At 70.4% G+C, this 42,416-nt stretch carries 39 protein-coding genes; 16 read left to right on the forward strand and 23 right to left on the reverse strand.

Features of this window, described 5'->3' with window-relative positions; genetic code table 11:
- The coding region (locus ABZT93_RS37590; RefSeq protein ID WP_356113141.1) for a PAS domain S-box protein at positions 1-756 on the reverse strand (756 nt) is incomplete at its 3' end.
- Between the two features lie 236 nt (positions 757-992).
- Positions 993-2,033: a chitinase gene (locus ABZT93_RS37595; RefSeq protein ID WP_356113143.1), complete on the reverse strand. Its 1,041-nt coding sequence runs from the start codon at positions 2,031-2,033 to the stop codon at positions 993-995.
- A 754-nt stretch (positions 2,034-2,787) separates the two neighbouring features.
- Between ABZT93_RS37595 and ABZT93_RS37600 the strand changes: the two genes are divergently transcribed.
- Positions 2,788-5,652: an AAA family ATPase gene (locus ABZT93_RS37600; protein WP_356113149.1), complete on the forward strand. Its 2,865-nt coding sequence runs from the start codon at positions 2,788-2,790 to the stop codon at positions 5,650-5,652.
- Positions 5,653-5,877: 225 nt separating this feature from the next.
- On the opposite strand, the gene ABZT93_RS37605 is transcribed toward ABZT93_RS37600, so the two are convergent.
- The 9 genes from ABZT93_RS37605 to ABZT93_RS37645 form a co-directional block, all read right to left on the reverse strand.
- On the reverse strand, positions 5,878-7,047 hold the full coding sequence (locus tag ABZT93_RS37605; protein WP_356113151.1) for an esterase-like activity of phytase family protein: 1,170 nt from the start codon (positions 7,045-7,047) through the stop codon (positions 5,878-5,880).
- Positions 7,044-8,000, reverse strand: a complete 957-nt coding sequence (locus tag ABZT93_RS37610) for an ABC transporter permease (protein ID WP_356113152.1) — start codon at positions 7,998-8,000, stop codon at positions 7,044-7,046. Before ABZT93_RS37610 ends, ABZT93_RS37605 begins: the two co-directional genes overlap by 4 nt.
- On the reverse strand, positions 8,000-9,133 hold the full coding sequence (locus ABZT93_RS37615) for an ABC transporter permease (RefSeq protein ID WP_356113154.1): 1,134 nt from the start codon (positions 9,131-9,133) through the stop codon (positions 8,000-8,002). The genes ABZT93_RS37610 and ABZT93_RS37615 overlap by 1 nt, the downstream gene beginning before the upstream one ends.
- A complete protein-coding gene (locus ABZT93_RS37620) occupies positions 9,130-10,710 on the reverse strand; it encodes an ABC transporter ATP-binding protein (protein WP_356113156.1) in 1,581 nt (526 codons plus the stop codon). Before ABZT93_RS37620 ends, ABZT93_RS37615 begins: the two co-directional genes overlap by 4 nt.
- A gap of 16 nt (positions 10,711-10,726) precedes the next feature.
- Positions 10,727-11,821 carry a BMP family ABC transporter substrate-binding protein gene (locus ABZT93_RS37625; RefSeq protein WP_356113158.1) on the reverse strand — a complete coding sequence of 365 codons (1,095 nt, stop codon included), beginning with the start codon at positions 11,819-11,821 and terminating at the stop codon, positions 10,727-10,729.
- Between the two features lie 119 nt (positions 11,822-11,940).
- Entirely contained in the window at positions 11,941-12,669 is a 729-nt protein-coding gene (gene deoD / locus ABZT93_RS37630) for a purine-nucleoside phosphorylase (RefSeq protein WP_356113159.1), read from the reverse strand.
- Positions 12,669-13,430: a glutamine amidotransferase gene (locus ABZT93_RS37635; protein ID WP_356113161.1), complete on the reverse strand. Its 762-nt coding sequence runs from the start codon at positions 13,428-13,430 to the stop codon at positions 12,669-12,671. The genes deoD and ABZT93_RS37635 overlap by 1 nt, the downstream gene beginning before the upstream one ends.
- A gap of 63 nt (positions 13,431-13,493) precedes the next feature.
- Entirely contained in the window at positions 13,494-14,552 is a 1,059-nt protein-coding gene (locus tag ABZT93_RS37640; protein ID WP_356113162.1) for a LacI family DNA-binding transcriptional regulator, read from the reverse strand.
- Positions 14,542-15,900 carry an amidohydrolase gene (locus tag ABZT93_RS37645; protein ID WP_356113164.1) on the reverse strand — a complete coding sequence of 453 codons (1,359 nt, stop codon included), beginning with the start codon at positions 15,898-15,900 and terminating at the stop codon, positions 14,542-14,544. Before ABZT93_RS37645 ends, ABZT93_RS37640 begins: the two co-directional genes overlap by 11 nt.
- Before the next feature lie 445 nt (positions 15,901-16,345).
- On the opposite strand from ABZT93_RS37645, the gene ABZT93_RS37650 reads away from it, so the two are divergent.
- The 3 genes from ABZT93_RS37650 (at position 16,346) to ABZT93_RS37660 (ending at position 18,593) form a co-directional block, all read left to right on the forward strand.
- Positions 16,346-16,750 carry a hypothetical protein gene (locus ABZT93_RS37650; protein WP_356113166.1) on the forward strand — a complete coding sequence of 135 codons (405 nt, stop codon included), beginning with the start codon at positions 16,346-16,348 and terminating at the stop codon, positions 16,748-16,750.
- 29 nt (positions 16,751-16,779) lie between these two features.
- Positions 16,780-17,607, forward strand: coding sequence for a hypothetical protein (locus ABZT93_RS37655; protein WP_356113167.1), 828 nt, complete (start codon positions 16,780-16,782; stop codon positions 17,605-17,607).
- Between the two features lie 128 nt (positions 17,608-17,735).
- Complete coding sequence (locus ABZT93_RS37660; protein ID WP_356113169.1) at positions 17,736-18,593, forward strand: hypothetical protein; 858 nt, start codon at positions 17,736-17,738, stop codon at positions 18,591-18,593.
- A 108-nt stretch (positions 18,594-18,701) separates the two neighbouring features.
- Here the strand turns inward: ABZT93_RS37660 and ABZT93_RS37665 are convergent, their stop codons facing one another.
- Complete coding sequence (locus ABZT93_RS37665) at positions 18,702-18,794, reverse strand: LuxR C-terminal-related transcriptional regulator (protein WP_356113171.1); 93 nt, start codon at positions 18,792-18,794, stop codon at positions 18,702-18,704.
- Positions 18,795-19,036: 242 nt separating this feature from the next.
- Between ABZT93_RS37665 and ABZT93_RS37670 the strand changes: the two genes are divergently transcribed.
- From ABZT93_RS37670 to ABZT93_RS37680, 3 genes are read left to right on the forward strand one after another with little or no spacing between them, the layout of a single operon-like run.
- Complete coding sequence (locus tag ABZT93_RS37670) at positions 19,037-20,110, forward strand: aromatic ring-hydroxylating dioxygenase subunit alpha (protein WP_356113172.1); 1,074 nt, start codon at positions 19,037-19,039, stop codon at positions 20,108-20,110.
- A complete protein-coding gene (locus ABZT93_RS37675; protein WP_356113173.1) occupies positions 20,107-20,295 on the forward strand; it encodes a hypothetical protein in 189 nt (62 codons plus the stop codon). The genes ABZT93_RS37670 and ABZT93_RS37675 overlap by 4 nt, the downstream gene beginning before the upstream one ends.
- Positions 20,292-21,230, forward strand: coding sequence for a PDR/VanB family oxidoreductase (locus ABZT93_RS37680; RefSeq protein ID WP_356113174.1), 939 nt, complete (start codon positions 20,292-20,294; stop codon positions 21,228-21,230). The genes ABZT93_RS37675 and ABZT93_RS37680 overlap by 4 nt, the downstream gene beginning before the upstream one ends.
- Here the strand turns inward: ABZT93_RS37680 and ABZT93_RS37685 are convergent.
- Positions 21,145-22,008: an IclR family transcriptional regulator C-terminal domain-containing protein gene (locus tag ABZT93_RS37685; protein ID WP_356113176.1), complete on the reverse strand. Its 864-nt coding sequence runs from the start codon at positions 22,006-22,008 to the stop codon at positions 21,145-21,147. The two genes, ABZT93_RS37680 and ABZT93_RS37685, sit on opposite strands and share 86 nt — an antisense overlap.
- A 162-nt stretch (positions 22,009-22,170) precedes the next feature.
- Here ABZT93_RS37685 and ABZT93_RS37690 point away from each other — a divergent pair, with 162 nt between their 5' ends.
- Genes ABZT93_RS37690 through ABZT93_RS37705 form a run of 4 tightly spaced genes read left to right on the forward strand, consistent with a single transcriptional unit; the run spans position 22,171 to position 25,539 of the window.
- Positions 22,171-23,142 (forward strand): ABC transporter substrate-binding protein, encoded by a 972-nt coding sequence (locus tag ABZT93_RS37690; protein WP_356113178.1) that lies wholly within the window; start codon positions 22,171-22,173, stop codon positions 23,140-23,142.
- Complete coding sequence (locus tag ABZT93_RS37695) at positions 23,139-23,912, forward strand: ABC transporter permease (protein WP_356113180.1); 774 nt, start codon at positions 23,139-23,141, stop codon at positions 23,910-23,912. Before ABZT93_RS37690 ends, ABZT93_RS37695 begins: the two co-directional genes overlap by 4 nt.
- The gene (locus ABZT93_RS37700; protein WP_356113182.1) at positions 23,909-24,688 is read left to right on the forward strand and encodes an ABC transporter permease; all 780 of its coding nucleotides are present in this window, start codon (positions 23,909-23,911) and stop codon (positions 24,686-24,688) included. Before ABZT93_RS37695 ends, ABZT93_RS37700 begins: the two co-directional genes overlap by 4 nt.
- A gap of 26 nt (positions 24,689-24,714) precedes the next feature.
- The gene (locus ABZT93_RS37705) at positions 24,715-25,539 is read left to right on the forward strand and encodes an ABC transporter ATP-binding protein (RefSeq protein WP_356113184.1); all 825 of its coding nucleotides are present in this window, start codon (positions 24,715-24,717) and stop codon (positions 25,537-25,539) included.
- Here ABZT93_RS37705 and ABZT93_RS37710 read toward each other — a convergent pair.
- The 7 genes from ABZT93_RS37710 to ABZT93_RS37740 form a co-directional block, all read right to left on the reverse strand.
- A complete protein-coding gene (locus tag ABZT93_RS37710) occupies positions 25,508-27,646 on the reverse strand; it encodes a discoidin domain-containing protein (protein WP_356113185.1) in 2,139 nt (712 codons plus the stop codon). The two genes, ABZT93_RS37705 and ABZT93_RS37710, sit on opposite strands and share 32 nt — an antisense overlap.
- An 82-nt stretch (positions 27,647-27,728) precedes the next feature.
- Complete coding sequence (locus tag ABZT93_RS37715; RefSeq protein ID WP_356113187.1) at positions 27,729-29,309, reverse strand: glycoside hydrolase family 13 protein; 1,581 nt, start codon at positions 29,307-29,309, stop codon at positions 27,729-27,731.
- Positions 29,310-29,338: 29 nt separating this feature from the next.
- Positions 29,339-30,199, reverse strand: coding sequence for a carbohydrate ABC transporter permease (locus tag ABZT93_RS37720; protein WP_356113189.1), 861 nt, complete (start codon positions 30,197-30,199; stop codon positions 29,339-29,341).
- Positions 30,196-31,152 carry a sugar ABC transporter permease gene (locus ABZT93_RS37725; RefSeq protein WP_356113191.1) on the reverse strand — a complete coding sequence of 319 codons (957 nt, stop codon included), beginning with the start codon at positions 31,150-31,152 and terminating at the stop codon, positions 30,196-30,198. The genes ABZT93_RS37720 and ABZT93_RS37725 overlap by 4 nt, the downstream gene beginning before the upstream one ends.
- 5 nt (positions 31,153-31,157) lie before the next feature.
- Positions 31,158-32,504, reverse strand: a complete 1,347-nt coding sequence (locus tag ABZT93_RS37730; RefSeq protein WP_356113193.1) for an extracellular solute-binding protein — start codon at positions 32,502-32,504, stop codon at positions 31,158-31,160.
- Between the two features lie 154 nt (positions 32,505-32,658).
- A complete protein-coding gene (locus ABZT93_RS37735) occupies positions 32,659-33,654 on the reverse strand; it encodes a LacI family DNA-binding transcriptional regulator (protein WP_356113195.1) in 996 nt (331 codons plus the stop codon).
- Positions 33,655-34,014: 360 nt separating this feature from the next.
- The gene (locus ABZT93_RS37740; RefSeq protein ID WP_356113197.1) at positions 34,015-34,665 is read right to left on the reverse strand and encodes a hypothetical protein; all 651 of its coding nucleotides are present in this window, start codon (positions 34,663-34,665) and stop codon (positions 34,015-34,017) included.
- A gap of 224 nt (positions 34,666-34,889) precedes the next feature.
- Between ABZT93_RS37740 and ABZT93_RS37745 the strand changes: the two genes are divergently transcribed.
- Complete coding sequence (locus ABZT93_RS37745) at positions 34,890-35,546, forward strand: helix-turn-helix transcriptional regulator (protein ID WP_356113199.1); 657 nt, start codon at positions 34,890-34,892, stop codon at positions 35,544-35,546.
- Between the two features lie 32 nt (positions 35,547-35,578).
- A complete protein-coding gene (locus ABZT93_RS37750) occupies positions 35,579-36,109 on the forward strand; it encodes a toxin-antitoxin system, toxin component (protein ID WP_356113201.1) in 531 nt (176 codons plus the stop codon).
- 14 nt (positions 36,110-36,123) lie between these two features.
- Here the strand turns inward: ABZT93_RS37750 and ABZT93_RS37755 are convergent, their stop codons facing one another.
- The gene (locus ABZT93_RS37755) at positions 36,124-37,146 is read right to left on the reverse strand and encodes an alpha/beta hydrolase (RefSeq protein WP_356113203.1); all 1,023 of its coding nucleotides are present in this window, start codon (positions 37,144-37,146) and stop codon (positions 36,124-36,126) included.
- Between the two features lie 209 nt (positions 37,147-37,355).
- Here ABZT93_RS37755 and ABZT93_RS37760 point away from each other — a divergent pair, with 209 nt between their 5' ends.
- Positions 37,356-37,595, forward strand: coding sequence for a hypothetical protein (locus ABZT93_RS37760; RefSeq protein WP_356113205.1), 240 nt, complete (start codon positions 37,356-37,358; stop codon positions 37,593-37,595).
- 35 nt (positions 37,596-37,630) lie between these two features.
- Here ABZT93_RS37760 and ABZT93_RS37765 read toward each other — a convergent pair whose 3' ends face one another.
- Positions 37,631-38,311 (reverse strand): 4'-phosphopantetheinyl transferase superfamily protein, encoded by a 681-nt coding sequence (locus ABZT93_RS37765; protein ID WP_356113207.1) that lies wholly within the window; start codon positions 38,309-38,311, stop codon positions 37,631-37,633.
- Positions 38,308-39,168 carry a metallophosphoesterase gene (locus ABZT93_RS37770; RefSeq protein WP_356113209.1) on the reverse strand — a complete coding sequence of 287 codons (861 nt, stop codon included), beginning with the start codon at positions 39,166-39,168 and terminating at the stop codon, positions 38,308-38,310. Before ABZT93_RS37770 ends, ABZT93_RS37765 begins: the two co-directional genes overlap by 4 nt.
- 263 nt (positions 39,169-39,431) lie before the next feature.
- Here ABZT93_RS37770 and ABZT93_RS37775 point away from each other — a divergent pair, with 263 nt between their 5' ends.
- Positions 39,432-40,553, forward strand: a complete 1,122-nt coding sequence (locus tag ABZT93_RS37775; RefSeq protein ID WP_356113210.1) for an ATP-grasp domain-containing protein — start codon at positions 39,432-39,434, stop codon at positions 40,551-40,553.
- Between the two features lie 127 nt (positions 40,554-40,680).
- Positions 40,681-42,357 (forward strand): carbohydrate binding domain-containing protein, encoded by a 1,677-nt coding sequence (locus ABZT93_RS37780; RefSeq protein ID WP_356113212.1) that lies wholly within the window; start codon positions 40,681-40,683, stop codon positions 42,355-42,357.
- Positions 42,358-42,416 lie beyond the last annotated feature (59 nt).

Genomic DNA, 42,416 nt, shown 5'->3' on the forward strand with positions numbered 1-42,416 from the left:
CGCGAGCCGACGCTGGGCCCGATGGCGTTCGGTGATGTCCTCGATCATCTCGGCCACACCGAGAATGCGACCGGAGGGATCCTCCATCGGGAAGGACGAGACCATCGCCACCCGCTCTCGCGCGGGGTCCTGCTCCAGGCGAACGAACTGCTCGGAGTAGACCGCTGGCCTTCCGGTCTCGATCACCTGGCGCACACGGTCCACGGCACTGCGCGCGTCATCGGGGAGGAGGAAACAGCCGGTGGGCAGCCCCCGAAAATCCGCTGCCGGGACGCCGCTGAAGCGTTCGATGGCCCGGTTGACCCGGAGCAGCTTCAGGTCGGGGCCATGGACGACCAGGCCGATCGGGCAGCGGCGGTACAACCCGTCGAGGACCGCGCGGTCCCTTTGCCACTCCAGGACGTCGGCCTCGAGTGCCCCGGCGAGAACCCACTCTCGGACCCGGCCGTCCCGTGAGAGCGCGTCGGCCCTGAGTCCCAGCTCCACGAGCCGCCCGTCGCGGTGCCGCACCGTGAGCATCCCGAACCAGCTGCCGCTTCTCCTGCAGCTCCCCGCGGCCTCCCTGACGGTCGGCAGCTCGCGGGGATCGACAAGGACCTCGGACGCCGGACGACCGATCACGGCTGTGTCCGGATAGCCGAGCAGTTCCTGAGCCCGCCGGTTCCATCCGATCACGGTTCCGCGGTCGTCGAGCACCGCCAAAGCAGCGAGGTGCAGGGCGAACGGATCGTCGTGGCTTTCGCTGAGCTCCGTCATCCGCTTCTCCACCGCTGGACACCACCTTGTCCTCGGTCTCCGCTGTTCTGCCTCGGGCCAGCCACGGCCGGCGTCCGGCGTGACGGCGTCCGAGTCGGTGGCCAGGCGTTCCACACATGCACGCCGACGACCTGCAGATGCCATGTAAGCCTATTGAACCCGGTGGAGCCGCAGCCTCGCCCACCGTGCGGCGCACCGGGCCCTCGCCTGCCGGGGTGTTTCTGCGGGGTGTGCCGCTACTTGCGGCCGCCGCTCGTGAACTTCTCGAAGGCGTGGCTGAAGGCCCAGGTGTCCTGGGCGATGCCGGAGCACGAGTCGGAGCCGCCGGTGCCCGGGCAGCCGCCGTTGTCCCGCTGCAGTGCCCAGAAGGAGAGCGTGTTGATCCTCTTGGCCTCGGCCCACTTCTCCACCGCCAGCGCGTTCTCGACGGTGAAGGTCTCCTCGGGGCCGTAGTCGTCGATGCCGGGCATCTCGATGATCCCGATCATGCTCCAGAGCTTCGCGGAGCTCTTGTCCGGGTGGAGCGCGGCGAGTTGGGCGTGCAGACCCTCGGCGGCCGTCGCCGTGTCGGCCGCCATGTCGTGCGTGGCGCCGTCGTAGTAGTCGAACGTCATGAGGTTGACGACGTCCACGCGCGCGTGGTTGTCGACGGCGTTCTGGAGCACGGCAAGGCCGTTGGCCTCCAGGCCGTGTGTGGAGGTCGGCAGGGTGTAGGAGAACTGCACCGTGCGTCCGGTGCGCCCGGCCCAGCGCTGGACCTTCGCGATCGCCTTGTTGCGGCGGTCGATGCCGGCGGCGTTGTTGATCGAGTCGCCTTCGACGTCGAGGTCGATGCGGGTGATGCCGTACGTCGTGACGAGGCTCTTGAACACGTCGGCGACGGCGTCGACGCTGGTGCAGCTGTCGGCCAGTTCGGTGCCGGTGGTGTCCGCGGTCCAGCCGCCGAAGGACGGGATCACATCACCGCCGCGCGCCTGGATGGTGGCGATGTCGCGTCCGAAGGTCGCCTTCGAGATCGGTTGATCGGTCTGGCCGTTCCAGTAGGCGGTGCACGAACCCGCCGTGGCCGTCTGGAGGAAGGCCAGCGTGAGGTACTTGTTGCCGGAGGCGGCGGCGAGCGCGGCCGGGCTCCCGCCGGTCCACGACTCGAAGTAGGGCGCGGCCACGTGAGCCGGCAGGGGCTTGCCGAAAGCCGAGAGCTCGGGGGCCGGCGAGGGCGGCGCCGCGAGCGCGCTCCCTCCCCCGAGTCCGACGAGCCCTGCGGACAGAGCGCTCACGCTCAGACAGGACAGCAGCGCATGAAGGTGACCAGGTCGTCTCACTGACGCTCCCAGGGGGAAGGGGCACGCGGGACTGCGGAACGAGAACCGCGGGGCGAATCGTGCTCATAATTGGACTAGACCAGCTAACTGTCAAGGTTCTTTACAGTTAGCTTGCCGAGCCTCGCCTCCCCGTTGTCCGGCCTTTCTCTTCCGTGAGACGGAATCTGCGAGCGGCTGCGCGACCTCGGTGTGATCATGCAGGCGACGTCCGACCGGCAGTGCGTGCTGAACTCCTGCACGCCCATGAGAGCGACGGCGCCCCGGTGTGCTGCCACCCGCAGCCCCACCTGCCGTTCCACCTGCCGTTCCAGCAACGCCGGCGCACCCTGCTCACCGTCCGGCTGGACCTGGCCGAGGGGCGGCTGAACTGCCACGAAGGCGGTCCGTGCACGGTGGGAGAGGAGAGCCGGTCGTCGACCCGGTCGTGCCCCTGTGGGCAGGACGTACGGGCGAGTCGCGGGACGTACGGGGCGTACCGCCGACGACTCCCGTCGCCGCGGTCCGGCCGGCCGGACACTCCCCCGGGAGTGACGGGGACGGTGTGTCGCGGTCGCCACCGCATTCCCTGCTCCGCGCTCGGCCCGCCAGAGCCCGGTGCGGGGTCCGTGACCCCCGAGGCGTGAGACAGCGGACATGGACTCCCGAGGTTGTCGGTGGCGTACGGCAGGATGAGCAGGGGGAACCACCTGACGTGGAGAGACGCGAGGGCATGACGACGGAACGGACACCGCTGGCCGGCCGGGAGGCGGAACTCGGACGCCTCGACCGGCTGTTGGCGGACCTGACGGGCGTCCAGGCGGGGGACGCGCACGGCCGCCCGGCGGTGCTCGACGTCAGCGGTGAGGCGGGCATCGGCAAGAGCCGTCTGGTCCACGAGCTGTGCTCGCGCGCGACGCGGCGGGGGGCGACGGTGCTGCGCGGCCGGGCGACGGAGTACGAACACCACATCCCGTTCCAGCCGTTCATCGACGCCTTCGCCGACCTCGACCCCGGGGCGGTGGATTCCTTCCCGGCAGCCGCCGAGGTCGCCCCGGTACTCAGCGGCGCCCCGCGCCGCGCGGACCGTTTTGGCCTGCACCGGGCCACCGCCGCCCTGCTGACCCACGCCGCGGCCTCCCCGCTGGTCGTGGTGCTGGACGACATGCACTGGGCGGACGACGCTTCCCTGGAACTCCTCGACCACCTCGTCCGGCACCCCGTGCGCGCCCGCGTCCTGCTGGTCCTCGCCCGCCGCGACCGGCAGAGTCCCGCCCCGCTCGCCGCGACCCTCGCCCGCGGCGCGGACACCGGCGCGGTACGCCGGACGGTCCTCGGGCCGCTCGGCGAGCGGGAGTGCGTAGAGCTGCTCACCCCCGGGCTGGCCCGCGACGAGGCCGTACGGCTCTACACAGCGAGCGAGGGCAACCCGCTCTATCTGCTGACGCTGCTCCAAGCCCGCCGTGAGGGCGCGCCGGTCAGCAGGCTGTCCACGACCGGGCTCGACGCGCTGCTGCTCGACGAGCTGACTCCGCTGACGCCCGCGCAGCGCCGGCTCGTCGAAACGGTGGCCGTGCTGGGCGACCACGCCACGCCCGCTCTGCTAGGTCCGGTCACCGGCCGTGAACTGGCCGAGCTGGCCGCGGACCTCGCGGTGCTGACCCGCCGGGATCTGCTGCGCACCGGCCGGCACGGGCGGCTCGCGCTACGGCACCCCGTGCTGCGCGGCCTCGTCCACGACCGAACCGACCCCTGGCTGCGCACGCAGACCCACCGGCTGGCCGCCACCGAACTCGCCCTGGCCGGCGCCCCGCCGGCCGAGCGGGCGCATCACGCCGAGCGATCGCTGTCCGGCTGGGACCCGCAGTTGGCGGCCATGCTGACCGAGGCCGCCGAGCAGGCCGCCCACACGGCGCCCGCGAGCTGCGCACACTGGTTGGAGGTGGTGCTCAGACACCTTCCACACACGCCGGAACACCTGCACAGGCGGGGCGAGTTGATGCTGCTGCGCGCCCGGACGCTGGGTTCCTGCGGGCAACTCCGGGAGAGCCGCGACCTGTTGCACCAGGTGATCGCTCTGCCCGACCCGGGCGACGGCAGCGGAGTGCGGGCGTCCGCCGTCGTCCTGTGCGCCGTCATGGAGCGGCACCTGGGGCGCTACACGGAGGCGGTGGCCCTGCTCCGCCGTGAGCTGAGCCGCACCGATCCCCCGCCGTCGCCCGCCGATCAGTTGGCGCTCGGGCTGGAGTTGGGCCACTCGGCACCGCACGACACGTCGTACCCGACGGTGCGCTCCACCGTGGCGCGCACTCTGGAGGTGGCCCGCTCTCTCGGGGACCAGGCCGGCGTGGCGGGTGCGCTGGCCGTCGGCGCGCTCGGGGAGGCGTACGAGGGTGCCACGGCCACGGCAGCCGACTTCGCCCGCCGGGCCGCGGCCCTCGTCGACTCACTGCCGGACGACGACCTCACCGGCCTGTGCGAACCGCTGGCCCGGCTCGGCTGGGCCGAGGCGTTCCTGGAGCGCTTCGCCGACGCCGAGCGGCACGCCGACCGCGGCCTCGCCGTGGCCCGCCGCACCGGACAGCTCCACCTCCTGCCTCATCTGCTGCTGTGCAAGGCACACGTGCGCATCCAGACCTGCCGGCTCGCGTCGGCTGTGGAACTGGCCGACGAGGCGGAGGACATCGCCCGCGGCATCGGCAGCGACGAACTGCTCGCCTTCGTCCTCGGCACCAAGGCCCACGCCCTGGTGGACGCCTGTCCACCCGGCGATCCCCGGCCACTCGCCGTCGCGGAGGAGGCGGTGGCCGCGGCGGGACTGGGCCTCAACTGGTGGGCCTCCATCGCCTGGTGCACGCTCGGCTACGCGGCACTCACCGCCGGCGATCCGGTCCGTGCCCGCGAGGCGATGCTGCGCGCCGGCGGACCCGGCCTGCACCGGATGCAGCCCTCGATGCGTCCGCTGTTCATGGAGGTCCTGGTCACCGCCGCCGTCGTCACGGGTGACCTGGACGAGGCGAAGCAATGGGCCGAGCGGGCACGGGAGGAGGCGGAGAGCCTCGATCTGCCCCTGCAGCGGGCCTCGGCCATGCGCAGCGCGGCGCACATACGCCTCGGCCTCGGCGACGGCAGAGCGGCGGCCGAACTGTTCGTGGCGGCGGCCGACGAGAGCGCCCGCAGCGGAGCGGCGTTCTGGGAGGCGTTCTCCCTGCTCCTCGGCGCGCCTCCATTGGCGGCGGAGCCATCCCTGAACGGTGCGCGGCGCGGGGAGGCCGCCTGGCGCCGCGGACAGCGGATCGCCGCCGCCGGGGGCTGCGGGATGCTGACCGGCCTTGCCGAGGCGGTCCGCCCCGCGGTGGCCGACGCCGCCGACGGCCCCGAGCGGCGGCTCGCCGAACTCACCGCCCGCGAAAGGGAGATCGCCGGCCTCGTCACCGAGGGCCTCACCAGCCCGGCGATAGCCGATCGTCTCTGCCTGAGCCGCCGCACGGTCGAGACCCACATCTCCCGGATCTACCGCAAGACCGGTGTCTCGTCGCGAGCCGCACTGGCGGGCCTGATGGCGGGGCGAACGCCTGGGCACTCGTTCAGCGGTTGAGCCACTAGCGCCGGTCGAGGCGAAGGTACGGGGGCTTGCGCGAAACCCTGTACGAAACTCTTCGCAGATCTTCGGCACTTGGGGGGGCTGGCTGCCCGTGGGCCTTCAGGGCCTGCTTGAGCCGGATGCGGTCAACGCCGCCCGTCCGGTTCTGAGGGGATGCGGCGCAGCAATGCGCCGCACCTACCGACGTCTCTACGCACACAGGGGACTGACACTGACACCTCAGAATCCGTGGACCGCGAAGGCGATGAACTGGGTCACCTGGCGTGCGGCGAAGTTGTCGTCGGAGACCAGGACGACGGTGCGGCGGCCGTCGGGGAGGCGGGGGCCGAGGGTGATGCCCTCGACGTTGTCGACCCGGGGCAGCCCGGGCACGTCGGACAGGTCGCTCACCAGCGTCTTGCGGACCGGCTGGACGGCGTGCGCGGACGGGTCCGTGAGGGAGTCGCGGCCCAGGACGTCGGTGGCGCCGTGGAGGTCGACCAGGTAGATGCGAGCCTTCCAGTTGTTGTCGGCGTAGATCGAGGCGCGCTCCAGGACCAGGAAGCGGTCGTCGCCGAGGGCGACGAGGTCGCTGACGCCGTTGGTGTCGGTGCTGCCCGCGGGAGGCGTGGCGAACAATGGTTCCAGGGGGTAGGCGTACTGGGCCAGCGGCTGTCCGGTGCGGGCGTCGTGGACGGTGATGCGGGTGAGCGCGCCGTGCTCGGGGGTGGGGTCGTCGCCGTCCTGGTAGAGGGGGTCCTCCATGGCGGTGACGATCCGCCGGCCGTCCGGGGTGAAGGTGACTCCTTCGAGGGTCTGGTTCTTGCGGGGGCCGAACTCCTGGGAGTTCATGTGCAGTTGCGGGGGCAGCGGGAGCTGTCCGGTGGAGGTGCCGGTCGTGGTGGCGCGGCGGATCCAGGGGTCGCCGAGGAGGGCCGGGCCGTCGGACGGGACGATGCGTTCGCCCTCGCTCGTCCAGGCCAGGCTGCCGTCGCGCGGGTCGACGGCGATGCCCTCCGGGTCGGGTGCGACGGTGGCGGTGGCGGTCGAGGTGGGCGGGAAGGTGGTGCCGTCCGGGCGGAGCCAGGGGTGGGTGCCGGTGAGTTCGACGCCCTGGAGGGTGCCGCCGGTGAGGTCGACGTGCGCGGTGTAGAAGCGGGCGGGGCCGGTCTGTGACCGGTCGTCGCTGATCACGTAGTACGTGCCGGTCCTCGCGTCGTAGCTGATGGCGGACAGCCCGCCGACGGTGGTGCCTTGGAAGGGCATGGCGTTCGGCAGTTCCTGCTCGCCGAGGAAGTCCAGCCGTATGTCGCTGTCGTGGGCGGCGGCCGGGGTGCCTGCGAGGGCGGGGAGTGCGGCGAGGACGACGGCGGTGGCGATGATCCGGGCGCGGGCGGCGCGGATGCTCATGGAGTCTCCAGGGAGGGGAGGCCGGGCGGTGTCGCGGGAGCGGTACGGGACGCGCGACGGCGACGCCAGGCGAAGAACGCGAGGGCGATCAGGGTGATGCCGTAGGGGATGGCGGAGACCAGCTGCGACGGGATGGCGAGGTTGCCGAGCTGGACGGCGAGGGCCTCGGCGGTGCCGAAGCCGAGGGCGGCGAGGAAGACGCCCCAGGGGCGCAGGGCGCCGAGGAAGACGGCGGCCAGGGCGATGTAGCCGCGGCCGGCGGTCATCCCGGTGACGAAGAAGGACACGGCGCCCATGCTCAGGAACACTCCGGCCGCTCCGGCCAGGGCGCCGCTGAGGGCGAGGGCGCCGAACTGCACCCGGTGCACGTGGATGCCGACCGAGCGCGCTGCCTCCGGGTGCTCGCCCACGGCGCGCAGATGGAAGCCGAACCGGGCCCGGTACAGCAGCCAGGCGACCGCGGGGGCGGCGGCGAGGGCGGCCCAGGTCAGCACGTTCTGCCCGCTGAGCACCGCGCCGAGACCGGGAACGTCCTCGACCAGGGGCAGCCGGACCGAGGGCAGCGCCCCGCTGTGCAGCCTGCTGGTGCCGCCCTTGTCGCCGAGGAGCGCGTACACGGTGTACGCGGTCGCGCCCGCCGCCAGGAGGTTGAGGCCGATGCCCGCGATGATGGCGTCCGCGCCGAGGTACAGGTGCAGCACGCCGAGCAGCAACGCGAGGAGCGCGCCCCCGGCGATTCCGCAGGCGGCCCCGGCCCATACCGAGCCGCTGTACCCGGCGACCAGCGCACCCGTGCAGGCGGCGGTCAGCATCGAGCCCTCCAGAGCGATGTTGGGCACTCCGGCCCGCTCCGCCAGCAGACCGCCGAGGGCGGCGAGGACGTACGGCGTGGACACCCCGAGGATCGCCGCGAGGAATCCGGTGCTGAGCACGACGTCGAGGACCGGGCCCATCAGCGGGCCTCCCTTCGGGCGAGGTACCGCTTGACGAGTTCGGGCAGCGCCCGGGCGGTCACGAGCAGCACGATGACCGCCTGGATGATGGTCACGGCCTCGGAGCCGACGTCGGTCTGCTGCTCCATCACATCGCCGCCGACGCGCAGATACGAGTAGAGGAGCGCGGCGGCGACCACGCCGACCGGGTTGTTGCGGCCGAGCAGGGCGACGACGATGCCCTCGAAGGCCAGCCCTCCGGCCATGTCCGGCTGGAGCCCGCCGTAGACCCCGAGCGCGAGGTGCGCTCCGGCCAGACCGGCGAGCGCGCCGCCGATGACGAAGCTCCACTCGATGGTGCGCGGTACGTCGATGCCGCCGTACCGGGCGAAGTCCGGGTTGGAGCCGGTGATCCGGATGCGGTAGCCGAGCGGTGTCCTGGCGAGCAGGAACCATACGGCCGCGGCCACTGCGAGCATGCCGAAGAGACCGATGTTCGCCTGGTCCAGGGGGACGCCGAAGAAGTCCGAGAGCAGAGGCAGCGCCGAGTCGGGCCGCACCGGGGCGGACTGCACGGCGCTGCTGCCGGGCGCCTTGATGTGGTCGGTGAGGAGATAGTCGAAGACCCGCACGACGACGGCGTTCAGCATCAGGGTGGCCACGATCTCGTTGGCGCCGAGGCGGGCCTTCATCACCCCCGGCACCGCGCCCAGCGCGCCTCCGGCGAGGGCGGCGACGGCGAGCGGCACCAGGACGGCGGCGACCGGCGGCAGGTGAAGGTTGATCGCCACCAGGGCGCTCGCCAGGGCGCCGGCGTACACCTGGCCCTCCGCGCCGAGGCTGATCTGCCGGGCCCGGAAGGGGATCGACACGGACAGGCCGAGCAGCGCCAGGGTGGTGGCGTCGGCGAGCCAGCGGCCGATCCGGGGAGTGCGCTCCAGCGGACCGGTGAGCAGGGCGTCGAGCGCGCCGGTGGCGTCCTTGCCGGTGGCCAGGACCACCAGGAAGGCGATGAGGACGGCGACGGCGACGGTCAGCACCGTCATCGTCAGCTCGACGACCGCCGTACGCCGCCGGGTGGCCAGGAAGTCCCGCCGTCCCCGCGTCTCGGGCCGTCCTTGCCGTTCCGCTTCCGGTTCCAGGATCGAGGTCATCGCACACCTGCCGTGATCCGCTCGTCCGGATGCCGCTCCACACCGAGCATGTACAGGCCGGTGGTCTCCTCGGTGAGCCCGGCCGGGTCGTCGAAGCGGGCGACGAGACCACCGTCCTTCATCACCAGCAACCGGTCGGAGAGGGCGAGCAGTTCACCGAGGTCGGCGGAGACCAGCAGCACCGCCGCGCCCGCGTCACGGGCCTCGACGAGCCGCTCGTACATGAAGTGCATGGCCCCGATGTCGACACCCCGGGTCAGCTGTGCGGCGAGCAACAGGCGTGGCCGGGCGGACAGTTCGCGGGCGACGACGACCTTCTGCAGATTGCCGCCGGACAGCGCGCCGGCCGCCGCGTCGGGATGCGGGGCGCGGATCGCGTACCGGCCGATCAGATCCTCGGCCAGCTCGCGGATGCGGCGGGTGCGCAGAATGCCGCGGCGGGCGACGGGGGGCCGGTCGTGGCGGTCGACGATCAGGTTGTCGGCGATGGAGCGGTCCAGGGCGGCCCCGTTGGACAGCCGGTCCTCGGGCACGTGGGCGACACCGGCCCGACGGTGGCCCGCCGCGTCGAGGTGGGTGACGTCGGCGCCGTCCACGGTGACCGATCCGGTGGTGGGGCGGCGCAGTCCGGCGAGCAGTTCGACGAGTTCGGTCTGGCCGTTGCCCTCCACACCCGCGAGGCCGACGATCTCACCGGCCGCGATGTCGAGGGACACGCCGTGCACCGCCGGACCCGAGAGTCCGCGGACCCGCAGGACGTTCGCGCCGGGCCGCGCCGGGGGCTTCGGCACGTCGAGGGACATCTCCCGGCCGACCATCATGGACGCGAGGCGCGCGGGCGTCGCCTCCTCGGTGCGTACGGTCGCGATCACCGACCCGGCGCGCATGACGGTGACGCGGTCGCTGATCTCCCGCACCTCCTTGAGCTTGTGCGAGATGAACAGCACGGTCATGCCCGAGTCGCGCAGCCTGCGGACCGCGGTGAACAGGTCGGTGGTCTCCTGGGGGGTGAGGACGGCGGTGGGCTCGTCGAGGATCAGGATGCGGGCGCCGCGGTGCAGGGTCTTGAGGATCTCGGCACGCTGGCGCATCCCCACGGACACCGCTTCGACCCTGGCCTCCGGGTCGACGGCGAGCCCCGCCTCCTCGGCCAGCGCGGCGGTACGTTCGACGGCGGCCGCACGGTCGACACGGCCCGGCCTACCGGGCTCGACGCCGAGGACGACGTTCTCGGCGACGGTGAACGACGGCACCAGCATGAGGTTCTGGTGGACCATTCCCACACCGAGGGCGATGGCGTCCTGCGGCTGGGAGAACCTGACCGGCCTGCCATGAACGCTGAGCTGCCCGGTCGACGGCTGTTCGAGTCCGTACAACAGCTTCATCAGGGTGGACTTGCCTGCGCCGTTCTGCCCGACGATCGCCCTGATCTCCCCCACGGGCACCGACAGGTCGACGTCGCTCACGGCGCGGGTGCCGTTGGGGTAGGTCTTGCCCAGCCCCGTGGCCGACAGCGCGGGCGGGGCCTGTTCCACGGCACTGTGCACGGTTGCGTCGGTTTCCTCGATGGGTTCCACCAGTGTTCCTCGGAGGTCAGAAGGCCGAAGGGACCTTGACGGCACCGGACTTGACCTTCGCGGCCTGCGCCTCGAGTTCGGCGCGTACGGCGGCGGGGACGAGCTTGTCGAAGTGGGCGTTGTCCACGTAACCCACGCCGTCCTCGGCGAGGCCCACCGCGGCGGGCTTCCCGTAGGCGAGCGTGCCGGCCTTGTTCGCCTTGGCCGCCAGGTAGAGGGCGTTGCCGGCGTTCTTGAGGACGGAGGTGACGACGGTCTCGCGCTGGGCGGGGTCGGTGAGCGTCTTGTACTGGTCGGAGTCGACACCGAAGGCGTACCGCTTGGCGGCGACGGCCGATTCGAACACTCCGAGCCCGGAGGATCCGGCGACGGGCCACACCAGTTCGGCTCCCTGCCCGTACATCGCCGAGGCGATCTGCTTGCCCTTCGCCGGGTCGCCGAACGGGTTGTCGCCGCCGACGTACTGCACGAGGACACCGGAGGACGGATTTCCGCCCGCCGCCTTGAATCCTGCCTTGAAGCCGACGACGAAGTCCTCGATCACCGGTATCTGCACTCCGCCGATCACACCCACCTTGCCGTTTCCGGCACTGCCCGGAAGAGCATGCGCGGCAACGAGTTTGTCGGCGAGGAATCCGGCCAGATAAGCGGCCTCGTTCTGCTTGAAGGTGACGGAGTAGACGTTCGCGCACTTGTTGGAACAGCCGCTCTTGCCCGTGTAGTCGACGGATCCGTCGAAGAGCCAGAACTTCTTGTCCGGGTATTCCGGGGCCAGTTTGGAAATGAAGCCGACGGTGTCGACGGTGCCCGCCGCGAGGACGTCGTAGTCGTCACCTGCCGCGGCGTCCTCGAATCCGGAGGACCACTTGGTACGGTCGCTGCCCAGCTCGACGACCTTCAGGCTGTAGCCGAGGGCCTTCTCCGTCTTCTGCAGGCCGGCGTACGCGGAGTCGAAGAAGGAGCGGTCGCCGAGGTTTCCGTTGATGACGAACTTGATTCTCGGCTTTCCGGATCCCGCAGAATCCGAGGAGCCGGAGTCCGTCGAGGCACCGCATGCGGCGAGGGTGAGGGAGAGCGCCGCGACGCCTCCCAGAATTCTGATCTTGTTCATGGGCCGGATTCTCTTTCTCTGCGGGTTCTCTGCGCGTTCCCTGCGGGGTTTGCTTCGGGGTTGTCCGAAAGCTATGCAATGCAAAACGTTTTGGCTATGGGTCTATGTGCTGTCTCGCGTTAGGAGATTGTTTCCGGGAGCAGCGCGGTGGCCGCGATGGTGACGGCCCGGTCGAAGTCGGTCTCCCGCTCGGCCGCGGTGAGCGCCTCCGCGTGGCGCACATGGTCGCTGACGGTCAGGACGGCGAGCGCGTGACCGCCCTCGGCGGCGGCGACCGCGTACAGACCCGCGGCCTCCATCTCCACGGCCAGCGTTCCGTGCGCCTCCAGCCGCTCGAACAGCGCCGGACGCTCCAGATAGAAGTGGTCGGTGGTGAACACCGGCCCGATGTGCGTGCGCGGTCCGGCTCCCCCTCCGCCCCCGGCGGCCTGCGCGGCTGCCGCGGTCAGCCCGAAGGAGGCGGCATGACTGAGGTGCACTCCGTCGATACGGCGGCTGCCCATCGCCGAGTCGGTGTGGGCGGCGGTGGCCACGACCACGTCCCGCAGTCCCACCGAGGCCGGGATGCCGCCCGCGGTGCCCACTCGCACGATGCGGCGCACGCCGTAGAAGCGGAAGAGTTCGGTCGCGTAGATCGTGACGGACGGCATGCCCATGCCGGAGGCCAGCACGGACAGGGGAGCCCCCCGGTACGTTCCGGTGTATCCCTCGATGCCGCGCACGTCGGTGACCAGCCTGGCGTCCTGAAGGATCGTCTCCGCGATACGGCGGGCCCGGCGCGGGTCACCGGGCATCAGCACGTCCGGCGCGAAGTCCCCGGGAGCGGCCGAGATGTGGGCGGTGGACATCAGGCGTCCTCCTTCACCGAAGCGCCGGCCAGCCAGCGGACCAGCCGGTCCCACAGCTCGGGGTAGCCCTCCCAGTCCAGGAAGGCGGGCGGGGCCCAGTGCGGCGCCAGGTCGGACGTGAACGCCGCCGACCTGCCCGCGCCGTAACCGCCCACCGCCAGCAGCGGATGGCCCGCGCACTCGACGAGCAGCTCCGCCCCTTCCCGTACCGTCACCTCGTTGAGCCCGAGCAGATCCGGCCAGGTCGCGTCCAGCCCGTCGACGACCGGGTGCCGGGCGAGGACCCGTGGCGTGGCCCCGGCGGGCAGTTCCACCCGGTCGTCCCGGTCGTGCAGGGCGACCGGCAGCGCGGTGGCCAGCGGGGTGCGGCCCCAGCGGGCCTTGGCGTCGATGCCGGTGAAGGTGAGGTAGCCGCCCACCATCAACAGCCCGCCGCCGCGCTCGACGTAGCCCCGGAGCAGTTCCGTGCGGTCCGGCGTGGGAATCGAGTGGGCGAAGGTCTGTGGGGTGAGCTGGAAGCTGTTGGCGCCGACATCGCTGATCACGACGACGTCGTACGGCTCCAGTCCCTCGGCGGTGGCGGGCACTCTGCTCGCTATCTCATGCGCCGGGACGTACGTCACCGTGTGACCGCGGTCGCGCAGCGCATCGAGGAAGACCTGGGCGCCCTCGACGTACTCGGAGGTGAAGAAGGAGTCGAACCCCTTCTGGTGGACGGAGTGGGTGAACCATGACTCACCCACGACGAGGACATGGGGCATCGCTGAACGACCCTTCATAGGAGGTGTGAGGTGTGCGTGGTGGTGGGGCGGCGGTGCCCCGGTTCAGCGGGCCGGGCGTACGGGGGCCGTACTGGCGCGGACCTTCAGCCGGACCGGCAGGATGTGCCGGGAGGCGGGGGGCACCTCGTCCCGGTGGACGTAGCTGAGGAGTTGGGCGCCGGCTGTGCGGCCGACGTCGTAGGCGGGCTGGTGGACGGTGGTGAGGCGGGGGTGCACGCGGGAGGCGAGCATGATGTCGTCGAAGCCCGCCACCGAGACGTCGTCGGGGACGCGCAGGCCGGCGTCCTCAAGGGCGGCGATCGCGCCGAGCGCCATCAGGTCGTTGGCGGCGAACACCGCGGTGAAGCGACGTGGGCCGCCACCGTCCAGGGCCGCGGCGACCAGGTCGTAGCCGGACCGTTCGACGAACGCGCCCTCGACCTCGGTGACCCCCGCGTCGCCGAACGCCTCCCGGAAACCGGAGATCCGCTCCAGGCTGCTGACCAGGTCCACCGGCCCGCTGATCGCCAGCACCCGGCGGTGGCCCAGTTCCCGCAGGTGCTGCCCGATCAGCCGGCCGCCCGCGCGGTGGTCGGCGGTGACCAGGATGGTCTGCTCCAGCAGCCCGGGGACGACCTCGTCGGCCAGGGCGATGGGAAACCGCCCGAGCAGCGACGCCAGGCGGCCGCGGGAGGGCGGCGAGCCGGAGGCGTACACCATGCCGTCGATGAACCGGCCGCGGAGCATCTCCAGATAGCGGTCCTCGCGGTCGGGGTCGAACTCGGTGTTGCACAGGATGACCCCGTAGCCCAGGTCGTGGGCGGCGTCGTCGACACCCTTGGCGAGTTCGGCGAAGAATTGGTTGGTGATGTCGGGCACCAGCAGCCCTATGACGTTGGTCGACCCGGCCTGGAGGTTGCGGGCCGTGGAGGCCGGGACGTAGCCCAGCCGGCTGACGACCGAGCGGACGCGCTCGGCGGTCTCCTCCGCGACCGGCCGGTTGCCGCTCAGCACGTGGGACACCGTGGTCGGGCTGACCCGGGCGGCGGCCGCCACGTCCTTGATCGACGCGGGCCGCCGGGACGGGCGGCGGCCCGGATCCTCGTCCCGGTCACGGGTCATAGTGCTGCACCGCCCTGCCGTGCGAGGTGTCCAGCAACGCGGGCACGCGTGCCTCGATCTCGGTCAGCAGCCCCGGCAGGTCCACGGTCAGCAGCCGGCCGTCGCGCACCACGACCCGCCCGTCCACCACGACCGTGCGCACATCGCTCGCCCGCGCGCTGTAGACCAGGGCCGCCACCGGGTCGTGCACCGGCCGGCAGTGCGCTCCGCCCAGGTCGACGAGCACGATGTCCGCGGCCCGGCCCGGCTCCAGCGCGCCGATCCGGTCCCCGAGGCCGAGCGCCCGGGCCCCGCCGCGGGTGGCCAGCCGGACGGTGTCGGAGACCGTCATCCAGGTGGCGTCGCGCTCGGCCTGCTTCTGGGTCAGCGCGATCAGCCGCATCGCCTCCCACACGTCCAGCGTGTTGTGCCCGGCCGCCCCGTCCGTCCCCGCGCCGACGGCGACACCGGCGTCCAGCAGGCTCCGTACCGGAGTGAGCGGATGCAGCGCGTGTTTCAGGTACACCTTCGGGCAGCAGGCCACGCCCGTACGGTCCCGGTGCGCGGCCAGCGTCGGCAGATCCTCGGGGACGATGCCGCACCCGTGCGCGATCAGCGCCCCGGCGTCCAGCACTCCGGTCCGCTCCAACACCCCGATGGGGGTGATGCCACGCCGCGCCAGGCTCGACTCGGTCTGCTCGAGGTGCTCGGCGGCGTGGATGTGGATGCGCAGTCCCGCCTCCCGGGCCAGCTCCGCGACCCGGACCAGGTCCGCGTCCTCGACGGTGTACGGCGCGTGCGGACCGAGCGACGCGGTGATCCGGCCGTCGCCCATGCCGTGCAGGGCGGCGGCGGTCTCGGCGCTCTCCTCCAGGGCCGCGCGGCCCCGGCTGCTGAAGTAGGTCGGCGCGATGTCGGCCCGGATCCCGGTGCGCACGACGGCGTCGGCGATCCGGTCGGCGTGGAAGTAGTGGTCGGCGAACGTGGTCACGCCGCTGAGCAGCATCTCCGCACAGGCCAGCTCCGCGCCGAGGCCGATGTCGGCGGGGGTGAGGTTGACCTCCATGGGCCACACCCGCTCGTTGAACCAGGCTTCGACACTCACGTCCTCGGCGGCGCCGCGCATCAGCGTCATCGGGCCGTGCGTGTGGGCGTTCACCAGCCCGGGTACGGCGAGCAGTCCCGTACCGTCCACGGTCTCCGCCTCGGCAGTCTCCGCCCCGGCGGCCTCCGGCCCGGAGCCCGCCGGGCCCAGCCAGGCGATCACTCCGTCCTCGACCAGGATGTCCTGGTCCGTCTCCACTCGGCAGGGGCCCAGCTCGGGCATCACGAGCACCGAGCAGGACGTCACGATCAGTCGGCGCGTCATGTGGATCCTTCCGTTCGAACCGGACGCTAAGGATCCAAAACGTTTTGCACAACCCCAGGTCATTGCGAGTTACGAACAGGCGATGGACCTCGATCAGGCCGCCCTCGCCCAGGCCGCCCCCGCCCAGGACAGCGTCGCGGCGGCAGGCTGACGGTGTGGGGTGCCAGAACCGCCGCTTCCCGTACACGGCAGGCGGATGAGCCACCAGACGTACCCCGATCCGCTCTGACCTGCACGGACGTGCTGCCCTGCTCCGGGCGCGACGTGTGTCAGCGGTCGTACGGCATGGAGGCGACTCCTCGGTGCCAGGAGCAGGCAGCGTGCTTCCGCGCGCCAGAGCGACGGCGGCGGGGATCGCAGCGGACAGGCGGCGATGGCACATACGTACATGGCATACGTACTCCTACCGATGTGCCCCTGACACCTGTGCCGTTTCCTTTCGTTCATGACGACACCGAGCGTGAAAGCGCGGATGCCGAAGAACGTCAGGCTGGCGGTGGTGGGGGTATGGGTCCAGGCCGTGCTGAATCTGGCGGCGGGCGCCCTGCTGCTGGCCGTGGTGAACGACGCGGCCGACCACGGTCAGGACGAAGGGGGCGGGCTGCTCCGGTTCGTGGCGGTACTGTCGCTGCTGATCGCCGGGGCGCTCCTGCTGTGCGGCGTTTTCGCGGGCAAGCGGTCGAACGGGATACGCGTCACGGTTGTCGCCATCGAGGCTCTGAGCCTGCTGAGCGGTGGGCTGGGGCTGCTTCGAGGGGGTGGCGTCTCGGTCCTCCCGGGCATCGCCTTCGCCGTCGCCGTGCTGCGGGGCTTCAGCTCCGCGGAGGCCAGGAACTGGTTCGACCAGTGAGGTGCACACCCGGGGCGAAGCGTTCCGCCATGCCTGCCGTCGCCGCCCTCACCGTAGCCGTTCTGTTCACCGGGGGCTGCTCGAGCGGCGACGACAGCTCACTTTCCGGGGATCCGTCCGAGAGCGTGACAAGGGTGTCCGAGTCACCGACTCTCTCGCCGACCCCGTCCATCACTCCGGCGTATCCGACCGGAGCGTCCGGCTGCCACTCCAACAAGGGGTGGACGACGGAGGAATCCACGGAATGGGTGCGGCGCTACGTCCACACGCCCAAGGACAGTTACGCGGGAGACGGGTTGAGGGTTGTCAGCCTGCCGGGATACAACGGCCCGCTCTGCCGGAAGATCTCCGTGCAGATCGAGTTCTGGAAGCTGGTGTACGGAGTCGCGAAGGGCGACAACGGCAATCGGCTCTCCGACGGCAGGAAACCCGACTACTACTTCGACATCAGCCGGGTGAAACGGGTCGAGCTCCATGTGGACGGGAGCGCCGAGCAGACGGTCGCCCTGCCCACGTCCCTCTACGCGACGGACCGCAGCCCCTGCGTGGGCGCCCTCGTCTCGGTCACCGTGGGCAAGCCGCTGACGAGCAAGGAACTGCCCAAGGAGGTCAGGGTCGGCGACTCGTCCCGCTACCGCGACGACACGGTGGACTTCCGGTCGAAGCGGGTCGCCGGCCATGAACTGTCCGAGCCCTCGGCACCGCAGGTGTGCAGTCCGGACGGCAAGCCCACCGCCGACCCGGCCGATGTGCCCACCCCGGGCTCCCAGCCGACGGACCTCTACCCGACGGACCTCTACCCGACGCCCGACTACAGCTTCGACATCGGCGACGTCCTCCGCTCTCCCACGCCTTGAGCTTCTGCAGGGAGCCGGGCGGGTCCCGAGCCGGATCCGGATTCCATCAAACGCGCGATGAATGGCATCAACAGGCCCTGCCGCGACGGAAGTTCGGCAGAGCCCTTCGACCCACCATGGGGGATCACATGCGTATGCGTGCCGCGACCACCGTCCTTTCCAGCGCCGCCGTACTCTCGGCGCTCGCTCTTCCGGGCGCCGCCCAGGCAGCGGAGCACCCCGGGGCGGCGACGGATCTCAGAGCCTTCGCCTCGACGAGCGTCCAGCCGCAGGACTCGCTGGGCGGCACCACCTTCACCCACGGGGTGGTCAACGCCGGCAAGGACATCGTTCTCGGCGTGACGGGCAAGAAGTCCGTTCCCGTCACGTTCACCGCCTTCGACGAGGAAGGCGTAGCCATCACCCAGGCCTTCCTGTGGCAGGGCACCGACAGTTCGAGCACGGACACCATCACCGGCGGTCTGGAGTCGGACGACTACCCCACCTGCACGGAGACGGCGGTCCAGGGCGGTTACAGCTACAGCTGCAAGACGGTCTTCACCATCGACCCCGCGGTCGCCTTCAAGGACGGCAACGGCACCGCGGGGACCTGGAAACTCTTCCTGGGCGCCTACGACCTGTACGCGAACGCCAGCTACAACGACGACGTCGCCAGGACCAAGATCAAGCGTGCCGCCAAGCTGACCGCCAACGCCTCCCCGGAGCCGGTGAAGAAGGGCAAGACCATCACGGTCACCGGCAAGTTGAGCCGCGCCAACTGGACCACGGGCAAGTACGCGGGCTACGCGACCCAGCCGGCGCAGTTGCAGTTCCGCAAGAAGGGCAGCAGCACCTACACCACCCTCAAGACGGTCAAGACCAGCAGCACGGGCGCCTTGAGCACCACCACCAAGGCAGGCTCCGACGGCTACTACCGCTTCGTCTTCGCCGGCACCACCACCACCGGCTCCGCGAAGGCGACCGGCGACTTCATCGACGTCAAGTAGGCAGATCCCCTACCGAGATCAACTGGTCCGGGCATCCTTCGAGCGGATGCCCGGACCAGCCGAACGCCCCTTCCGGGAACGCAAGGCGGGCTCGAAGCGGCTCACTGATCACCGCCGAGGACACCAGAGCCGCGGTTCGACGGTACGCCGGCTGACGTGGAGCCGGTCGGCGATGGCCTGGCTGGTGAGCCCCTGCGCCACCAGCCCGACTGCCCACTCGAATATATTGGTACAAATCCATGCACGGAGTGGCGCACGACGCGATCAATGATCCTGATCGGGGCCGATGCTCTCACCCTTGTTCGAAACCTGCTCCTGCGCGCCAACAGCCCCTATGAGCAGGCGACTTAGAAGTCAGCTTCCGTGAGACGGAAGCGGTATTGCGGCCTCGCGAAGCTTCTGCGGACGATGTCACCACGCCACAGAGACAGGAACCCGCCGCCATGCCGCACACGACCGCTTTCGCCAGGAACCAGTGGTACGTCGCCGCCTACAGCCATGAGGTGGGGCGCGAGGAGTTGCTCGGCCGGACGATTCTCGGTGAACCGCTCGTCTTCTACCGGACCGAGGAGGACGGGACGCCCGTCGCGCTCGCCGACCGGTGTGTGCACCGCCGGTTCCCGCTGCACGAGAAGCCGAGCCGACTCGACGGCGACCGGCTCGTGTGCGGGTACCACGGGTTCACGTACGACACCACGGGCACGTGTGTGTACGTGCCGGGCCAGAAGCGCGTACCGCGCACCGCGCGCGTCGCCTCCTACCCCGTCGTCGAGCTGGACTCCCTGATCTGGGTGTGGATCGGCGACCCGGCGCTCGCCGACGCCGACACCATCCCGCGGGCCCGGCACCTCGACTCCCCCGGCTGGGTCACCGTCCGCGGCATGGAGCCGATCGACGCCGACTACGGCCTGCTGGTCGACAACCTCCTCGACCTCTCCCACGAGACCTATCTGCACGGCGGCTACATCGGCACCCCCGAGGTCGCCGAGACGCCGATCACCACGGAGGTCGACGAGGGCGCCGGCATCGTACGGGTGAGCCGGCACATGGACGACGCCGAGTGCCCGCCGTTCTACGCGAAGTCCACCGGCATCGAGGGGCGGATCACGCGCTGGCAGGACATCGAGTACCACGCGCCCTGTCTGTATCTGCTGCACAGCCGCATCGCCCCGGTCGGTGTGCTGCCCGAGGCCGACGGCAGCGACCCGAACGGCTTCCACACCGAGATCACGTACGCCATCACGCCGTCGAGCGACGGTCACGTGTACGACTTCTGGATGGTCTCGCGGGACTGGGCGACCGAGGACGCCGAGGTCACCGAGTTCCTGCGGGGCAACAACCACACCGTCGTGATGCAGGACGTCGACGCGCTCAACCTGCTCCAGAGGACGCTCGGCACCGAGCGCACCGGCTACCAGGAGCTCAGCATCAACATCGACACCGGCGGTCTGGCCGCCCGCCGCATCCTCGCCCGTCTCGTCGAGGAGGGCGACAAGCCCGTGGAGAAGGTCCTGTGAGTGCCGCACCCACCGGGGAGATCTACCGCATCGACTGGCTGCCGGGCACGGACACCCTGCACGGCACCTGTCACTGCGGCCGCGAGCACACCTCGCAGGACCCGATCGAGATGTGGGAGTGGATGCTCGCCCATCCCAACGGGCACTCCCCTCAAGGGAACGAGTCGCAAGGAAACAGTTCATGAGTGACGCCTACGAAGCCGAACTCGTCGTCGACCGCAGGGACTCGGCGGCCGACGGCGTGCTCGCCCTCACCCTGCGCCACCCGCTGGGCGAACAACTCCCCGCGTGGGAGCCCGGCGCCCACATCGATGTGGTGCTCGGTCCCGGCCTGGAGCGGCAGTACTCCCTGTGCGGCGACCCCTCGGACCGTATGTCCTGGCGGATCGCCGTACTCCGCGAGCCCGCGGGGCGCGGCGGATCCGCCCATGTGCACGAGCAGTTGGAGCAGGGCGACAAGGTACGGGTGCGCGGTCCGCGCAACCACTTCGCCCTGCGCCCCGCGCCCCGCTACCGCTTCATCGCGGGCGGCATCGGCATCACCCCGATCCTGCCGATGCTCGCGGCGGCGGAGGCCGCGGGCGCGCAGTGGACGCTGCTGTACGGCGGACGGACGCGCGAATCCATGGCGTTCACCGAGGAGTTGAGCCGTTACGGCGATCGGGTCACCGTAGCTCCGCAGGACGAGACCGGCCTCCTGGACCTCGCCTCGGTGCTGGACGGCGTTCCCGAGGGCACCCTGGTCTACTGCTGCGGGCCCGGCCCGCTGCTCGACGCGGTGGAGGCGCGCTCCCCAGCCGGACTGCTGCACGTCGAGCGGTTCACGCCGAAGGAGCAACTGGTCGGCGAGAACACGGAGTTCGAGGTCGAGCTGGCACAGACCGGCACGACGGTCACCGTCGCCGCGGACGTGTCCGTGCTCGACGCCGTCCGCGCCTCGGGGGTCGAGGTGCTGTTCTCCTGCACCGAGGGCACCTGCGGCACCTGTGAGACCGATGTCCTCGACGGCACCCCGGACCACCGGGACTCGGTGCTCACGGACGAGGAGCGGGAGGCCGGGGAGACGATGATGATCTGCGTGTCCCGGTGCCGGGGGAAGAAACTCGTGCTGGACCTGTAGACACGGCGGGCATCCCCAGGTCGGCCTCGATCCGGGCGACCGCCTCCAGCAACGCCGGCAGCAGATCCCGCCGTACCGCGGCAAGTGTCGTACGGCCCGCCTGTACGGGGATGTTGACCGCCGCCACCACCTCGCCGCCCCGGTCTCGGACCGGGGCGGCGATCGAGCGCAGCCCCTCCTCCAGTTCCTGGTCGACCACGGCGTATCCCTTCCGCCGTACCCGGTCGAGTTCCGCGCGCAGAAGGTCGGCCGAGACGATGGTTCGGGCGGTGAGCGTGGTCAACTCCGCACGGGCAAGGTGTACTTCGAGGTCCTCCTGAGGCAGATGCGCCAGGATCACCCGCCCGACCGAGGTGACATGCGCCGGGAAACGGGTGCCGACGGTGATCGCCGCGGTCATGATGCGGCGGGCGGGCACGCGGGCGACGTAGACGATGTCGTCGCCGTCGAGCACGCACAGGGACGACGACTCCCTTGTGGTTTCGACGAGTTGCTCCAGATGCGGTTCGGCGATCTGGGCCAGGGAGAAGCTCGACAGGTAGGAGTAACCGAGTTCGAGGACGCGCGGGGTCAGCCGGTAGACACGGCCGTCGGCGCGGACGTATCCGAGGTCGGCCAGCGTCAGCAGGAAGCGGCGAGCCGCCGCGCGGGTCAGTCCGCAGACGCGGGCCACTTCGCTGAGGGTCAGTTCCGGGTGGTCGGCGTCGAAGGCGCGGATCACGGCCAGGCCGCGCTCCAGGGAGCGGACGAAGTGAGGAGCGCGGTCAGCGTCGGGCATCGTCGCCTCCAAAAAGTAACTGTCAACAATATTGTCAGCCAAAGGTGTTGACCCCGTCCCCCCGCGACCAATACCTTTCGCGCTGAGCACCACTGTGCGCTCTGCGCACAGCCTGCCGTGAGCACAGCCTGTCGGAACAACGAAGTCTGCACAGGAGGAGCCATGCGTCGTCTGCTCGCCGCTGTCGCGGCCGGAGCGTTCCTGGTCACCGCGTCGGCCTGTGGTTCGTCCGGCGACTCGGGGGCCTCGGACTCGGGAGCGTCGTCCGGCGGCACCACCACCGTCAAGCTCGGCCTCATTCCGATCGTCGATGTCGCGCCGGTCTATCTGGGCCAGAAGAAGGGCTTATACAGCAAGCACGGACTCAAGCTCCAGATATCGACCGCGTCCGGCGGCGCGGCGATCGTGCCCGGGGTCGCCAGCGGGCAGTTCCAGTTCGGTTTCTCCAATGTCACCTCGCTGATGATCGCCCAGTCGTCCGGCGTGCCGATCAAAGCGGTCTCCAACGGCATCGCCTCAACAGGCGTGGAGGGCAAGGACTTTGCGGGCATAGCCGTGAAGAAGGGCAGCTCGATCAAGTCCGCGAAGGACCTGGAGGGCAAGAAGGTCGCCATCAACACCTTGAAGAACATCAACGAGTCCGCGGTGCGCGAGTCGGTCCGCAAGGCCGGCGGCGACCCGGACAAGGTGAAGTTCGTCGAGCTGGCCTTCGACCAGATGCCGGCCGCCCTCGACGGCGGCCAGGTCGACGCGGCCTGCGCGGTCGAGCCCGCGCTCGCCACCATCAAGAGCCAGGGCGGTCAGGTGATCGCCTCCCCACTGGTGGACGTGGCCGCCAACACCACGGTCGCCATGTACTTCACCTCGACGCGGTACCAGCAGCAGAACGCCGACGTGGTCAAGAAGTTCCAGGAGGCCACCGCCGAGTCCCTCGCCTACGCCGACGCCCACCCGGACGAGGCACGCCAGATCATCACGACGTACACCAAGATCCCGGCGTCGGTACTGGCGCAGGTGACCCTGCCGAAATGGCCGGCCGAGCCCAACAAGGAGTCCATCGAGGCGCTCGCCAAGCTGGGCGAGGAGGACGGGTTCTTCAAGAAGACCCCCGACGTCGACGCGCTGCTTCCGTGAGACTCCAGAACGCGGCGCTGGGCGCCGCCGGACTCGCGGCCTTCCTCGCCCTGGGCGAGGCGGTGCCGCGGCTCGGTCTGGTCAAGGAGGAGTACTTCCCGCCGACCAGCCGGATCGCGCGCGCCCTCGCCGACGAACTCTCCGACGGCACCTTCTGGACGGCGCTCGGCGACACCCTCACCGGCTGGGCCCTGGGCCTGGCCATCGCCGCCTCGGCGGGGATCGTGATCGGCGTGATCGTCTCGGTCGTGCCGTATCTGCGCGAGGCGACGGCCTCGACGATCGAGTTCCTGCGCCCGATCCCCTCGGTCGCCCTCATCCCGCTGGCAGTGCTGTTGTACGGCAGCGAACTGCGCTCGGTGCTGCTGCTCGTCGTGTACGCGAGCTTCTGGCAGGTCCTCATCCAGACGCTCTACGGCGTCCAGGACGTCGACCCGGTCGCCGACGAGACGGCACGGTCGTACGGCCTGGGCACCTGGGCGCGGATCCGCCACGTGTTGTGGCCGACCGCGCTGCCGTATGTGATGACCGGCGTGCGCCTGGCCGCGGCCGTCGCGCTGATCCTCGCCATCACCGGTGAACTCGTCATGGGAGCACCGGGGTTGGGCGCCCGGATCGGGGTGGCGCAGAACTCGCAGGCGGTGCCGGAGATGTACGCGCTGATCGTGGTGACCGGCGTTCTGGGGCTGCTCATCAACGTCGGCGCGCGTACCGTGGAGCGACGGGCGCTGGCCTGGCACCAGTCGGTGCGCGGGGAGGTGGCGGTGTGAAGCGGGTCGTTCTCCGGCTGGTCTTCGTGCTCGCGCTGCCAGCGCTGCTGGTCGCCGTCTGGTGGCTGGCGTCGGACGGCAGCACCGACGTCTTCTGGCCACCGCTGCGCACCATCCTCCAGACCTTCCCGGACGTGTGGACCGCCGAGCGCCTGCGCAACGACGTCCTGCCCAGCATCTGGCGCCTGACGGCCGGTTACGCGCTCGCGGCCGTCGCCGGGGTCGCCGTCGGCACGGTCATCGGCTCCTACCGGCGGGTGCGGGCGGTCTGCGAACCAGTTCTGGAGTTCCTGCGGGCGGTCCCGCCCCCGGTCCTGATCCCGGTCATCATGCTGTTCGCGGGCATCGGCGACACCATGAAGGTCACCGTGATCGCGAGCGGCTGCGTCTGGCCGATCCTGCTCAACACCGTCGAGGGGGTACGCGCGGTCGACCCGGTGATGCTGGAGACCGCCCGCTCCTATGGCATCACAGGCCCGTCGCGGCTGCGCAACCTGGTGCTGCGCTCGGCGAGCCCGCAGATCTTCGCGGGCCTGCGCCAGGCCCTGTCCATCGGCATCATCCTGATGGTCATCAGCGAGATGTTCGCGGCCAGCAACGGCATCGGCTTCACCATCGTCCAGTTCCAGCGCAGTTTCGCCGTCCCCGACATGTGGACCGGGATCCTCGTCCTCGGGCTGCTCGGCTTCCTGCTCTCCGTCCTCTTCCAGCTGGTCGAGCGGCGGGTCCTCGCCTGGTACCACGGCCTGCGCGCCTCGGCCCGGCGGTCCCCGTGAATCACCCGAACGCGAAAGGGCGGTCCATGCACGCGCTTCTTGGCGTATCCGGCCTGAAGAAGGTCTACGAGGGGTCGGGACGCCGTGTGGAGGCGGTCCGCGATCTCACCTTCACCGTCGAGGCAGGCGAACTCGTGTGTCTCGTCGGCCCGTCGGGCTGCGGCAAGACGACCCTGCTGAAGTGCATGGGCGGCCTGCTCACCCCGACGGCCGGCGAGGTCCACCTGGCGGGCCGCAAGGTGAGCGGACCCCCGCCCGGGATGGCCTTCGTGTTCCAGGAGTACGGCCGCAGTCTCTTTCCGTGGATGCGCGTCGCCGACAACGTCGAACTCCCGCTGAAGCAGAAGGACTTGACCAAGTCGAGACGACGTGAGCTGGTCGCCGACGCGCTGGAGTCCGTGGACCTCGCGGAGGCCGCCGGGGCGTATCCCTGGCAGCTCTCCGGAGGTATGCAGCAGCGCGTCGCGATCGCCCGCGCCCTCGCATACGAGCCCGAAGTCCTGCTGATGGACGAGCCGTTCGCGGCCGTGGACGCCCAGACCCGCGCCGACCTGGAGGATCTCGTACGACGGTTGTGGCGCGAGCGCGGCATCACGATCCTGTTCGTCACCCACGACATCGACGAGGCCGTGTACCTGGGCGAACGCGTGATCGTGCTGTCCGCCTCCCCCACGGTCGTGCAGGAGCAGCTGAAGGTCGATCTGCCGGACGACCGGGACCAGTTGCACACGCGGGTGGCCCCGCGCTTCGCCGAACTGCGCACCCATGTGTACGAGCAGATCCAGGCGGCCAAGCGCGGGGTCGTGCGGGACGCTCCGGTCACGAAGTCCGATACGCCTCCACTTCACTGAACTGCCCTGCGGGCCAACCGGTGTTGGCGCTCACGGACAGGCGCAGATAGCGCAGGCTGGCGCCGGGCAGGGTGACGGTGGCCGTGTTGCCGGTCGCCGGGTCGAAGCGGTAGCCCTGGGCGCCGACGACGGTGTTGTAGGTGCTGCCGTCGGTGCTGCCCAGCACGGTGACGGTCTGGGTGCGGGCCTGCCAGGCGCTCTGCGGAGGCAGCTTCAGGACCAGCCTGCGCACCGGCTCGGCCGATCCCAGGTCCACCGTCCAGGACTGCGGGAACGCGTTGTTGGCGGACTCCCAGTAACTGTTCGCGTCGCCGTCGACCGCCTTGCCGGGCGTGTAGACGTCCTGGGAGCCGGTCGCGGTGGCCGGACGGCCCTTGGCGAGGTTGCGGTTCGGGTCCGGGTCGGGGTTGCCCTGCCCGGGCTGCGGCCAGCTCGAGCAGTCCGACCAGGTGCTGCTCCAGCCGGAGTTGCCGCCGCCGTCGGTGAGGGCGAAGGTGCCGGAGCTCGCCGGGTAGGGGCAGTTGTAGACGCCGGCCGCGCCGACACCCGTCGCTGTCGTGTTCCGGAAGGTCGCGGCGCCCTGGGCCTCCGCCTGCACGACGACCGTACCGGTGTTGCGGACGGTCGCGCCGTCCATGGTGACGTTGCGGACCGGGTAGCCCTGTCCCCCGCCGGACACGAACTCGAAGGCGCTGTACGGGCTGTCGGTGATGGTCGTGTTGGTGATGTTCACCGTGGCGTTGATCGCGCTGTCGTAGGAGTCGACCCGCAACGCCCCCATCGGATGGTTCCAGTTGGGGTTCATCGCTCCGGTGCGGACCAGGGTGTTGCCGTCGACCGTGATGGTGCCGGCCAGCGGGAAGAACGGGTCGAGGAACTTCTGGTTGGAGATCGCGATGCCGCTGCCGAGGGCGTTGGTGTCGGATACCAGGTTGTTCTTCACCGCGATGTCGGTGCCGCCGTAGATCGCGATGCCGTTGGCGAGGTTCGGCTGGGTGATGGTGTTGTTCTCGAAGCTGCTGTTGGTGTCGGGGGCGTAGAGCGACCACATGGCGAGCGCGTCGTCGCCCTGGTTGCGCAGGAAGTTGTTGCGGACGCGGACTCCGCGGGCGTTGCCGTTGAGGTTGAGTCCGTCGGCCGTCATGTCGAGGAAGCGGTTGTTCTCCACGACCAGGTTGTCGTTGTTGCCCGTCAGCCAGAGGCCGACCTTGAGATGCTGGAGCCACATCCCGGACACCGAACTCCCGGGTCCCAGCGAGCCGTTGACGAAGTTGTCCGGATTGGAGTCGACGCGCTCGGTGACCTCGCCGACGACCGCGAAGTCCTTGATGTGGACGCCCCCAGAGGAGCCGGCCTGGTCGATGAACCGGGAGGAGTGCACGATCGAGTGCCAGCTTCCGGCGCCCTGGAGGGTGACGTTCTGGACGCCGCCGAGAGCGGACGTCAGCCGGTAGTCGCCCGGCGGGATCCAGACCACTCCCCCTTGCGCGGCGGAGATCGCGTCCCGGAAGGCCTGGGTGGAGTCGCCGTTCCCGGTCGGGTCGGCGCCCTTGGAGGTGACGGACACGGAACCGGCGGGCTGACCGGCGGCCGCCGCGACCTGTTCGAAGTCGGCCACGTCGAGGGTGACCTGGGTCCCGGTGGACTCGAAGGCGACCTTGTCGCCCGCCTGGACGTTCTGGCCCAGCAGGAGGCGGGCGTTGTCGAAGAAGTGGTGGGTCCTGGCTCCGGGAATCCAACTGGTGTCGATGTAGGAGTACTTGGAGGTCACCGGGAGCGTCTTCGCGAGCCTGGTGCCGTTGACGTAGACGTTCAGCGTGCCCGACTGGCCGTCCGGGACGCTGTAGGCGACGTTCACGGCGTTGGCCGCACGCGGCACGGTGAACTCCACGCGCTGGCCGGAGCCGATCCGTACCGCCTGCCGCCCGGACGCCTCCGAGGCGAGCGTGCCCTGCGTGTGGTCGGGGCCGATTCTCGTGCCGGTGGTGGTGGCGGACTCGGCCTCCACCGAGGTGAAGGGGAGGGTGGCGCCCGCGGCCGCGTGGGCGGTGGGCGCGGTGGCGGTGAGGAGGCCGGTGGTGAGGGCCACAGTGACAGTTGCTGACATGCTCCTGACAGATCTGTGCATGTGCTGATCCCTTCGTGTGGGGGTGCTGCGGTATCAGCGATCCGGGTTGATCCGCGCGGTCTCAGCTCTGCAGCCAGACCGCTGTGTCCTTCGGCAGTCGGCCCCGCGGGTCCAAGGGGCCGCTGGCGAGCAGCAGTTGGGTGTGTTCGGGGAGGGCGGCCGGGGTGTCGGCGAGATTCACCACGCACAGGGAGCCACCCTCACGGGCGAAGGCGAGGACACCGTCCGGAGCGGGCAGCCAGGTGAGCGGGCCGTCGCCGAACACCGGCCGGATCCGGATCGCCTCGCGGTAGAGGCTGAGCATCGACCCGGGGTCCTCGGCCTGCCGGTCGACCGCGTACGACGCCCAGTCGGCGGGCTGCGGCAGCCAGGGCTCGCCGCCGAACCCCGCATGAGGTGCCCCGGCCGCCCACGGCAGGGGCACCCGGCAGCCGTCCCGCCCGGGGTCCGTGCCGCCGGAGCGGAAGTGCATCGGGTCTTCGATGCGGTGGCGCGGGATGTCCGCCTCGGGCAGGCCGAGTTCCTCGCCCTGATAGACGTAGACGGCTCCCGGCAGGGCGAGGGAGAGCAGGGCCGCCGCTCGGGCGCGCCGGGTGCCGAGGGCGAGGTCGGTCGGAGTGCCGAAGGCCTTGGCCGCGAAGTCGAAACCGGTGTCCGTACGGCCGTAACGGGTGACCGTGCGGGTGATGTCGTGGTTGCACAGCACCCAGGTGGCGGGGGCACCGACCGGGGCGTGCTCGGCGAGGGTCGTGTCGATCGAGGTGCGCAGCCGCCCGGCGTCCCAGGGACAGGACAGGAAGGAGAAGTTGAAGGCGGTGTGCAGTTCGTCGGGGCGCAGGTAACGGGCGAAGCGTTCGGTGTCCGGGAGCCAGACCTCGCCGACGAAGACTCCGCCGTACTCGTCGGCGATCGCTCGCCATGAGCGGTAGATGTCGTGGAGTTCGTCGCGGTCGACGAAAGGGTGCGGGTCGGGGGCGGAGGCGAGGTCGGGCAGCGCGGGGTCCTTCGCGAGCAGGGCGGCGGAGTCGATGCGGACGCCCGCCACTCCCCGTTCGAACCAGAAGCGCAGGATGTCCTCGTGCTCCTGCCGGACGGCCGGGTGGGCCCAGTTGAGGTCGGGCTGTTCCGGGGTGAACAGGTGCAGGTACCAGTCGCCGTCGGGCAGGCGTGTCCACACGGGTTCGGCGGAGCCGACGAACTGCGACGGCCAGTCGTTGGGCGGGAGTTCGCCGTCCTCGCCGCGGCCGCGCCGGAAGTGGAACAGCTCGCGTTCCGGGCTGCCGGGGCCCGCCTTCAGCGCGGCCTGGAACCAGGGGTGCCGGTCGGAGACGTGGTTGGGCACGATGTCGACGATCGTGCGGATCCCCGACTCCCGTGCCTCCGCGATCAGCTTCTCCGCCTCGGCGAGGGTGCCGAAGGCCGGGTCGATGGCACGGTAGTCGGCGACGTCGTAGCCGCCGTCCTTCATCGGCGAGAGGTACCAGGGGTTGAACCACAGGGCGTCCACGCCGAGTTCGGCGAGGTACGGCAGCCTGGCGCGGACTCCCGCGAGGTCGCCGGTGCCGTCCCCGTCGCCGTCGGCGAAGCTGCGGACGTAGACCTGGTAGATGACGGCGGAGCGCCACCAGTCCTGCTGTGCCACGAGGCCTGCCTTTCTGCGGAGAGGGGACGTCAGCCCTTCGTGCTGCCCGCGCTGATCCCGGCGACGATGTGCCGCTGGAAGACGAGGAACAGGGCGACCATCGGGATACTGGCGATCACCATCGCGGCGATGAGCACGGTCAGTTGGATGTTCTGCGACAGCTGGACGAGTGCCACGCTGATGGGCTGCTTGTCGGTGTCGGAGAAGACCATCAGCGGCCAGAGGAAGTCCTGCCAGACGGCGACCAGGGCGAAGATCGACACCACCCCGAGGACCGGCCGTGACATGGGCAGCACGATCGACCACAGAGTGCGCAGCTTGCCGGCGCCGTCGATCTCGGCGGCCTCCAGCACATCGCGCGGGAGCTGGTCGAAGAACCGCTTGAGGAGGTAGAGGTTGAAGGCGTTGGCGGCGGCCGGCAGCCAGATGGCGAGGGGGTCGTTCAACAGGCCCAGATCCGCCACGGTCAGGTATTTCGGTACGACCAGCGCCTGGGCCGGGACCATCAGCGTGGCCAGGATGCCGCCGAGGACCACCTTGCCGAAGACGGGCTTCAGCCGGGACAGGGCGTAGGCGGCGGCCGTGCACAGGACGAGCTGGAACGCCCAGGCGCCGGCGGCCTGGACCACCGTGTTCCACAGGTGCTGCGGGAGCTGCATGAGGTCCCAGGCGTCGGTGTAGCCGTCGAGGTGCCAGTGCTCGGGCACGAGGGTGGGCGGGGTGCGCGTCACCTCGTCCGGCGACTTCGCCGCGCCGGTCACCATCCAGTAGACGGGGAAGAGGAACGCGAGCGCGAAGAGCAGGACGACCGTGGTGAAGACGGTCCAGTAGGCGGTCCTGCCGCGCGGGCGGGCGAGCGTCGCCGGTGAGATCAGGGTGCGGGTGCTCATGCGGGATCCCCCTCTCCGGACCGGGTCAGCCGCAGATATATGGCGGAGAAGGCGCCCAGCAGCACCAGGAGCATGACGCTCAGGGCACACGCGCCGCCGAAGTCGTTGTAGAGGAAGGCGTATTTGTAGATCAGGTAGAGAACGGTGACCGTGGCGTTCTCCGGGCCGCCGCCCGTGATCACGAACGGTTCGGTGAACACCTGCATGGTCGCGATGATCTGAAGGAGCATCAGCATCAGGATCACGAACCTGGTCTGCGGGACCGTCACATGGCGGACACGCTGGAGGAGGTTCGCGCCGTCCAGTTCCGCGGCCTCGTACAGCTCGCCGGGGATGGACTGCAGGGCGGCCAGGTAGATCAGGACCGTGCCGCCCATGTTGGCCCAGGTCGCCACGATCACCAGGGAGACGAGTGCGGTGTCGGCGCCGTTGGACCAGTTCGAGGTGGGCAGGTGCAGGAAGCGCAGTGCCTCGTTGGCGAGGCCGGCTCCGGGGTCGTAGAACCACTTCCAGAGCAGGGCGCTGACCACCGGCGGGATCATGACGGGCAGGTAGACCACCACCCGGAAGAACGCTTTCGCGTGCCTCAACTCGTTGAGCACCAGAGCCATCACGAAGGGGACCGCGAAGCCGATGAGCAGGGCCAGCAGGGTGAAGGTGAGGGTGTTGCGCCAGGCCGCCGTGAACTCCGGGTCGTGCCAGACGCGGGTGAAGTTGGCGGTGCCGACCCATTCGGGATCGGAGCCCGGTGTGTACTTCTGGAAGGCGATCATGACGGCGCGGATCGCCGGGTACCAGGAGAACAGCGCGAAGCAGACGAGTCCGCCGAGGAGGAAGCCGTAGGCGCGGGCCTGGTCGGCGAGGCGGCGCCGCCTCCGGTCCCCTGCGGGAGGCGGCGCCTGCACTGGGGGTACGGCGAGGGCCTCGCGGGGCGGGCTTTCCACCGTCTTCATGGGCGTCAGCCCCGGGCCAGGATGCCGTCGATCTTGCCGGAGGCGTCCTTCAGGAGCTGGTCGATGTCGGCGTCCTTCTTGGTGAGGACTGCGGATACGGCACCGTCGAGCACCGAGTAGATCTGCTGGGCGTTCGGCGGCTCGATCTTCATCTTCAGGCTCTGGTTGCCGTCGAGGAAGGCCTGGTAGTTCTCCACCGGCACATTGGCGTTGGCCTTCTTGACCTGCTGGTCCTTGGCGTCGGCGGCACCGGTGAACAGACGCGGTTCGGGCAGCCCGACCGGGGCGTCGGCCTTCTTGGCGCGGGCGTAGTCACCGAGGAACCCGGCGCCGGGCCTGAGGAACATGTGGTCGAGCCACTTCAGGCCTGCCCTGATCTGGTCGGGGCTCGCCTTCTTGTTGACCATGTAGCCGTCGCCGCCGATGAGCGTGCCCTTGCCGCCGGGCATGGGCGCGAGGGCGAGGTCCTTGTAGTCACCGCCCTTCTCCTTGACCAGGATCGGGATGTTGTCCGGGGCGGAGAGGTACATGCCGAGCTTGCCCGAACCCATCATCTGCTGAACGTCGTTGATGACCAGGAGCTGCTTGCTGCCCATGGAGTCGTCGCTCCAGCGCATGTCGTGGAGGTTCTGGAGGACTGCGTGGCCCTCGGGGGTGTCGATGGTGGCCTTCTTGCCGTCGGCGCTGACGACGTCGCCGCCCTGGGAGTACAGCTCGGCCGTGAAGTGCCAGCCGCCCTGGTTCTGGGCGCTGTAGTCGGCGTACCCGACCGTGCCGTCGCCGAGCGCGGCGATCCTCTTGGCGTCGGCGCGCAACTCCTCCCAGGTGGCCGGGGGTCGGTCGGGGTCGAGGCCTGCCTTGGCGAACAGCTTCTTGTTGTAGATCAGGCCCATCGAGTAGCCGGTGCGCGGGATGCCGTAGATCTTCCCGTCGACCGTGTAGATGTCTCGGAGTTGCTGCTGGAGGGTGTCGTAGCTCTTCAACTCCTTGACGTACGGGGTGAGATCGGCGGCCTGGTTGATGTCGACGACGTGCTTGGCGTCGGTGAAGTACGTGTAGAAGACGTCCTCCATCTGCCCGCCGGCGAGCTTGGCGTCGAAGGTCTTGGGGTCCTGGCAGGGGAAGGCGTCGTGCGCGACGACGTCGATGTCCGGGTGCTGCTTCTCGAAGGACGCGATGTCCTGCTCGAAGAACGTCCGGTCGACCTTGGCGCTCTTGGGCGGCATGCAGTTGACCGTGATGCGGGTCTTGCCGCTCGCCGTGTCGTCGCCCGATCCGCAGGCGGAGACGGCGAGGGCAAGGGAACAGACGCTGAGCGCGGCGAAGGTACGGCGGAACCCGGTGCTTCTCATCGGTGGACCCCTCGTGGCAGGAGCGGTGGGCGCCGCACACTCAAGCACCGCCGACATTCGTCCGCAAGATGTCGCGCAGAATCTGTAATTATTCGACAGAGCTGGGGCTGAGGGATGGCGGAGTGCCGGCAGGACGGCGCCAGAGCCGCGGATCTCAGCCGCGCGGGGCCTGCCCGGTGGACCCCCGGACCACCAGCTCGGGTTCGAAGAGCAGTTCCTCGGGCTGTACGGCACTGCCGCCGACCTGCGCGTTCAGCAGTTCCACGGCGGCGCGGCCCATGGCCTCGATGGGCTGGCGGACGGTGGTCAGCGGGGGTTCGGTGCAGTTCATGAGGGCGGAGTCGTCGTAGCCGACGACCGACACCTGGTCCGGCACGGCGAGCCCCTTGCGGCGGGCGGCCCGGATGACGCCGAGCGCGAGAGGGTCGCTGGCGCAGATGAAGCCGGTGACCCCGCGGTCGATGAGTCGGGTGGCCGCCGCGTGGCCGCCCTCGATGGAGAACATGGCCCGCGCGACCCGCTCCTCGGGCAGTTCCCCGAGCCCCTGCGCGGCGGCCAGCTTGCGGGCCGACGGCATGTGGTCCGCGGGCCCCAGCACCAGGCCGATCCGCTCGTGCCCCAGGGAGGCGAGGTGCCGCCAGGCCTGCTCGACGGCCACCGCGTCGTCGCAGGACACGCCCGGGAAACCGAGGTCGTCGATGGACGCGTTGACCAGCACCACCGGGATGTTCCGGTCGGCGAGCCGCCGGTAGTGGTCGTGCGGCGCGTCCGCCTGGGCGTAGAGGCCACCGGCGAACACGACACCGCTGACCTGTTGCTGGAGCAGAAGGTCCACGTAGTCGGCCTCGGACACCCCGCCCTTGGTCTGTGTGCACAGCACCGGCGTCAGCCCGAGCTGGGCGAGCGCCCCGCCGATGACCTCGGCGAACGCCGGGAAGATCGGGTTCTGGAGCTCCGGCAGCACCAGTCCCACGAGCCGCGCCCGCTCGCCGCGCAGCTGTGTGGGCCGCTCGTACCCGAGCACGTCCAGCGCGGACAGCACCGCCTGCCGGGTGCTCTCGGAGACCCCTGGCTTGCCGTTGAGCACCCGGCTGACCGTGGCCTCACTGACCCCGACCTTCTTGGCAACCTCGGCAAGTCGTCGCGTCATGCGCGCAAGAATAGCGCAAGGAATGCAAACTGCTTGCGTAAAGGCGACGGAAGCCGCTGCACCGGCTCCCGGGTCCCGCCCGGCTGGTGAACGCCCGCGGCAGGGTCGCCGCGTCCAGCGATCCGTGGCATCTGGTCGGCCCCTCGAGAAGGGCCCGGACTTCGCGGGAGGTTGGCGACGGGCCGGGCGGGACGGGCCGGCGGGGTGCGGCTGATTGCCTGCGAAGGGGTGCCGCTGGTGCTGGTGCTGGTGGTGGCGGAGTGAGCCTGGGCGGGCGGACCCGTGGAACAGGCCCGCTCCATGGGGACCTGACGACTGCTGACGAGGCGCCGTCGACGACCTGAACGCCGACGGTGCCCGTCAGGCCTCGGGGGTGGGCACCACCGTGAGGTGGGCCGCCGTGCGCCGCGGACGGCGCCTGGTGGGGGCCGGGCGGAGCACCAACGTCAGGCGCGTGTAGCCCAGGTCCCGCAGGGTGCGCGGGGTCTCGTCGACGACCCGGCAGTCGGTGGCGCCCCAGCGTGGGTCGGGGTGCACCAAGGGGCGTACGGCGCCGTCGTGCTCCACGGCCTGTTCGCCGACCGCGCGGATCCAGTGCGGCAGGCCGTGCCGGTAGGCGGCGTCCATGATCGGGTCCTGGGCGATGTCCCGGCGGATCGCCTGGAGGTCGTGGTCGTGGCCGTGCCGCTCCACCGCGGCCGCGAAGTGCGCGAGCATCGGCAGGCACCAGCGCGACTCGTGCTCGCCCAGGACACTGCTCGCATCGGGATGGAAGAGGACGAACCGGAGGAAGTTGTCACCCGGCATGGCCGTCGGATGCGGTCCGACGGCACGAAAAAGTGACGCGAAAGCGGTGTTGGCGAGAACGACGTCCCAGCGGTGGTCGAGGACGACGGACGGGAAGGGGACGGCTTCCAGGAGCGTGGCGTAGTCCTGAAGGTATGCCTGGGCTTCGAGCCCCTCGGGGACGGGCCGCAGTTCCGACCGCTGCCCACCTGCCTGATATGCCATCGGGAGGTCACCCCTCTTGCCTATGCGGCCTTCACGCGGCGCCCTGATCCTGCTTCCCCGGGCCAAGCGGTGTCAACTATCGTGGCATTCCACGGCGGTTGACGGCTGAAATTGGCCACAGTTGTGGCGAGACCTGGATGTGAGTTCGAACAACGGGCTACTCTCCGGGAAGTTCACGGCGACCGCCTGTGAGAAGTCGGGTGAGAGACGTAGGAGATCTGTCGGTGGCGGATGGCTTCGAGAGCCCGGACGACGCGGCAACGGTCGTGCTGTCGGCCGTCGTCGCCCGCGTCACCGCACTCGCCGGCCGGCTCGGCGTGCCGCAGGCGCAGGTCTTCGACACCAGCCGTCTGTCCGTCGCCTCCGGCGTCCCCGAACCGGTGGTCAAGGCCCTGCTGAGCGGGCGCCCGGCGGGTGAACCGGATGTCCAGGCGCGGTTCCTGCAGCGGCTCGACCTGTTGCGCCGGACCCGGCTGAAGCCCAACGGGCGCAAGTACACCCAGCAGGAGATCGCCGACGGTGCCGGCATGTCACGGCAACAGGCGGGCGCCCTCATCAACGGCGACCGGCGTCCCACCATGGAGCACTGCGACGCCATCCAGCGGTTCTTCCGCGTGCACGCCGGGTTCCTGACGGCCGAGGACCCCGAGGCGCTCGCGGGTGCGCTCCAGCACACCGAGCAGGAGCTCCTGCACAAGCTCGCCGGCCGGGAGCGGGAGGCCGCTGCGGCCGCCCGCGATCCGCTGGAGCGGCTGCTGCAGGACCACGGCGTCCGTGGGATCGCCTGGCGGGCCGCGCAGCTGCCCACCGACCAGCACCGTGACAAGGTCGCCGAGTGGCTGGACATGCTCCTGGAGAGCGTCAAGCGGCCCGAGTCCTGATCCGGGAGACAACTGTGGGCATCGGTAGGCACATGCGCCGCCTGAGCGGCGAGTTGGTGGCGGAGCTGGAACTCGACGCCCCGGCACGGCCCGAGGACCTCTACGGCGCCCTGTGCGACGCCATGAGCAGACGCCGTGGCCGCCCGGTCCACTTCCGTACGGCGCCCTTCCCGCCCGGCACCGCCAGCGGGCTGTGGCTCGACATGGTCGACCAGGACCTCGTCGTGATCGAGGAACGCACCGCCCCCGACCACCAGTTGGTCATCCTCGGCCACGAGCTGTGGCACATGAACGCCGGCCACTGCTCCCACCATGTCGAGGGCGCCGCGGTCGCCGCCCGACTCCTCCACGACGACGCCGATCTCCAGGCCACCGTGCGCAAGGTCGCCGCCCGCAGCCGCTTCGACCTCGACGAGGAGCGGGAGGCGGAGAGCTTCGGCCTGCTGCTGGCCAGCAGGTGCCGTACCTGGCTGGCGGGTTCACCGCTGCGCGGGCCGGTGCAGCGGGACCGGCTGGCGGGGCGGATCGAGGCCTCGCTGGGGTATCTGGGCCCGCAGGGCTGAGGGTTCGGCGCGGGTCAGGTCGCACTGCGCTCGCTGGCCTCCCGCAACTCCCGCTCCCCGCCGTGCGCCCGGGCGCTCCCTGGGCTTCCCTCACGCAACAGCTCCCGCCAGTGCTCCCGACTCCAGTCCGCCGGGGCGGTGGTGGCCGTGAACTCCTCGACCAGGGCGACGAACCGGGCCGGGTCGGTGTGGAAGGGGAAGTGGCCCGCGCCCTCGAAGATCTCCAGGCGGCTGCCGGGCATCGCCTCGTGCGCCCCGAAGGCGTGCCGTACGGGCACCACGCTGTCCCGGTCGCCCCACAGCAGCATGGTCGGCATGCCTTCGGTCAGATAGCAGCGGTCGAGCATGGTGACGACCTGGCCGCGCCAGTCGACGACCGCGCGCAGGGTCCGGATGAAGGCGTTGCGGGCGGTCTCGTCGGGCAGGGCGTCGACGAGGTTCAGCAGGTCCGGCGCGTCCTGGCCGAGATCGGTGTCCAGGAGCTTCATCAGGCGCACGGCGAGGCCGACCTGGAGCCGCATGCCGGGCAGCCGCAGCGAGGACAGCATCAAGTGGGCGCCGGGCAAGGACACCAGCCGCAGCACGGGGTTGACCTCACGGCCCACTCCGCCCGCGCTGACCAGGATGAGCCGCTCGGTGCGCTCGGGGAACTGGTAGGCGAACTGCATGGCCACTCCCCCGCCCAGCGAGTGGCCGACCAAGGTGGCCGACTCGATGCCGAGGGTGGTGAGCAGGTCACGGACGCCGTTGGCGTACGCGGCCACGGAGTAGTCGGCGCGCGGTTTGTCGGAGTCGCCGTGGCCGAGCAGGTCGGGGGCGATCACGGTGTGGGTGCGGGCGAGGTCGGGGATCAGGTCGGCCCAGGTCGCCGAGGAGTCGCCGATGCCGTGGATGAGAACGAGCGGCGGCCCCTCGCCCGCCATCCGGAAGGCGCGGCGGTACCCGTGCACCACGCGGTACCGCAACTGCAGTTCTGCGTCGCCCACCGGGCGCAGCCGAACGGCGCGCACCGGGCGCCGGCGCGGGTCGTCGACCACGTGCTCGCCCTCCCGTACTCCAGGCCGCCATGCGGCGACTGAAAGCCCTTCCTCCCAGCGTAGGACTGCTTTCCCCACGGTGGTTTCAGGGAGGTTTCGCCTCCGCTAAGCAGGCGAACGAACGGGCGCGGAAGCCGGATTGTCAGTGGTGGGCGGCAAGCTGGAGACGCACACCCATATGACCGGCAACGACTTGGGGAGAGCCGCCGATGCCCACCGCCGTACTGACCGACCGTGAGCGCACCGCCGTCCAGGCGTATCTGCGGCTGCTGCACACGGTCCGAGCCGCCTTCGACACCGCGGCCGGCCCGCCCGACACCGCCCGACCACCGGTCGTCCCACCGGCGGTCCTCGCCGAGGCCGAACAGGCCCTGGAGGACGCGGGGCTCGCGGGCAACGAGGAGGAGTTCTTCAGGCTGCTGCAGAGCTGGTGCCCGCCGGAGGCCTAGAGGCCCGGGAGGGGCCGGGGGACCGTGCCGTGCGTTCAGGCGTGCGGCACGGTCACCGAGGTGGCGACCAGGCCGCCCCGGACCGTCCAGCGGCCCTCGAAGACGGCGCGGCGCTCGCCGCCCACCAGCGGGCCGGGGACGAGGAGTTCGGCGCTCAGCGTGCCGCGGGAGGGCTCTGCGGGGTCGACGCGGAGGTCTATGTCGGCCTCGCTGAAGTCCAGCCACTCGCCGGTGAGCGGGAACCACGCCTTGTAGACGGACTCCTTGGCGCTGAACAGCAGGCGGTCCCAGTGGACTGCGGGGTACCTCTCGGCGAGTTCCCGCAGCCTGAGCCGCTCGCCCGGCAGGGAGACGCTCTTCAGCACGCCCTCCGGCAGCGGTCCGTGGGGTTCGGCGTCGATGCCGAGGGAGGCGAGGTCGGTGACGCGGGCCAGGGCGGCGGCGCAGTAGCCGTCGCAGTGGGTCATGCTGCCGGTGAGTCCGGCCGGCCACCGCGGGGCGCCGCGTTCCCCTGGCAGGACCGGCTGCGGCGGCACACCGAGCTTCTCCATGGCCCGGCGGGCGCAGGCCCGCACGACGGCGAACTCACGGCGGCGTTTGGGGACGGCGGGCGCGACGAGCGCGGCCTCCTCGGGGTACAGCGTGGCGTTCTCCGGCTCGTCGTGTCCGTGGACCTCCACGGCCACCACCGAGTCCGGCAGGAGTTCCTCGATCACAGCGCGCCGACCTCCCTGGGCACGATCCGGCGCAGCCGGCCGGGCGGCTCCGGCCGCTTGCGCCACTCCCGCGGATAGCCCACCGACACCTCCTCGAAGCGGACGCCCTCGTGCCAGGTGGTCCGCGGGATGTGCAGATGGCCGTACACCATGGTCTCGACACGGAACCTGCGGTGCCAGTCGGCGGTCAGGGTGGTGCCGCACCACATGGCGAACTCGGGGTACCACAGGACGTCCGTGGGGTGCCGGTCCAGCGGGTAGTGGTTGACCAGGACGGTGGGCAGGTCGTCGGGGAGGGCGGCGAGTCTGCGCTCGGTCTCGGCGACCCGGGCCCGGCACCAGGCCTCGCGGGACGGGTAGGGGTCGGGGTGCAGCAGGAACTCGTCGTTGCAGACGATGCCGGTGCCGTGCGCGTACTCCAGGCCCTGCTCCTTGGTGGCGCAGCCGGCGGGCAGGAAGGAGTAGTCGTACAGCAGGAACAGCGGGGCGACGGCGACGGGCCCGCCGGGGCCGTCCCAGACCGGGTAGGGGTCCTCGGGGGTGAGGACGCCGAGCTGCCGGCACATCTCGACGAGGTGCTCGTAGCGGGCGACCCCGCGCAGGGTGACGGCGTCCTTCGGATGGGTCCACAGTTCGTGGTTGCCGGGGGCCCAGACGACCTGGCGGAAGCGGCCGGCAAGGGTCTCGAGGGCCCAGCGCACATCCGCGACGGTCTCGGCGACGTCACCGGCCACCAGGAGCCAGTCGTCGTCGGTGCCGGGGCGCATCTCCTCGACGAGGGAGCGGTTCTCGGGATAGCCGATGTGCAGGTCACTGACGGCCAGAAGCTGTGCCGCGCCACCGGCCCTAGACGTCACCTCTCGCCCCCTCCGAACACCCGAGTGGGACCACGAGAACACATTTGGTTTCCCGGTACAAGAGTGGACCGGGGAGGCGGAGCTTCATGATCGGAAATTCCGTAACACGGGCGTTGCACGCGTGGCCCGTCGAAAGCCGTATGATCGCCCCAACACCACCGCAGTGAACTTCCCTTCGCAAGGGCGGTTTGGTGTCCCTCCAATCACCCTGCCCGGGCCCGGGCCCGCTTCGCCCTGCCCGAAAACCCCGAAAGGCGGCCTGAATGCACTCTCGCGTACGCGTCTGGCTCAACCGCACGTACGCGGAGAACGTGTTCTTCATGGATCAGCTGCGGCGAAATCCCAGCGACAGAGCCGTCGAGATCCATGCGACGCACGGCGACCCCGACTCGCCGGTGCTGGCCGCCGCCGACACCGCCGAGCTGGAGCCGGAGGGGCTGTCTCCGGCCGCCTACGTCGAGTTCGCCCTCGACCAGTGCCAGAAGCGCGGCATCGACGTGTTCGTGCCCCGGCTGCACCAGGCGGCGATCGTCGCCCACCGCGCCGACTTCGCCGCGCTCGGTACGGCGCTGCTCGCGCCGCCGCCGGAGGCCGTCGCCGTCTTCCACGACAAGGTGATCGCCTACGAGGCGGTCCAGGCGGTCGGGGTGCCGGTGCCGCCGTGGTGGCGGGTGCGGACCGCGGACGAGCTGGTCGCGGCCGTCGAGGAGCTGGAGGCCGACGGCCACAAGGCGTGCTTCAAGCCCGCGTCCGGCGCGGGCGGGGTGGGCTTCCGGATCATCACACGCGCGCCCTTCTCCCTCGCGCAGCTCAACGGGTTCCCCAGCCCCTACGTCTCGCTCGACATGGTCGTCGAGGCGCTCGCGCAGTCCGACGAGCAGGTGGACTGGCTGGTCATGCCGCGCCTGGAGCAGCCGGAGGTGTCGGTGGACACGCTCACCGGGCCCGACAACCGGGTGCGGCTCGCGATCGGCCGCACGAAGAACGGACGGCGTCGCGGGTTCACGCAGCACGAGCAGTGGCTGGAGCCGGCACGGCTGATCGCCGAGGGGTTCGGACTGCACTACCTGTCCAACATCCAGTTCCGCATGCTGGGTGACCGGCCTGTGCTGATGGATGTGAACACGCGTCCGGCGGGCGGCTTGCACCAGCTGGCCCTCTGCGGGGTCAACGTGCCCTGGGCCGCCGTGCAGTTGGCGCTCGGGGAGGAAACCGGGGCGATCGAGCCGCCGTTCCTGGGACAGGACTACACCGTGGTGTCGGGGCCGCGACAGTTGCGGCCGGTGTCGGTGCCGCATCAGCGGGCCGAGGAGGTCGAGCCGCTGCTGCCGTCGGTTCCGGCGCCCGCCCCTTCGGTGGAAGCGGCCCAGGCACTGCCGCTCTAGGCCCCGACCGGTATGGACCAATCTCGCTGTTCTTCTTGACACCGCGATTGGTCCATACCAACTTGGTTGCGCACCCTGCACCACCTCTCTGCACTCCCGAACACCCCCATTTCTTCAGGGAGATCGCGTGCGCAACCCACTCAGACGTCCCAGACTTGTCGCTCTCCTCGGCTCCGCCGTGCTCGCGCTCGCCGGGGCCATCGCGCTTCCCGGCACGGCCGAGGCAGCGAACGTCCTGTCCAATCCCGGCTTCGAGTCCGGCGGCCTCTCCCCCTGGACCTGCACCGGCAACCTCGGTTCGGTCGTCTCCTCGCCCGTGCACGGCGGCTCCAAAGCCCTGGCCGGTGCGGTGAGTTCGAGCGACAACGCGCAGTGCAGCCAGACCGTCCCGGTGCAGCCGAACACCACCTACAGCCTCAGCGGCTGGGTGCGCGGGTCCTACGTCTACCTCGGCGTGAACGGCGGGGCCTCCACCTGGACGACGTCGCCGTCGGCGTACAGCCGGCTGGCCGTCTCCTTCACCACCGGCGCCTCGCAGACCAGCGCCACCGTCTACGTCCACGGCTGGTACGCGCAGGGCACCTACTACGCCGACGACATCAGCCTCGACGGCCCCGGCGGCGGGGGCTCGGACACCCAGGCGCCGAGCGCGCCGACCGGGCTGACCTCCACGGGCAAGACGTCGTCCAGCGTGTCACTGAAGTGGAACGCCTCGACGGACAACGTGGGCGTCACGGCCTACGACGTCTACCGCGGCTCCACCAACGTCCTCACCGTCTCCGGCACCTCCGCCACCGTCAGCGGGCTCTCGCCCAGCACGTCGTACACCTTCACCGTCAAGGCGCGCGACGCGGCCGGCAACACCTCCGGGGCGTCCAACTCCGTGAGCGTGACGACCGACGCGGGCGGCCCGGGCGGCACCGGCTTCAAGCAGGCCGCGCCGTATCTGTACGAGGGCTGGGGCGATCCGCCGAGCCCGAGCACGGTGATGAGCGCGACCGGCGTCAAGTGGTTCACGATGGCGTTCGTGCTGGACTCCGGTGGCTGCAATCCCGCCTGGGACGGCAGCCGGCCGCTGACCGGCGGTGTCGATCAGAGCGCCATCAACCAGATCCGTGCAGCCGGTGGTGACATCGTGCCCTCGTTCGGCGGCTGGCAGGGCAGCAAGCTCGGCGCCAACTGCTCCTCGGCGAGCGCGCTCGCCGCCGCACTCCAGAAGGTGATCGACGCCTACTCGCTCAAGGCGATCGACATGGACATCGAGAACACCGACGAGTTCGAGAACGAGGCCGTGCAGGCGAGGATCCTGACCGCGCTGAAGACGGTCAAGGCCAACAACCCCGGCCTGAAGACCATCGTCACCTTCGGCACCTCGACGACCGGCCCCACCTACTACGGCAACCGGCTCATCGAGCAGGCACAGTCGCTGGGCGCGAACATTGACGTCTTCACCATCATGCCGTTCGACTTCGGCGGCGGCTCCGACATGTACGGCAACACCGTGAACGCCGCGGAGGGGCTGAAGGCAAAGCTGAAGTCCACCTTCGGCTGGGACGACGCCACCGCCTACTCGCACCTCGGCATCTCCGGCATGAACGGTCTCTCCGACCAGCAGGAGAACACGACCCCGGCGATCTGGACCCAGATCCGTGACTGGGCCAACTCCCGTCACATCGCCCGGCTCGCGTTCTGGTCGGTCAACCGCGACCGGCCGTGCCCGGGCGGCGGAGTCGTCAGCAACTGCTCCGGCATCAGCCAGAGCACCTGGCAGTTCACCTCGATCACGGCCGGATTCACCGGCTGAGCGAGCGGGATCCCCCAGCCGGGGAACATCGCCGGCTTCCAGGACGGGGGGTACTGGGC

This window comes from Streptomyces sp. NPDC005303 (assembly GCF_040607335.1).
GTDB lineage: Bacteria > Actinomycetota > Actinomycetes > Streptomycetales > Streptomycetaceae > Streptomyces.

What these genes read in the sequence shown, in the direction of transcription:
- ABZT93_RS37645 (WP_356113164.1), bottom strand. Translation starts at nt 15,900, where the DNA reads ATGACGCGCCGACTGATCGTGACGTCCTGCTCGGTGCTCGTGATGCCC.
- ABZT93_RS37725 (WP_356113191.1), bottom strand. Translation starts at nt 31,152, where the DNA reads ATGAAGACGGTGGAAAGCCCGCCCCGCGAGGCCCTCGCCGTACCCCCA.
- ABZT93_RS37635 (WP_356113161.1), bottom strand. Translation starts at nt 13,430, where the DNA reads ATGCCCCATGTCCTCGTCGTGGGTGAGTCATGGTTCACCCACTCCGTC.
- ABZT93_RS37730 (WP_356113193.1), bottom strand. Translation starts at nt 32,504, where the DNA reads ATGAGAAGCACCGGGTTCCGCCGTACCTTCGCCGCGCTCAGCGTCTGT.
- ABZT93_RS37640 (WP_356113162.1), bottom strand. Translation starts at nt 14,552, where the DNA reads ATGACCCGTGACCGGGACGAGGATCCGGGCCGCCGCCCGTCCCGGCGG.
- ABZT93_RS37775 (WP_356113210.1), top strand. Translation starts at nt 39,432, where the DNA reads ATGCACTCTCGCGTACGCGTCTGGCTCAACCGCACGTACGCGGAGAAC.
- ABZT93_RS37690 (WP_356113178.1), top strand. Translation starts at nt 22,171, where the DNA reads ATGCGTCGTCTGCTCGCCGCTGTCGCGGCCGGAGCGTTCCTGGTCACC.
- ABZT93_RS37655 (WP_356113167.1), top strand. Translation starts at nt 16,780, where the DNA reads ATGCCTGCCGTCGCCGCCCTCACCGTAGCCGTTCTGTTCACCGGGGGC.
- ABZT93_RS37685 (WP_356113176.1), bottom strand. Translation starts at nt 22,008, where the DNA reads ATGCCCGACGCTGACCGCGCTCCTCACTTCGTCCGCTCCCTGGAGCGC.
- ABZT93_RS37710 (WP_356113185.1), bottom strand. Translation starts at nt 27,646, where the DNA reads ATGTCAGCAACTGTCACTGTGGCCCTCACCACCGGCCTCCTCACCGCC.
- ABZT93_RS37680 (WP_356113174.1), top strand. Translation starts at nt 20,292, where the DNA reads ATGAGTGACGCCTACGAAGCCGAACTCGTCGTCGACCGCAGGGACTCG.
- ABZT93_RS37750 (WP_356113201.1), top strand. Translation starts at nt 35,579, where the DNA reads ATGCGCCGCCTGAGCGGCGAGTTGGTGGCGGAGCTGGAACTCGACGCC.
- ABZT93_RS37660 (WP_356113169.1), top strand. Translation starts at nt 17,736, where the DNA reads ATGCGTATGCGTGCCGCGACCACCGTCCTTTCCAGCGCCGCCGTACTC.
- ABZT93_RS37650 (WP_356113166.1), top strand. Translation starts at nt 16,346, where the DNA reads ATGACGACACCGAGCGTGAAAGCGCGGATGCCGAAGAACGTCAGGCTG.
- ABZT93_RS37610 (WP_356113152.1), bottom strand. Translation starts at nt 8,000, where the DNA reads ATGGGCCCGGTCCTCGACGTCGTGCTCAGCACCGGATTCCTCGCGGCG.
- ABZT93_RS37740 (WP_356113197.1), bottom strand. Translation starts at nt 34,665, where the DNA reads ATGGCATATCAGGCAGGTGGGCAGCGGTCGGAACTGCGGCCCGTCCCC.
- ABZT93_RS37615 (WP_356113154.1), bottom strand. Translation starts at nt 9,133, where the DNA reads ATGACCTCGATCCTGGAACCGGAAGCGGAACGGCAAGGACGGCCCGAG.
- ABZT93_RS37600 (WP_356113149.1), top strand. Translation starts at nt 2,788, where the DNA reads ATGACGACGGAACGGACACCGCTGGCCGGCCGGGAGGCGGAACTCGGA.
- ABZT93_RS37720 (WP_356113189.1), bottom strand. Translation starts at nt 30,199, where the DNA reads ATGAGCACCCGCACCCTGATCTCACCGGCGACGCTCGCCCGCCCGCGC.
- ABZT93_RS37605 (WP_356113151.1), bottom strand. Translation starts at nt 7,047, where the DNA reads ATGAGCATCCGCGCCGCCCGCGCCCGGATCATCGCCACCGCCGTCGTC.
- ABZT93_RS37670 (WP_356113172.1), top strand. Translation starts at nt 19,037, where the DNA reads ATGCCGCACACGACCGCTTTCGCCAGGAACCAGTGGTACGTCGCCGCC.
- ABZT93_RS37760 (WP_356113205.1), top strand. Translation starts at nt 37,356, where the DNA reads ATGCCCACCGCCGTACTGACCGACCGTGAGCGCACCGCCGTCCAGGCG.
- ABZT93_RS37735 (WP_356113195.1), bottom strand. Translation starts at nt 33,654, where the DNA reads ATGACGCGACGACTTGCCGAGGTTGCCAAGAAGGTCGGGGTCAGTGAG.
- ABZT93_RS37705 (WP_356113184.1), top strand. Translation starts at nt 24,715, where the DNA reads ATGCACGCGCTTCTTGGCGTATCCGGCCTGAAGAAGGTCTACGAGGGG.
- ABZT93_RS37625 (WP_356113158.1), bottom strand. Translation starts at nt 11,821, where the DNA reads ATGAACAAGATCAGAATTCTGGGAGGCGTCGCGGCGCTCTCCCTCACC.
- deoD (WP_356113159.1), bottom strand. Translation starts at nt 12,669, where the DNA reads ATGTCCACCGCCCACATCTCGGCCGCTCCCGGGGACTTCGCGCCGGAC.